General features: G+C 64.1%; 44 protein-coding genes (2 of these 44 cut by a window edge). 24 read left to right on the plus strand and 20 right to left on the minus strand.

Annotation, left to right across the window (positions count from 1 at the left end; translation table 11 throughout):
* From purC to C1N62_RS04275, 3 genes are all read left to right on the plus strand, one after another.
* Window positions 1-285, plus strand: partial view of a phosphoribosylaminoimidazolesuccinocarboxamide synthase gene (gene purC / locus C1N62_RS04265; protein WP_137762460.1) — the final stretch only. 429 nt of this gene lie to the left of the window's left edge; 285 of the gene's 714 nt are visible here — the last part of the coding sequence; its start codon lies beyond the left edge, outside the window; it ends in the stop codon at window positions 283-285.
* A 134-nt stretch (window positions 286-419) separates the two neighbouring features.
* The gene (locus tag C1N62_RS04270) at window positions 420-1280 is read left to right on the plus strand and encodes a neutral zinc metallopeptidase (RefSeq protein WP_137762461.1); all 861 of its coding nucleotides are present in this window, start codon (window positions 420-422) and stop codon (window positions 1278-1280) included.
* 20 nt (window positions 1281-1300) lie between these two features.
* On the plus strand, window positions 1301-3316 hold the full coding sequence (locus tag C1N62_RS04275; RefSeq protein ID WP_240775724.1) for a tRNA(Met) cytidine acetyltransferase TmcA: 2016 nt from the start codon (window positions 1301-1303) through the stop codon (window positions 3314-3316).
* A 44-nt stretch (window positions 3317-3360) separates the two neighbouring features.
* Here C1N62_RS04275 and C1N62_RS04280 read toward each other — a convergent pair whose 3' ends face one another.
* The 5 genes from C1N62_RS04280 to C1N62_RS04300 form a co-directional block, all read right to left on the minus strand.
* Complete coding sequence (locus tag C1N62_RS04280; RefSeq protein ID WP_137762462.1) at window positions 3361-3546, minus strand: YpfN family protein; 186 nt, start codon at window positions 3544-3546, stop codon at window positions 3361-3363.
* Window positions 3547-3548: 2 nt separating this feature from the next.
* Entirely contained in the window at window positions 3549-4223 is a 675-nt protein-coding gene (locus C1N62_RS04285) for a M15 family metallopeptidase (RefSeq protein ID WP_137762463.1), read from the minus strand.
* Window positions 4220-5347: a succinyl-diaminopimelate desuccinylase gene (gene dapE, locus C1N62_RS04290; RefSeq protein WP_137762464.1), complete on the minus strand. Its 1128-nt coding sequence runs from the start codon at window positions 5345-5347 to the stop codon at window positions 4220-4222. Before dapE ends, C1N62_RS04285 begins: the two co-directional genes overlap by 4 nt.
* 1 nt (window position 5348) lies before the next feature.
* Window positions 5349-5729, minus strand: a complete 381-nt coding sequence (locus C1N62_RS04295; RefSeq protein ID WP_137762465.1) for an ArsC family reductase — start codon at window positions 5727-5729, stop codon at window positions 5349-5351.
* Between the two features lie 141 nt (window positions 5730-5870).
* Window positions 5871-6407, minus strand: a complete 537-nt coding sequence (locus C1N62_RS04300; protein ID WP_137762466.1) for a GNAT family N-acetyltransferase — start codon at window positions 6405-6407, stop codon at window positions 5871-5873.
* Window positions 6408-7179: 772 nt separating this feature from the next.
* On the opposite strand from C1N62_RS04300, the gene ypfM reads away from it, so the two are divergent.
* The gene (gene ypfM / locus C1N62_RS23555) at window positions 7180-7239 is read left to right on the plus strand and encodes a protein YpfM (protein WP_137764898.1); all 60 of its coding nucleotides are present in this window, start codon (window positions 7180-7182) and stop codon (window positions 7237-7239) included.
* 196 nt (window positions 7240-7435) lie between these two features.
* Here ypfM and acrD read toward each other — a convergent pair whose 3' ends face one another.
* Complete coding sequence (gene acrD, locus C1N62_RS04310; protein ID WP_137762467.1) at window positions 7436-10570, minus strand: multidrug efflux RND transporter permease AcrD; 3135 nt, start codon at window positions 10568-10570, stop codon at window positions 7436-7438.
* 273 nt (window positions 10571-10843) lie between these two features.
* Here acrD and C1N62_RS04315 point away from each other — a divergent pair, with 273 nt between their 5' ends.
* On the plus strand, window positions 10844-11122 hold the full coding sequence (locus tag C1N62_RS04315) for a helix-turn-helix domain-containing protein (RefSeq protein ID WP_137762468.1): 279 nt from the start codon (window positions 10844-10846) through the stop codon (window positions 11120-11122).
* Here the strand turns inward: C1N62_RS04315 and narL are convergent.
* A complete protein-coding gene (gene narL / locus C1N62_RS04320; RefSeq protein ID WP_137762469.1) occupies window positions 11119-11760 on the minus strand; it encodes a two-component system response regulator NarL in 642 nt (213 codons plus the stop codon). The two genes, C1N62_RS04315 and narL, sit on opposite strands and share 4 nt — an antisense overlap.
* Window positions 11761-11910: 150 nt before the next feature.
* The gene (narQ, locus tag C1N62_RS04325) at window positions 11911-13596 is read right to left on the minus strand and encodes a nitrate/nitrite two-component system sensor histidine kinase NarQ (RefSeq protein ID WP_137762470.1); all 1686 of its coding nucleotides are present in this window, start codon (window positions 13594-13596) and stop codon (window positions 11911-11913) included.
* Window positions 13597-13776: 180 nt separating this feature from the next.
* Here narQ and nudK point away from each other — a divergent pair, with 180 nt between their 5' ends.
* Together nudK and C1N62_RS04335 are read left to right on the plus strand one after the other, a co-directional pair.
* Complete coding sequence (gene nudK, locus C1N62_RS04330; RefSeq protein WP_137762471.1) at window positions 13777-14352, plus strand: GDP-mannose pyrophosphatase NudK; 576 nt, start codon at window positions 13777-13779, stop codon at window positions 14350-14352.
* A 660-nt stretch (window positions 14353-15012) separates the two neighbouring features.
* Window positions 15013-16371, plus strand: a complete 1359-nt coding sequence (locus tag C1N62_RS04335) for a sugar porter family MFS transporter (RefSeq protein ID WP_240775760.1) — start codon at window positions 15013-15015, stop codon at window positions 16369-16371.
* A gap of 85 nt (window positions 16372-16456) precedes the next feature.
* On the opposite strand, the gene C1N62_RS04340 is transcribed toward C1N62_RS04335, so the two are convergent.
* Window positions 16457-17689, minus strand: coding sequence for a hypothetical protein (locus C1N62_RS04340; protein WP_240775725.1), 1233 nt, complete (start codon window positions 17687-17689; stop codon window positions 16457-16459).
* A gap of 278 nt (window positions 17690-17967) precedes the next feature.
* Between C1N62_RS04340 and C1N62_RS04345 the strand changes: the two genes are divergently transcribed.
* Window positions 17968-19026 (plus strand): DUF1176 domain-containing protein, encoded by a 1059-nt coding sequence (locus tag C1N62_RS04345; RefSeq protein WP_240775726.1) that lies wholly within the window; start codon window positions 17968-17970, stop codon window positions 19024-19026.
* A gap of 63 nt (window positions 19027-19089) precedes the next feature.
* Here C1N62_RS04345 and tkt read toward each other — a convergent pair whose 3' ends face one another.
* From tkt to C1N62_RS04365, 4 genes are all read right to left on the minus strand, one after another.
* Window positions 19090-21084, minus strand: coding sequence for a transketolase (gene tkt, locus C1N62_RS04350; protein WP_137762473.1), 1995 nt, complete (start codon window positions 21082-21084; stop codon window positions 19090-19092).
* Between the two features lie 17 nt (window positions 21085-21101).
* Window positions 21102-22052, minus strand: a complete 951-nt coding sequence (tal, locus tag C1N62_RS04355) for a transaldolase (RefSeq protein ID WP_137762474.1) — start codon at window positions 22050-22052, stop codon at window positions 21102-21104.
* 328 nt (window positions 22053-22380) lie between these two features.
* A complete protein-coding gene (locus C1N62_RS04360; protein WP_137762475.1) occupies window positions 22381-28254 on the minus strand; it encodes a toxin TcdB middle/N-terminal domain-containing protein in 5874 nt (1957 codons plus the stop codon).
* A gap of 10 nt (window positions 28255-28264) precedes the next feature.
* Entirely contained in the window at window positions 28265-31786 is a 3522-nt protein-coding gene (locus tag C1N62_RS04365) for a hypothetical protein (protein ID WP_137762476.1), read from the minus strand.
* Window positions 31787-32265: 479 nt separating this feature from the next.
* Between C1N62_RS04365 and maeB the strand changes: the two genes are divergently transcribed.
* The 5 genes from maeB (at window position 32266) to C1N62_RS04390 (ending at window position 40475) form a co-directional block, all read left to right on the plus strand.
* Window positions 32266-34545, plus strand: a complete 2280-nt coding sequence (gene maeB / locus C1N62_RS04370; RefSeq protein WP_137762477.1) for an NADP-dependent oxaloacetate-decarboxylating malate dehydrogenase — start codon at window positions 32266-32268, stop codon at window positions 34543-34545.
* 299 nt (window positions 34546-34844) lie between these two features.
* The gene (locus tag C1N62_RS04375) at window positions 34845-35732 is read left to right on the plus strand and encodes a hypothetical protein (RefSeq protein ID WP_137762478.1); all 888 of its coding nucleotides are present in this window, start codon (window positions 34845-34847) and stop codon (window positions 35730-35732) included.
* A complete protein-coding gene (locus C1N62_RS04380; protein WP_137762479.1) occupies window positions 35722-38817 on the plus strand; it encodes a T6SS effector BTH_I2691 family protein in 3096 nt (1031 codons plus the stop codon). Before C1N62_RS04375 ends, C1N62_RS04380 begins: the two co-directional genes overlap by 11 nt.
* Before the next feature lie 9 nt (window positions 38818-38826).
* A complete protein-coding gene (locus tag C1N62_RS04385) occupies window positions 38827-39675 on the plus strand; it encodes a DUF6708 domain-containing protein (RefSeq protein ID WP_137762480.1) in 849 nt (282 codons plus the stop codon).
* Entirely contained in the window at window positions 39672-40475 is an 804-nt protein-coding gene (locus C1N62_RS04390) for a DUF6708 domain-containing protein (RefSeq protein WP_137762481.1), read from the plus strand. The genes C1N62_RS04385 and C1N62_RS04390 overlap by 4 nt, the downstream gene beginning before the upstream one ends.
* 29 nt (window positions 40476-40504) lie before the next feature.
* Here C1N62_RS04390 and C1N62_RS04395 read toward each other — a convergent pair whose 3' ends face one another.
* From C1N62_RS04395 to C1N62_RS04410, 4 genes are all read right to left on the minus strand, one after another.
* A complete protein-coding gene (locus tag C1N62_RS04395) occupies window positions 40505-40954 on the minus strand; it encodes a YaiI/YqxD family protein (protein ID WP_137762482.1) in 450 nt (149 codons plus the stop codon).
* Complete coding sequence (hemF, locus tag C1N62_RS04400; protein WP_137762483.1) at window positions 40954-41883, minus strand: oxygen-dependent coproporphyrinogen oxidase; 930 nt, start codon at window positions 41881-41883, stop codon at window positions 40954-40956. Before hemF ends, C1N62_RS04395 begins: the two co-directional genes overlap by 1 nt.
* A 63-nt stretch (window positions 41884-41946) precedes the next feature.
* Entirely contained in the window at window positions 41947-42831 is an 885-nt protein-coding gene (gene amiA, locus C1N62_RS04405) for an N-acetylmuramoyl-L-alanine amidase AmiA (protein WP_137762484.1), read from the minus strand.
* Between the two features lie 78 nt (window positions 42832-42909).
* The gene (locus C1N62_RS04410) at window positions 42910-44049 is read right to left on the minus strand and encodes a GNAT family N-acetyltransferase (RefSeq protein WP_137762485.1); all 1140 of its coding nucleotides are present in this window, start codon (window positions 44047-44049) and stop codon (window positions 42910-42912) included.
* Between the two features lie 178 nt (window positions 44050-44227).
* Between C1N62_RS04410 and C1N62_RS04415 the strand changes: the two genes are divergently transcribed.
* Entirely contained in the window at window positions 44228-44653 is a 426-nt protein-coding gene (locus C1N62_RS04415; RefSeq protein ID WP_137762486.1) for a GNAT family acetyltransferase, read from the plus strand.
* A 35-nt stretch (window positions 44654-44688) separates the two neighbouring features.
* Here the strand turns inward: C1N62_RS04415 and C1N62_RS04420 are convergent, their stop codons facing one another.
* Window positions 44689-45075: a YgiW/YdeI family stress tolerance OB fold protein gene (locus C1N62_RS04420; RefSeq protein WP_137762487.1), complete on the minus strand. Its 387-nt coding sequence runs from the start codon at window positions 45073-45075 to the stop codon at window positions 44689-44691.
* Window positions 45076-45216: 141 nt separating this feature from the next.
* On the opposite strand from C1N62_RS04420, the gene C1N62_RS04425 reads away from it, so the two are divergent.
* The 8 genes from C1N62_RS04425 to cysM all read left to right on the plus strand — a co-directional run bounded on the left by C1N62_RS04425 (window position 45217) and on the right by cysM (window position 52377).
* Window positions 45217-45696 carry a DUF2919 domain-containing protein gene (locus tag C1N62_RS04425; protein ID WP_137762488.1) on the plus strand — a complete coding sequence of 160 codons (480 nt, stop codon included), beginning with the start codon at window positions 45217-45219 and terminating at the stop codon, window positions 45694-45696.
* Window positions 45697-45787: 91 nt separating this feature from the next.
* Window positions 45788-46393 (plus strand): RpoE-regulated lipoprotein, encoded by a 606-nt coding sequence (locus C1N62_RS04430; RefSeq protein WP_137762489.1) that lies wholly within the window; start codon window positions 45788-45790, stop codon window positions 46391-46393.
* 117 nt (window positions 46394-46510) lie between these two features.
* Window positions 46511-47410 (plus strand): Dyp-type peroxidase, encoded by a 900-nt coding sequence (locus C1N62_RS04435; protein ID WP_137762490.1) that lies wholly within the window; start codon window positions 46511-46513, stop codon window positions 47408-47410.
* 201 nt (window positions 47411-47611) lie between these two features.
* A complete protein-coding gene (cysP, locus tag C1N62_RS04440; protein WP_137762491.1) occupies window positions 47612-48634 on the plus strand; it encodes a thiosulfate ABC transporter substrate-binding protein CysP in 1023 nt (340 codons plus the stop codon).
* On the plus strand, window positions 48634-49464 hold the full coding sequence (gene cysT, locus C1N62_RS04445; RefSeq protein ID WP_137762492.1) for a sulfate/thiosulfate ABC transporter permease CysT: 831 nt from the start codon (window positions 48634-48636) through the stop codon (window positions 49462-49464). Before cysP ends, cysT begins: the two co-directional genes overlap by 1 nt.
* Entirely contained in the window at window positions 49464-50333 is an 870-nt protein-coding gene (cysW, locus tag C1N62_RS04450; protein ID WP_137762493.1) for a sulfate/thiosulfate ABC transporter permease CysW, read from the plus strand. Before cysT ends, cysW begins: the two co-directional genes overlap by 1 nt.
* On the plus strand, window positions 50323-51417 hold the full coding sequence (gene cysA, locus C1N62_RS04455; RefSeq protein WP_137762494.1) for a sulfate/thiosulfate ABC transporter ATP-binding protein CysA: 1095 nt from the start codon (window positions 50323-50325) through the stop codon (window positions 51415-51417). Before cysW ends, cysA begins: the two co-directional genes overlap by 11 nt.
* Window positions 51418-51492: 75 nt before the next feature.
* On the plus strand, window positions 51493-52377 hold the full coding sequence (gene cysM / locus C1N62_RS04460) for a cysteine synthase CysM (RefSeq protein ID WP_137762495.1): 885 nt from the start codon (window positions 51493-51495) through the stop codon (window positions 52375-52377).
* A 2-nt stretch (window positions 52378-52379) separates the two neighbouring features.
* On the opposite strand, the gene C1N62_RS04465 is transcribed toward cysM, so the two are convergent.
* Both C1N62_RS04465 and C1N62_RS04470 read right to left on the minus strand, forming a co-directional pair.
* Window positions 52380-54344 (minus strand): MacB family efflux pump subunit, encoded by a 1965-nt coding sequence (locus C1N62_RS04465; protein WP_168195803.1) that lies wholly within the window; start codon window positions 54342-54344, stop codon window positions 52380-52382.
* Window positions 54344-55537 (minus strand): efflux RND transporter periplasmic adaptor subunit, encoded by a 1194-nt coding sequence (locus C1N62_RS04470; protein WP_137762496.1) that lies wholly within the window; start codon window positions 55535-55537, stop codon window positions 54344-54346. Before C1N62_RS04470 ends, C1N62_RS04465 begins: the two co-directional genes overlap by 1 nt.
* A gap of 172 nt (window positions 55538-55709) precedes the next feature.
* Here C1N62_RS04470 and C1N62_RS04475 point away from each other — a divergent pair, with 172 nt between their 5' ends.
* Together C1N62_RS04475 and C1N62_RS04480 are read left to right on the plus strand one after the other, a co-directional pair.
* Window positions 55710-56393 (plus strand): response regulator transcription factor, encoded by a 684-nt coding sequence (locus C1N62_RS04475; protein WP_137762497.1) that lies wholly within the window; start codon window positions 55710-55712, stop codon window positions 56391-56393.
* Window positions 56374-57671, plus strand: the 5' portion of a protein-coding gene (locus tag C1N62_RS04480) for a cell wall metabolism sensor histidine kinase WalK (RefSeq protein ID WP_137762498.1). The gene runs 55 nt beyond the window's last position; the window shows 1298 of its 1353 coding nt (coding positions 1-1298); the start codon lies at window positions 56374-56376; its stop codon lies beyond the right edge, outside the window. Before C1N62_RS04475 ends, C1N62_RS04480 begins: the two co-directional genes overlap by 20 nt.

Here is a 57671-nt window from a genome sequence, read left to right on the forward strand (position 1 = left end):
AATGAAGAGAACCTGGCGCGCATGAAAGAGTTGAGCTACCGCGCCAACGAGGTGTTGAGCAAGCTGTTCGACGACGCGGGCCTGATCCTGGTGGACTTCAAGCTGGAGTTCGGCCTGTTCAACGGTGAAGTGGTGCTGGGCGATGAGTTCTCGCCAGACGGCAGCCGCCTGTGGGACAAGGCCACCATGAACAAAATGGACAAAGACCGCTTCCGCCAGAGCCTGGGCGGCGTGATTGAAGCCTACGAGGAAGTTGCCACCCGCATCGGCGTATCGCTCGACTAACCGCGCAATCGATTACCCTCCCTTTCCCGGCAGGCGGCCCCCACAGGCCGCCTGCCGCATTTCTGCCCCGCCCATCCCTCGACAAGATTTGGACTACGCTAAAGGGAGACTATAACCAGATCGGAGCACATTTTATGCGTTGGCAAGGGAGACGAGAGAGCGACAATGTTGAAGACCGGCGCGGCGAGGGCGGCGGCGGTGGTGGGGGCGGGTTCCGCGTGCCGATTGGCGGCAAGGGCGGCATCCTGATCGTGGTGGTGGTGCTGGTGGCGGGCTACTACGGCATTGACCTCACCCCATTGCTGGGCGGCGGCGGACAGGGGCTGACCCAGAGCCAGCAGAGCAACATCAGCCCGCAGGATGATGAGCTGGCAAAATTCACCTCGGTGATTCTGGCCTCCACCGAAGACACCTGGGGCACCATTTTCGAGCAGTCCGGCCAGCAGTACCGCCAGCCCAAACTGGTGATGTATCGCGGTGCCACCCGCACCGGCTGCGGCACCGGCCAGTCAGTAATGGGGCCGTTCTACTGCCCGGCTGACAGCACTGTTTACATCGATCTCTCCTTCTATCAGGAGATGCGCGACAAGCTGGGCGCGGATGGCGACTTTGCGCAGGGCTACGTGGTGGCGCATGAGGTGGGCCACCACGTGCAGAACCTGCTCGGCATTGAGCGCCGCGTGCGCCAGATGCAGCAGGGCGCCTCTGAGGTGGCGGTCAACCGTTTGTCGGTGAAGCTGGAGTTGCAGGCTGACTGCTTCGCTGGCGTCTGGGGCCATGCGATGCAGCAGCAGAACGTGCTGGAAGCGGGCGACGTGCAGGAAGCACTGAACGCCGCGCAGGCGATTGGTGACGACCGGCTGCAACAGCAGAGTCAGGGGCGCGTGGTGCCGGACAGCTTTACCCACGGCACCTCGGAGCAGCGCTACAGCTGGTTCAAGCGCGGTTTTGACAGCGGGAACTACAAGGATTGTGATACCTTTGCCGCCCAGTAAGGCTGAGCGGGCAGGGCAAGATGAGAGAGTGGGTGGAGGCACAGCGGGCGATGCAGCACGCCGGTATTCGGCGGCTGCTGGTGATCAGCGGCGAGCGGGCGTGGTGCGTGGCACAGGCGCAGGCGTTGATGGCGGCGCTGGCACAGGAGGTGCTCTGGATCTCCGCTGACCCGGCCCTGCCGGGCGCGCTGCCGCCGGAGCAGGCCCGCCAGCTGCTCGGCAGCGAGCGGCAACATGCGGTCTTTGATGCCTGTGACGGGCTGGCAGCGGATGCGCTGGCCGCACTGGCTGGCTCACTGGCCGCAGGCAGTTGGCTGCTGCTGTTGGTGCCGCCCTGGCAACGCTGGCCGCAGCAGCCCGATCGCGACACCCTGCGCTGGAGCGAACAGCCCCAGCCCATCGCCACCCCCCACTTTGTTACCCACCTTGGCCAGCTACTGTTGCAGGAGCGCGAGAGCCTGCTCTGGCGGCAGGGCGAGCCATTGCGCCTGCCTGACTGGCACGCCCGCCCGGCATGGCAACCGCCGCAGGGCGAGCCGACCCCCTGTCAGCACGCGCTGTTGGCGCGCCTGCGCACCGCCGGGCCGGGTGTCTGGGTAGTGACAGCGGCGCGCGGGCGCGGCAAATCGGCACTGGCGGGGATGCTGGCGGCGCAGGCCCCCACGCGCTGCCTGTTGACCGCCCCGAGCCGGCAGGCCGCCGCCACGCTCAGCCGCTGGGCCGGCGAGGCGCTGCCGTTTATGGCACCGGACGCCCTGCTGGCGGCCTGCCGCCAGCAAGCGCCGGACGTCGACTGGCTGCTGGTGGATGAGGCGGCCGCCATCCCCGCGCCGCTGTTACATGCGCTGATCCGCCACTTTCCGCGCGTGCTGCTCACCACCACCGTGCAGGGGTATGAGGGCACCGGGCGCGGCTTCCTGCTGAAATTCTGCGCCGAGCTGCCGCTCTGGCACGATCTGCGGCTCACCAGCCCGATCCGCTGGGCGGAACACGATCCGCTCGAGCGCCTGCTGGATCGGGTGCTGCTGATGGGCGAGGAGACCGCGCCCGCCGCGGCCGCCCCCGCGCCACCGCCTACGCTTATCACCGTCGCACAGTCCGACTGGCTGGCACGCCCGGCGCTGCTGGCCAGTTTCTACGGCCTGCTCTCCGCCGCCCACTACCGCACCACGCCGCTTGACCTGCGACGCCTGCTGGATGCGCCCGGCCAGCACTTTATTGCCGCTTGCCAGGGCGAAAATGTATGCGGCGCGCTCTGGCTGGTGGAGGAGGGCGGGCTGGCGGAGCCACTGGCGCGCGAGGTGTGGGCTGGCCGCCGTCGGCCGCGCGGCAACCTGATCGCCCAGTCGCTGGCGGCCCACGGCGGCCAGTGGCGCGCGCCGCTGCTGCGTTCGCGCCGCATCAGCCGCATCGCGGTGCAGCCCGGCCTGCGCCGACAGGGGCTGGGGCAACGGCTGGTGGCCGAGCAGGTAGCTCGGGCCGCCGCCAGCGGGCTGGATGCACTCTCCGTCAGCTTCGGCTACACCCCGGCGCTCTGGGCCTTCTGGCAGCGCTGCGGCTTCCAGCTGGCGCGCATTGGCACACAGCGTGAGGCGAGCAGCGGTTGCTACGCGGCAATGGCGCTGCTGCCGCTTTCGGCGGCAGGGGAGGCGCTGGCGCATGAGGCGGGGCGGCGGCTGGCGCGTGACTGGCCGTGGCAGCCCGCCAGCCGGGAGCTTGACCTGACGCTGGCGAGCGGGGATCAGGGCTTTGATCAGGAGGATTGGCGCGAACTGGCCGGTTTTGCCTTCGCCCACCGGCCGCTGGAGGCGAGCCTCGGCGCGCTCCAGCGCCTGCTGCGGCACAGCGCGTTGCCACTGCCAGCCTTGCGGGCGCACCTGCAACAGGGGATCACGCCGCCGCTGCTGGCGCAACAGCTGGCACTGGCGGGGCGCAAGGCACTGCTGGCCCGCTGGCGCGAGGAGACGGCCACGGCGCTGACCGCGCTGGATAACGCGCAATGCCAGCAGTGGCAGATGTGGGCGGCAGGCGACTGAAGAAGCCAGAAATGAAAAGGGGCGGCTAGCGCCGCCCCTGAGGGTTACTTTTTCTTTGGCCAGTCGTCTTCATCATCCCACTGCGCGTTGTTGTCGCGGTGGGGAGGGATTTCCGGTTTGTTATTCAGGAAACGCTTGTGATCCAGTCGGCGTAACTCTTTGATGCCGTTGAGGATGATCCCCACCAGAATAATCAGGAAAACCCACCAGTAATCGGCTATCCAGTGCATAGTTACTCTCCGTGCGTCGTGCGTATAAAACGCGTAAACAGCCTATCAATATTGGCGCAGAGCCAGTCGGCCCCCGCCACATCCTTGCCCTGCCAGGCCGCAACCACCGTCTCCGGCGTCAGCCTTGCCTCAAGCGGCGCAGCCAGCGGGCGGTAGCTCAGGTGCCAGGGTTCCACCGCCACCCCGCCGCGATCCTCGGTAAAGGGGCGGTAGAAGCCATACTCGGCCATGTGCGCGGTCAGCCAGGCGGTCAGCGGGGCAAAATAGCCGCCGGGCAGGTACTCCCACGGCTCCAGCTGCAACCGTTGTCCGTCAGGCAGCCGCGAGGGATCGTAGATATCCAGATCGGTGCCCCAGTGGTGGCGGCTGGTGCCGGGCAGTGCCGACCAGCGCAGGATCGCCTCGCAGCGCGCCGGGACATCCAGCGCCAGCGCCTCCAGCGGCTGGCTCTGGTGATCCAATAGTGGCCGCTCGCCGTGGAATTTGCCATTCCAGATGGCGCGTTGCCGATCGAAGTCACGAAACGTACTGGCCGGTTGCAGATCGAAGCCCGCCGCCGCCGCGGCCTGTTGCAGGCGTAGGAACGCCTGCACCGCCTCCGGTTGCAGGCGGTGCGGGCCGCTGAGCGGCGCGAGGTGCGCCTCGCTGCGGCCAGTCAGCATCTCGTCGCTGATCATGCGATGAGATGCTCCATGATGCGCTGGTACATGCGGCTCAGCAGTTGCAGGTCAGCCGCATTCACGCACTCATTGATCTTGTGGATGGTGGCGTTTACCGGCCCCAGCTCCACCACCTGCGCACCCATGCGGGCGATAAAGCGGCCATCAGAGGTGCCGCCGGTGGTCTCCAGCTTCGGGGACAGCTCATTGTAGTGCTCGACCGCCTTCACCACTGCATCCACCAGCTCGCCGCGCGCGGTCAGGAAGGGCTGGCCGGAGACTTTCCACTCAATGGTGTAGCGCAGTTGGTGCTTCTCCAACAGCGCCTGCACGCGCTGCTTGATCAGCTCATCCGTCAGCTCGGTGCTGAAGCGGAAGTTGAACTGCACGAAGAATTCGCCGGGAATAACGTTGTTGCTGCCGGTGCCTGCCTGCACGTTGGCAATCTGCATACTGGTGGGCGGGAAAAATTCGTTGCCCTGATCCCACTCGGTCGCCACCAGCTCATTCAGCGCTGGCATGGCGCGGTGCACCGGGTTGTCCGCCAGATGCGGGTAGGCGACATGCCCCTGTACGCCGTGGATATAGAGGTTGGCGGTCATCGAGCCGCGCCGCCCATTCTTCACCACGTCACCGACGCGCTCGGTGCTGGAAGGCTCACCGACCAGACAGTAGTCGAGGCGCTCCTGCCGCGCCATCAGCGCCTCCACCACCTTCACGGTGCCGTGGGTGGCGCTGGCCTCTTCGTCCGAAGTGATCAGGAAGGCCAACCGGCCGCGGTGGTGCGGGTGGCTCTGCACAAAGCGCTCCGCCGCCACCACCATCGCCGCCAGCGAGCCTTTCATGTCTGCCGCGCCACGGCCAAACAACATGCCGTCGCGGATGGTTGGCTCAAACGGTGGGTTGATCCAGCGTGACTCATCGCCCGCGGGCACCACGTCAGTATGGCCGGCAAACGCCAGCGTCTTGCCCTCGCCGCGCCACGCCCAGAAATTCTGGGTATCGCCGAAGTGCATCGGCTCCACGATAAAGCCGAGCGCCTGCAACCGCGCAATCAAAATGGCCTGACAGCCTGCATCGTCAGGGCTGAGGGAGGGGCGCTTGATCAGTTGCTGCGCCAGATCAATGACCGGACATGTCATCTTATTGCTCCTCAACCACGAATTGCTGATAACGCCCGGCATCAAAGCCCAGCAGGGAGCGATCGCCGCTCACCAGCAGCGGGCGCTTGATCACCGCTGGCTGCGCCAGCATCAGCTGGATGGCGGTGGTCGCGTCAGTGATGGAGAGGCGCTCGGCCTCGCCCAATTTGCGCCAGGTGGTGCCGCGGGTATTGAGCAGCGCCTCATGGCCCTGCTGGGCAACAAAGCGCTCCAGCATCTCGGTGGTCAGGCCATCTGCCCGGTAGTCATGGAAACGGTAAGCGACCTGCTGTTCGTCCAGCCAGCGGCGGGCCTTTTTTACCGTGTCGCAATTTTTTATGCCATAGAGGGTGAGGAGGGGGGCGGTGGTGGACTCTGCCATGAAAACAATTACCTATAACGAAGGATCAACATAGAGCGGCGCGCCCGCAGATGCGCGGCCAGCCCGGCATCTCCACATAATGCGGCAAAATGGCGGGGCTTTCCAGCCACAGCGGCGGCGCGGCGGCAATCTACCGGTTGCTCACTCCGGCAGGGTGCGATCGGCCGCGCCCAGTTCACGCTGCATCAGCACCGTATCCAGCCAGCGGCCATGCTTCAGCCCCACGGCGCGCAGGGTGCCAGCGATGCAAAATCCCTGCGATCGGTGCAGCCCCAGCGAGGCATGGTTCTCGCTGTTGCCGATGTTCGCCACCATCTGCCGGTAGCCCTGCTGCTCCGCCCAGGCAATCGCCGTCGCCAGCAGTTGTTTGCCGACGCCGCGGCCCGCCGCCTCATGGTGCACGTAGACCGAATCCTCCACCGTATAGCGATAGGCCGCGCGCGGGCGGTAGGGCGCGAGGTAGCAGTAGCCCAATACGTGCCCGTCGGCCAGCGCCACCCACCACGGCAAGCCACTCTCCTGCGCCTTCTGGTAACGCGCCAACAGCTCAGCGCTGTCCGGCGGCGTGGTTTCAAAGGAGGCCAGCCCATAGAGCACATGGTGGGCATAAATCTGTTGGATGGCCGTGAAGTGGTGCGGTTGGGCAGGGGTAACGAGGATGGCGTCAGAGTGGCTCATAAGGGTTTCCGTACCGTTAAGGAGAGGCCAGAGTAAGATATTTCAGCGACGCCCGGCAACGGGAATCTATCATAAGAAAATCCTCTGACAAAAAGTCGCTGCCTTGATTTGTCTGGAAAAAGTGCGCGCCTGATGGAAGGCAATAAAAGAGTGGAAATAATGAAAGGTCACGCTGGAATAAATGGGGTTATTTATATTTAACACGTGGGTTTAATATAATTAATCTCTTTTTTAATAGGCTCATTAAATGGCAGTGATACACCAATAAATACATGGCTGCCGGGAATTACCCTATAATGGGTATTAAGTTAACAGGAAAAGAAAACAGGCCGTGAACAGACCAAGGGGCGCAAGGCAACGGGCCGGTTTTATAAAATCATCCTGACAGGCATCTGGCAACGATAAAATGCGTGGCCCAGCTGGTCTATCCAGATACTATGCTTATAGTACGCATTTTAACCATTTAAAATACCAAATGATCACAAGTTGAACGGTTTCAACCAGCGGGAGTGCCCATTCGCAGGAGGTGGTAGGGGTTGTTAAAAAATTTAACAATTAATTAAAATTTAATGAACAAATACCCAAAAATAGCCGCTTAAACGCCTTTGGCTATCAGTTTTCAGGGATAAATAACTTAAAGTGCTCAGCCCGGAATAGGGGTGTGATGGCTATCAAACCCATCGCTAAAAATAGCGATAAATAGTTGTTCAGGGGGATTCACAAGGTTAAAAAACGCGCGTAGAATCGCCCTCAGTTTATCAGTGAGGTTGTTATGGTTGAGCAAGAAGTCAGTAACTGGAAAGATTTCATCGAAGAGATGTTGCGCAAGTAACGCAGCGATGAAGTAATAACAAGATAGGCCGTTACGTCTGAGATCTATTATCCCGAAAGGGATAACTTTTTAAAAACATTTTTTAATAAAGCCACTCACAGCACACGCTCTCTTGTTTTATGAATGAAAAGTTTTATGAATGAGAAGTTATGACCCAAAAGGGCCGCACGCTTAGTGCGGCCCTTTTTTATGGGCATCAGGGCGCGGGTTTCTCCTCTGCCGTATCACGCACCGGGCGCTTGCCGGGGAAGCGGCGGCGCACCAGCACAAAGAACAGCGGCACAAAGAAGATTGCCAGGAAGGTGCCGGTGATCATCCCACCGATCACGCCGGTGCCGACAGCGTGCTGACTGCCGGAGCCAGCGCCGTGGCTGATGGCCATCGGCAACACGCCGAAGATAAAGGCCAGCGAAGTCATCAAAATCGGCCGCAGCCGCATCCGTGACGCCTCAAGGGTGGCCGCCAGCAGATCCTGTCCCTTCTGGTTCAGCTCATTGGCGAACTCCACGATCAAAATGGCGTTCTTGGCCGACAGGCCGATGATGGTCAGCAGCCCCACCTGAAAGTAGACGTCATTCTCCAGCCCGCGCAGCCAGGTGGCGGCCACCGCGCCAATCACCCCCAGCGGCACCACCAGCATCACCGAGAAGGGGATCGACCAGCTCTCATAGAGCGCCGCCAGACAGAGGAACACCACCAGCAGCGACAGCACATAGAGCGCCGGTGCCTGCGAGCCGGAGAGACGCTCCTGATAGGACATGCCGGTCCACTCCAGCCCGGCGCCGCCCGGCAGCTGGCGCACCAGCCGCTCCATGGTGTCCATTGCCGTGCCGGTACTGACGCCCGGTGCCGCCTCACCAACAATCTCCAGCGCGGCGTAGCCGTTGTAGCGCTCCAGACGCGGCGAGCCATAAGTCCAGTGGCTGGTGGCGAAGGCGGAGAAGGGCACCATGCTGCCAGCCGTGTTGCGCACATACCAGCGGTTGATGTCCTCCGGCAACATGCGGAAGCGCGCCGCCGACTGCACATAGACCTTCTTCACCCGGCCACGATCCACGAAGTCATTGACGTAGGTCGAGCCCCAGGCGGTTTTCAGCGTGTCATTGATGTCATCCACCGACACGCCCAGCGCCCGCGCCTTGTGCTGGTCAATGTCCACCTGCAACTGCGGGCTGTCATCCAGCCCATTGTGGCGCACCCGCGCCAAATCCGGCTGCTTGCCAGCCAGATCCAGCAGCTCATCGCGCAGGCGCATCAGCCCTTCGTGGCCCAGCCCGCCGTGGTCTTGCAGCTCCATGTCAAAGCCAGCGGAGTTGCCCAGCCCATTGATGGCTGGCGGGCTACTGGCGATCACCCGCGCCTCATTGATCTGGCTGAAGGCGCGGGTGGCGCGGTCGATGATGGCGTCGGCGGTGTTCTCCGCGCCGCGCGCGTCCCAGTCCGCCAGCCGCACAAACAGCCGCGCCACGTTCTGCCCGTTGCCGCCCGGCCCGGAACCCACGGTGGCGAACACCGACTGCACCGGCCCCTTCTCTTTGGTCAGGAAGTAGTGCTCCACCTTCTCCACCACCTTCACCGTCTGCTGCTGGGTACTGCCGACCGGCAACTGCACCTGCACGGTGAACACGCCGCGATCCTCCTGCGGCAGGAAGGAGGTGGGCAGTGTGATGAACAGCCAGACCAGCCCGCCAATCAGCAGCAGGTAGATCAGCATGAAGCGCAGGCTGCGCTTGAGCACCACACCGACGCCGCGCTCATAGCGCTGCACCGCCCGATCAAAGGCGCGGTTGAAGCCGCCGAAGAACCCGCGCCGCGGCGCATGGCCCGGCTTGACCGGTTTGAGCAGGGTGGCGCAGAGCGCCGGGGTGAGGATCAGCGCCACCAGCACCGACAGCACCATCGAGGAGACGATGGTCAGCGAGAACTGCCGGTAGATGGCCCCGGTGGTGCCGCCGAAGAAGGCCATCGGCACGAACACCGCCGTCAGCACCAGCGCGATGCCCACCAATGCTCCCTGGATCTGCCCCATCGACTTGCGGGTGGCGGCGCGCGGGTCCAGTCCCTCCTCACTCATCACCCGCTCGACGTTCTCCACCACCACAATCGCGTCATCCACCAGCAGGCCAATCGCCAGCACCATCGCAAACATGGTGAGGGTATTGATGCTAAAGCCGCACAGGTAGAGCACGGCAAAGGTGCCGAGCAGCACCACCGGCACCGCAATGGTCGGGATCAGGGTGGCGCGGAAATTTTGCAGGAACAGGTACATCACCAAGAATACCAGCAGGATCGCCTCAAACAGCGTCTTGACCACATCGTGGATAGAAGCCTTAACGAAAGGGGTGGTCTCGTAGGCGATCTTGGCCTCCAGCCCGTGCGGGAAGTAGTGCGACAGCTCCTCAATGCGCGCGCGCACCAGCTTGTCGGTCTCCAGCTCGTTGGCACCCGACGCCAGCTTCACGCCCATGCCGGAGGCGGGCATACCGTTGTAGCGGCTGAGGTAGTCATACTTCTCCGCCCCCAGCTCCACCTGCGCCACGTCACCCAGCCTGACCACGGAGCCATCCTGATTGACGCGCAATGTGATGTCGCGGAACTGCGCTGGCGTCTGCAACTGTGACTGGGCGTTGATGGTGGCGTTGAGCGCCTGCGCCTCCACCGAGGGCACGCCGCCCAGCTGGCCGACCGCCACCTGGCTGTTCTGCTCGCTGATGGCGTCCACCACGTCGGCGGTGGTGAGCTGGTAGTCGGTCAGCTTGTCCGGGTTGAGCCAGATGCGCATCGCATACTGCGAGCCGTAGGCGTCAATGCTGCCGACGCCATTCACCCGGCTCAGCGGGTCCTGGAGGTTGGTGGCAACGTAGTCGGCGATATCCTGCTTATCCATGCTGCCGTCGGTGGAGACAAAGGCCACCATCATCAGGTTAGTGTCGCCGGTCTTGGTGACCGTCACCCCCTGCTGCTGCACCTCCTGCGGCAGCCGCCGCAACGCCGCCTGTAGCTGGTTCTGCACCTGCTGCATCGCCTCATTTGGATCGGTGCCCGCCAAAAAGGTGAGGGTCACCCGCGCCTGCCCGGTGTTGCTGCTGTCGGCGGCCATGTACATCAGGTTGTCCAGCCCGGTCATGTTCTGCTCAATCACCTGCGTGACGGTATTCTCCAGCGTCTGCGCCGAGGCGCCGGGGTAGTTGGCGGTGATGCGGATATTGGGCGGGGCCAGATCGGGGTACTGCTCCACCGGCAATGACATGATCGCCAGCGCCCCACACAGGGAGAGGATAATGGCCAGCACCCAGGCAAAAATGGGCCGGTCAATGAAAAAATTGGGCATCTGTAGAGAACCTCACTATCACGCCGGCTGAAGGAGACGGCCCGACGCACTGCGCCCTGCCTTGGGCGAACGGAGCCCGGCCGGGGCGGCGCCCGGCTCTCTTGCACTTTACGCGCCGCACCTTGCCAAAGCGTGGAGAAAATAAGGAGATCATGTAAATAAAACCGCGCACCCCGGCCGTCTGGCACGGCGGTAACCCTCGCATCAGGCGAGGCCAGCAGGGAGCGCGGGATGGTGTCATAATGAATATTTAGGGTCCAAAGGGAGTCTGCCATGCCGCTCAATTCTGTTTTTGCTCGCCGCCTCTACCTCTGCTGGCTGATCAGCCATCAGGAGCGGCCCAATGTCCCGCGCCTGATGGCTCTGACCGGCTGGCCGCGGCGCACCTTGCAGGATGTGCTGAAGGCGCTGCCGGGGATGGGGGTGGAGCTGAAGTTCATCCAGCAGGGGGTGCGCAACAACGATGGCTACTACCAGCTGGAGGGCTGGGGGCCGCTGGACAGCGAGTGGATCGATCGCCACCATGACCAGTTGCTGGAGGCCATCGGCTAACCCTGCGACGGCTTGTGGTGCGCCAGCCAGAGCACCGTCGCCGCCACGCGCGAGCGCACGTCCAGCTTGCGCAGCAGGTTGCGGATATGCACCTTCACCGTCTCCTCGGAGATCGAGAGCCGCGCGGCCACCTGTTTGTTGGAGAGGCCGCGCGCCACCTCCTGCAACACATCCAGCTCACGCTCGGTCAGCGTGGCGAACGGATCTGCCTGCTCGCCACGTGACGCCAGATACTCCGCTACCACCTCACTGAACACACCTTCCCCCTCCGCCGCGCGGTGGAGGTTGGCCAGCAGCACCTCCGGCTCGCTGTCTTTCAGCAGGTAGCCATCCGCGCCAGCATCCACCAGCGCATAGACGTCGCTACGCGCGTCCGAAACCGTCAGCACAATGATGCGCGCCGCAACGCCGTCACTGCGCAGCGCCTTCAGGGTGTCGAGCCCCGACATGCCCTTCATGTTCAAATCGAGCAAAATCAGGTCAGGCGCGTTGCGTGCCACCAGCGCCAGCGCCTCGCTGCCGCTGCTCGCCTCCGCCACCACGCGAAAGGCAGGATCCAGCTCCAGCAGCTGTTTGATACCGCGGCGCATCAGCGGGTGGTCATCAATAATCATGACGGTATGGGTATGGTTCACCATAAAAGCGTTTCTCCAGGGATGGCGCGGTGCACAGTCGGGGGGCGCCGGGATGCCTTTACCGCAGGTGAAGGGGGAAATGGCCCATCCCCCAATAACAACCATAGGGTGAAATTGCAGCTTTCACCTGCCAGCGGGCCATATTCCAGATATTTACCGCCGGGGAAAGCGCAGCCGCACCTCGGTGCCGCCGCCCTCGGCTGGCCCGATCGCCAGCTCCCCGCCCAGTTTCCGCGCCCGTTCATGCATGATATCGAGGCCATAGTGCCCCTCTGGCTCCTCCGTGCTCATCATGCCGATGCCGTCATCACGGATGGTAATCATGTTGGCGTGCGCATCATCGGGGCGACAGACAATCTCAATCGACGTCGCCGCCGCATGTTTGATGGCATTGAGCACCGCCTCGCGCACAATCTGCAAGGCGTGCACCTGTTGCTGGGCGTTGAGTGACTGGGAGGGCAGGGCGCAGTCAAGGCGCAGCGCCGCCGTGCTCTGGGCCTGCAACGGCACGAGCATCTGCCGCAGCGCCTCCTCCAGTGACGACTCCTGGATGGTCAGCCGGAAGGTGGCTAGCAGCTCACGCAGTTGCTGGTAGGCGTCCGCCAGCCCCTGCTCCAGTTCCGCGACAATCGCCTGTGCTGGCGGCGCGGCGTCTGGCAGGCTGCGTTTCAGCAGCGTCAGCTGGATGCGCAGGAACGAGAGCGCCTGCGCCAGCGAGTCATGCAGTTCGCGGGCGATGGTGGCGCGCTCCTCCATCAACAGCAGCTGTACCTGCTGCTTCTGGGCGTAGTTGAAAAATACCCCGCGCGCCAGCATGTCCGCCACGTTCGCCATCAGTTGCGGATGGGTCAGCGGTTGCTGGCTCTGCCAGTCGAGCCGGCCAATCTCACGCCCCTCCTGCTGGATCGGCAGATGGTGCCAGCGCAGCCCGGCCTGCGGCGTGCCGCTGGTCAGCTCCCAACTGCCGCCGCCCTCCTGCACCGTCAGGCGCAGTACCTGCAGGCTCTCGGTGCGGCAAACAATATCCAGCACCCGCTGAAAGCGCGGGCGATCCAACTGGCCGCCGCTCAGCGCCTGCGAGCAGTCAAACAGCACCTCCAACGTGCGGTTGGCGCGCGTCAGGTCGGCGGTCTTCTCATGCACCTTATGCTCCAGCGAGTGATAGAGGCGCGACAGCTCGTCCGACATGCGCTGGAAGGTGGCGGAGAGCAGCCCCAGCTCGTTATGCAGCGTGGTCTCCAGCGGCGGGAAGCGGAACTCGCCGTGCTGCATCGTCAGGCTGGCGTCCACCAGCTTATTAAGCGGCGCCACCACCCGGCGGCGCAAGAAGTGCAGCGAGAACAGCAGCAACAGCAGGGTAGCGACAAACCCGGCCAAACTGACGACCGCCACGCCCGTCAGCTTCCGCTCGTCGTTTTGCTGCAACGCCAGCACAAAGTCATTGATCTCGGCGATATAGCCGTCGAGCAGGTACTGGTAACGTGCCGGCTGGCGGGCGAGGGCGGCGGCCTCCAGCGGTGCCCATGCCTGACGCAGGCGCTGGTAGTGTTGCCGCACCTCGTCCGGCACCCAGATGTGCGGCCGCTCATGCAGCGGCAGTGACGCCAACGTCTGGCGGTAGAGCGCCAGATGCGCCTCCAGCGCTGGCGCATCCGCACTCAACTCGTAGGCCAGCCGGTAGCTCTGCATCCGCAGCGATCCGGCGATATTGACCGCCTCAGCGTCACGCAGGCTGCCAAACAGCGTGACCACGGCCAGGCTGGTGGTCAGAGCGCTCAGCAGGGCGATGCCGAGGAACACCCCGGCCAGTGAGCGTATAAGCGAGCGTTTGACTGTCACCCTGACCCCCGGCGCAGAGATAAAAGCGTATTTTAATTAAAATAGTATCCTGCTTCAGATTTTATTTAACCTTTTGTTTACTTTCAGATAACGGCGCTGCCGCCGGGATGCGGGCCGCTGGTATCTGACGTGGGCGGCGCTTATCATGGGGAGAGTCAACGCGCTAAACCGGGGAGTATCATGGCGGCGAAAATTGAGGTTTTGAAGAATAAGGTGTTGTCAGACAACTGGTTTGTGCTGCGCAACTATACCTACCAGCTGGAGAAGGCGGACGGCAGCAAGGTGGAGCACAAGCGCGAGGTCTATGACCGCGGCAACGGGGCCACCATCCTGCTCTACAACCGCGAGAAGAACAGCGTGGTGCTGATCCGCCAGTTCCGCATGGCGACCTACGTCAACGGCAACCGGGATGGCATGTTGCTGGAGGCGTGCGCCGGTTTGCTGGATGACGATTCGCCGGAGGATTGCATCCGCAAAGAGGCGGTAGAGGAGACTGGTTACGTGGTCGGCGAGGTGCAGAAGCTGTTTGAGGCTTACATGTCGCCGGGCGGCGTAACGGAGCTTATCCACTTCTTCGCGGCGGAGTACCATGAGACGTTACGCTCCCATGCGGGCGGCGGCGTGGAGGATGAGGACATTGAAGTGCTGGAGATCCCCTTCCCAGAGGCGCTGGAGATGGTGCGCGACGGCCGCATCAAAGATGGCAAAACCATCATGCTGTTGCAACACGCCCGTCTGGCGGGCCTGCTAAACTGATGCCAGGCGCGGCGGCACCCTCCGCCGCGCCTGTCCATTGCACCCTTCACCGCGCCTGCCCACGGCACCCTTCGTCGCGCCTGTCCATTGCACCCTCCACCGCATCTGTCCACGGCACCCTCCGCCGCGCCTGTCCATTGCACCCTTCACCGCATCTGCCCGCGGCACCCTTCGTCGCGCCCGCCCATTACACCTTCCACCGCATCTGCCCACGGCACCCTCCGCCGCGCCTGTCCATTGCACCCTTCACTGCATCTGCCTGCGGCACCCTCGGTCGCGCCTGTCCATTGCACCCTCCACCGCATCTGTCTACGGCACCCTCCGCCGCGCCTGTCCATTGCGCCCTTCACCGCGTCTGCCCACGGCCCCCTCCGCCGCGCCTGCCCGCGGCACACCTCTCCATATCCACCGCATTTTTAGCCATATTTTTGTGATGGCTCTATCACAAAACCGCCCGCCATAGCAGAAAAGTGAATACTTACAGCTGACTGCGCCTCACACCTTCCCCCTGCCAGCCCGTAGGGTGGCGTTCTCGTATGCGGTAAATCTGCTGTCGGCACCGGCCGATGATTTGTTACGGAGAACGTTATGTCTGCTACCCATGATTACCCCGGCAAGGCCAACCTGCGCCCCCACGACGCGGCGAAGCGCACCCGCCTGATGAACCTGTTTGTGTCATTTGCGGCGGCGATGGCTGGCCTGTTGTTCGGGCTGGATATTGGCGTCATTTCCGGCGCGCTGCCCTTCATTACCGATCACTTCACCCTCAGCAGCCGCCTGCAGGAGTGGGTGGTCAGCACCATGATGCTTGGCGCGGCGCTGGGCGCGCTGGCAAACGGCTGGTTGTCGTCACGGCTGGGGCGCAAATACAGCCTGATGATCGGCGCGCTGCTGTTTGTGCTCGGCTCGGCTGGCTCAGCGCTGGCACACAGCATTGAGTTGCTGCTGCTGTCGCGGGTGCTGCTCGGCTTTGCGGTCGGCATCGCCTCCTACACCGCGCCGCTCTACCTCTCTGAAATGGCCACGGAGAACATCCGCGGCAAGATGATCGCCATGTACCAGCTGATGGTGACAATCGGCATCCTGCTGGCCTTCCTCTCTGACACCGCCTTCAGCGCCAGCGGCAACTGGCGCGCGATGCTCGGTGTGCTTTGCGTTCCGGCGCTGGTGCTGCTGGTGGCGGTGTTCTTCCTGCCCAACAGCCCGCGCTGGCTGGCGGCCAAGGGGCGGCATGTGGAGGCGGAGCAGGTGCTGAACATGCTCCGCGACACCTCCGAGAAGGCGCGTCAGGAGCTGAACGAGATCCGCGAGAGCCTGAAGCTGAAACAGAATGGCTGGGGGCTGTTCAGAACCAACGCCAACGTCCGCCGCGCGGTGTTCCTCGGCATGTTGCTTCAGGCGATGCAGCAGTTTACCGGCATGAACGTCATCATGTACTACGCGCCAAAAATCTTCAGCCTGGCGGGCTTCACCACCACCCACGAGCAGATGATGGCGACCGTGGTGGTGGGCCTGACCTTCGTGCTGGCGACCTTTATCGCCATCGGCATGGTGGACAAGGCGGGCCGAAAACCGGCGCTGAAGATCGGCTTCTCGGTGATCGCCATCGGCACTCTGGTGCTCGGCTTCTGCCTGCAACAGATGGGCAGTGGCAGCGGCTCCAGCGGCCTCTCCTACCTCTCCGTTGGCATGACCATGATGTGCATCGCTGGCTACGCGATGAGCGCCGCGCCAGTGGTATGGATCCTCTGCTCCGAGATCCAGCCGCTGAAGAGCCGCGACTTCGGCATCACCTGTTCCACCACCACCAACTGGGTCGCCAACATGATCATCGGCGCGACCTTCCTGACGCTGCTCAACAGCATCGGCGCAGCGGCTACTTTCTGGCTCTATGCCGCGCTCAACGTGCTGTTCGTGGTGATCACCTTTGTGCTGATCCCAGAGACCAAAAACGTCACCCTGGAGCACATCGAGCGCAACCTGATGGCGGGCAAAAAGCTGCGCGACATCGGCAACTGACGGGCATGGCACCACTTGCCCCCAGCGCGTAAGCCGGGGGCACGCGGCTCAGACGCCCCCAGCGCCACGCGCTGGGGGCGTTGGCTTATTTCGGTAGCGCCAGCGCCACGCCACCGGGGTGGCCGGTGATCTGTTTCCACGGCAGCACCGACCAGCTCTCCCCCTCGCAGGCGCGCATCACGCGGGCGAAAGAGGGGCCAAACCAGATGCCCTGCGGCGTGAAGTACCAGGCCGGGAAGTTCCAGATCTCCGGGTCACTGAAGTTGCAGCCATCCTCATCCTCCTCTGCTGGCACGGCCATCTGTTCCGGGTAGAGCGTTTGGAATTGGCGCACCAACCAGGGGGCCAGCGTATGGCTGCGGTAGGCGGCGTAGTCATCAAAACTGACGCTGTCCGTGGTTTCGTTCGCATCCTGTCCACCGTCGTAGAAGTTGTTCTCCTCATACAAGTAGTGGAAGGGCTTGCCCTCTCCCAGCCAGAGCACATCCTCCAGCGCCAGCTTCTCGCCAGTCTGCGCATTCAGGTTCAGCGGTGCGTCGCCAAAGTCCGGGTGTGCGCCGCCGCAGTCATAGCTGGTGAACACGCTGACGCTGACCACCGCCGGTGAGAGCAGGGTGGGCGTCACGGTCTGGGAGAACTCCCCCTGGCCGAAACGGCTGGCCCCCAGCTGGCAGGCATGGTAATCCACCACCTCCTGCCATAGCCGGGCGCGCAGCTGGCGGTTCAGCGCCTCCAGTTGCGCCGGCGGGTAGCCAGAGAGGATCTCAAACAGCCGGATGCCAGATTGCGGCTCACGCCACCACTGGATGGCGTAGCCCATCACCGTCTGTGGCTTGTCGCGCTGCAACCGTAACCCATGCAGGCGCAGGTACTCATAAGGATCGCTGTCGGCCAGCGTCGCCAGATAGGCGTCCTCACCCGCGGCGGCCGTGGGGTGGGCCTGCGTGAGCTGCAACGGCAACACTTTGCCCTGCGGGCTGCGCCACTCCCCCTGCCAGCCCTGTTCGGCGGGTTGTAGGCTGATGGTCGGGTGCGGCGTGTCATCCAGCGCGTCCAGCCCCTCGCTCATGCTGAGGTCATGGTTCACCAGCGTGCCGCTCAGCGGCAGGTCGAGGTGGTATTTCTGGTAGAAGTAGCGGCCTGTCACTTCGTTTGGCTGGGTTAGGTCCAGCTCCACGACCACGGATTGGTCGCCCAGCGTGCCGGTATAGACCTGTGGCGCTTCCTCGGCGCGCAGCCCGGCCGCCGCCAGCAACCCTATCGCTGCGGCCATGCCACATGCCCCCAGCCGGATGCCCCGGCGGATCCCCTCTCTCATCGCTCACTCCCTCTTACCCTGCTCAGGCCATGCTCAGCCTCTTGCCCAGGCAGCATAACAGCCTGGCTTCTCAGGGCAGCATTGTGCCGCTTGCCGCCCACCTCGGCAATGATGTGGCATCGGCAAAGCTTAAGTTTGCGCGATGCTTTCCAGACATTTCACGCGCTTGCAGAATAATCCGGTTAATTTGCGTGCCGCACCGAAAATGCGTGGGAAAGGCAGGCAAGCTGTCAAAAGGTTGGGCTATTATCGGAACCCACTTTTCCAACCGAGAATGGATGATGTTGAGAGTAATCACGTTTTCTGTGCTGTTGCTGGCCGCCCTACAGGTCGCCGCCGATCCGCTGCAACAGGACTACAGCGACTGGACGGTCAGTTGCGATAACCTTAACCGTTGCCAGGCGCGCAATATTAATGATCACAATGGGCTGGTGCTGTTGATCAGCCGTGAGGCCGGGCCGCAGGGGCGGGCGGAGGTGCGGCTGGACAACCAGCAGAGCGAGGTGTTTCCTGACAGCGACACCCGGCCGATTGCGCCGCGCCTGCTGCTGGATGGCAAGGTGCTGCGCCTCAACCCGCGTGAGTGGCAGATCGCTGATCGCCTCACGCTGGCGGACAACCCGCTGGTGGTGGCCGACTTTATCGCCCGCATCCGCGAAGGCTCGGCACTGACCCTCTCCGGCGAAGAGAAGATCAAGCTGCGGCAGGTGGTGTCGCTGAAGGGGTTCAAGGCGGCGCTGCTGGCAATGGATGCCCAGCAGGGGCGGGTGGAGAGCGTCACCGCCTGGACGAAGCCCGGCAGCCAGCCGGCGGAGAGCGTGCCGCCCGCGCCACAGGCCCCGGAGGCACCAGTGTTTGCCCTGCCGCAGCCGTTGACCGAGACGGAGATCGCCGCCCTGACGCAATTTGCCGCCACCAACATTGATGCCAATGACTGCACGCTGGAGCCGTCCGAGCGCGACATCCGCCTGACGCCCCTCAGCGCCGATCGGGCGCTGATTCTGGTGAACTGCGACATGGGGGCCTATAACCTCTTCTCGCTGGCCTATCTGGCGAACCGCCACGCGCCGTTTAAGGCGGAGGAGCTGGCACTGAATGCGCCGTTCAAGCTGAATGGCACACAGACGTTGGAGCCGGAGATGATCAACGCGGACATGGATGAGGCGAAGGGTGAACTGACGCTCTATGCCAAGGGGCGAGGCATTGGCGATTGCGGTGAGTCGAGCCGCTGGATCTATGACGGCAAGCAGTTTGTGCTGGCGGAGTACCGTTCAGAGCCGCACTGCGACGGCGTCAGCCAGCATGGCTGGCCGCTGCTGTGGACTACGCGCGGGTAGGGCAGGGAGTCGTCGCCCCCATAAAAAAGGCGCCCCGTGGGGCGCCTGTCAGCGGGGAACGGCTCAGCCCAGCAGGGCGCGGGCCTTGTTCACCACGTTGTCGGTGGTGAAGCCGAACAGCTCAAACAGCTTCTCCGCCGGGGCAGATTCGCCGAAGGTGGTCATGCCCACCACATCGCCGTTGAGGCCGACGTACTTGTACCAGTAGTCGCTGATACCGGCTTCAATCGCAATCCGCGCGCTCACCGCTTTCGGCAGCACGGATTCGCGGTAGGCCGCGTCCTGCTTGTCGAAGGCGTCGGTGGACGGCATGGAGACCACACGCACCTGGCGGCCTTCGGCGGTCAGCTGCTCGCAGGCGCTCACCGCCAGCTCCACTTCTGAGCCGGTGGCAATCAGGATGAGCTCCGGCGTGCCGTCGCAGTCTTTCAGCACGTAGCCGCCGCGGGCGATGTCCGCCAGCTGGGCGTCGGTGCGCGGCTGCTGCGCCAGGTTCTGGCGGGAGAAAATCAGCGCTGCCGGGCCGTCGTTGCGCTCGATGGCGTACTTCCATGCCACCGCCGACTCCACCTGGTCACACGGACGCCAGGTGCTCATGTTCGGGGTCACGCGCAGGCTGGCCAGCTGCTCCACCGGCTGGTGGGTCGGGCCGTCTTCACCCAGACCAATGGAGTCGTGGGTGTAGACAAAGACGTTGCGGATTTTCATCAGCGACGCCATGCGCACCGCGTTGCGGGCGTACTCCACGAACATCAGGAAGGTCGCGGAGTACGGCAGGAAGCCGCCGTGCAGCGCGATACCGTTGGTGATGGCGGTCATGCCGAACTCGCGCACGCCGTAGTGGATGTAGTTGCCCGCCGGGTCATCGCCAATCGAGGTCGAGCCGGACCACATGGTCAGGTTGCTCGGTGCCAGGTCAGCGGAGCCGCCGAGGAACTCCGGCAGCAGTTTGCCGAAGGCTTCCAGCGCGTTCTGCGAGGCCTTGCGGCTGGCAATCTTGGCCGGGTTGGCCTGCAGGTTGGCAATGAAGGCGTCCGACTGGGCCTGCCACTCTGCTGGCAGCTCGCCGTTCAGGCGACGGCTGAACTCGGCCGCCAGCTCCGGGTGGGCCTGCTGGTAGGCGCTGAACTGCTCGTTCCACGCCTGCTCTTTCGCCTGACCGGCCTCTTTGGCGTCCCACTGGGCATAGATGTCCTGCGGGATCTCAAACGGCCCGTGGTGCCAGCCCAGCGCCTCGCGGGTGGCTGCCACTTCAGCGTCGCCCAGCGGCGCGCCGTGCGCGTCGTGGGTGCCAGCTTTGTTCGGCGAGCCGAAGGCAATCACGGTCTTGCACATCAGCAGCGACGGCTTGTCGGTCACGCGGCGCGCTTCCTCAATCGCCGCCTTGATGGCGTCGGCGTCGTGGCCATCCACGCCGCGCACCACGTGCCAGCCGTAGGCTTCAAAGCGGGCGGCGGTGTCGTCGGTGAACCAGCCCTCGACGTGGCCGTCGATGGAGATGCCGTTGTCGTCATAGAACGCCACCAGCTTGCCAAGCTTCATGGTGCCGGCCAGCGAGCAGACTTCGTGGGAAATCCCCTCCATCATGCAGCCGTCGCCCAGGAAGGCGTAGGTGTAGTGGTCAACGATGTCGTGGCCCGGACGGTTGAACTGCGCCGCCAGCGTGCGCTCGGCAATCGCCATGCCCACCGCGTTGGCGATACCCTGGCCCAGCGGGCCGGTGGTGGTCTCAACGCCCGCGGTATAGCCATACTCCGGGTGACCCGGGGTCTTGGAGTGCAGCTGGCGGAAGTTGGCCAGCTCTTCAATCGGCAGGTCATAGCCGGTGAGGTGCAGCAGGCTGTAAATCAGCATTGAGCCGTGGCCGTTGGAGAGCACGAAGCGGTCACGGTCAGCCCAGTGCGGGTTGACCGGGTTGTGGTTCAGGTAGTCACGCCACAGCACTTCGGCGATATCCGCCATCCCCATCGGGGCGCCGGGGTGGCCGGATTTGGCTTTTTGCACCCCATCCATGCTCAGCGCGCGGATGGCATTGGCAAGCTCTTTACGAGAGGACATGTATTAAAACTCCGTGATTACAGTTCAGCAGACAGCATGTCTTCCAGCTTCTGCTGGTCAACGGCGAACAGACGGATACCTTCCGCCAGTTTTTCCACCGCCATCGGATCCTGGTTGTGCTCCCAGCGGAACTCAGCCTCGGCCAGCGGCGCTGGCTGATGGAAGGCTTCAGTGGACGGGGTCAGCTTGCGCTCAACCGGGGCGTCGCTGTTTTTCAGCTCTTCCAGCAGGTTCGGGGAGATGGTCAGGCGGTCACAGCCAGCCAGTGCGAGGATCTGCTCCACTTTACGGAAGCTCGCGCCCATGATGACGGTCTGGTAGCGGTGCTGTTTATAGTATTCGTAGATGCGGCGTACGGACTTCACGCCCGGATCGTTGTCCGCGCTGTAGTCGGCGTTCGGCTCTTTGGCCTTGTACCAGTCATAGATACGGCCAACGAACGGGGAGATCAGGTAGACGCCCGCTTCGGCGCAGGCACGGGCCTGGGCGAAGGAGAACAGCAGGGTCAGGTTACAGTTGATGCCCTCTTTCTCCAGCTCTTCCGCCGCCTTGATGCCTTCCCAAGTGGAGGCCAGTTTGATCAGGATGCGGGATTTGTCGACGCCCTGCTCCTGGTACATGCCGATCAGCTTGCGTGCCTTGGCGATGCACATGCCGCGGTCAAAGGAGAGGCGCGCGTCCACTTCGGTGGAGATACGGCCAGGGACGCTTTTCAGGATCTCGACGCCAATGTTAACGGCCAGTTTGTCGGAGGCGTTGATGATCTGCGTCTCTTTGGTGCCACCCTGCTTGCGGGCGTACTCCAACGCGTCTTTGAACAGGGGCTGGTACTGCGGCAGGCCGGCGGCTTTCAGGATCAAAGAGGGGTTGGTGGTCGCGTCCTGCGGTTCGAAGTGGCGGATAGATTCAATGTCGCCGCTGTCGGCTACGACAGTGGTCACTTTTTTCAAAGCTTCTAACTGGTTCATCTCAGTGCTCCTTAGCGAGATTAACGTCGAAAAATAGGCAGATCGGTTTCAGAAAATTCGGAGTTTCATCACATTCGTATACCCTGCATCATTTCATTAACGAAATGAATACGCTTTTTCTGATTGTTGTAATGGGTAATAGCGATGCACCCTGCCGGGAGCGGTCTGGCGTGTTGAGTCAGGAAGCCTCATAAAGGGAGGATCGCACGCGAATGGACAACATTTCAGCATAGTGCATTTTGGCCGGGAGGGGGAAATGAGCGGCATAAATTTCCCCCAGATGCCTGAGGCAAAAATTAAGGGGCAGATGCCCCTTAATTTTGTCATGTTACCCCCACATTGGAATTTTGGGCCGCCAGGGGCGGTTGGTGTGGCTTTCGGCCAGTTGCTCGCCGTAGTCATTGCTGCCTGCGCCGAGCAGGGTTTCGTTCAGCGCGTCATAGATGCCAAACGCCGGGCCGAAGGCGGCGTTGTTGAGTGAGTGGCCCACCTCATGGTTAAGCACTGCCTCAAAGCCGCCGGAGGCCGGGTTGTCCGTCCACTCCTTGTTCATAAAGACAAAGTTGCCGACATTGAACGCGGTGCCGTTGCGGATCAGGCCGTTGACCATCACGATGCTGCCGGAGCGCCAGTCAATTTGCAGCTTCTCAATTTTCAGCGCGTCCACCTGCTGGAAGGTGACGGCCGCCGCCAGCAAATTGATGATAAAGAACACTGCACCAAGCGCGATGCCGGCCCATGACATCGGCATCGCCCAGCTGGTCCAGCCCAAAATGCCCTGATAGACCGGGCTTTGCGACGCCCCCTCGAAGGTGGCGATAAAGTTGATCACGCCGAGCGTAATGCCAATCACCGGGCCAAACAGGGCGCTGGCGAAGACGCCGTTCATGCCAGCGTTGAAGCCGATCATAAAGCCGCGCACGAACTGGCCGAAGCCGCTGCTGGGGTCAACGTTGCTGGCGATCACATAGGAGATGCCGGTCGCCAGCAGGCTGGCCCCGAGCGCCAGCCCGATGCCAAGGGCGATGCCCGCCAGCCCGCCGGTTGCCACTACCGCCGCGACAATCGCCACCCCAACGATCACGCCCACCACCGCGCCCACCACCGCGCCGACAAAACTCCAGAAGGAGAGGCCGGTCGCGTCGCTCTTGTTGAGCGGATCGTTGGCGACGAAGGTGTAGAGATGCAGCCCCTGCGGCTGGTGCAGGAACTTCTCGGGCTGGTAGGTCGCCATCAGATCCGGCGTCAGGAAGCGTCCCAGCAGCGGCGAGTAGTAGCGCCGCTGCATGTAGACCAGTCCGGACTCCTCATCCACCGCGTGCAGCGCGAAGGTGCGGAAGCGGGTGTCGCCCTCGACGCTGGCGTTGCCGAAGGGGCGGCCCTGCACGCGGCCAAGGCGTTGGCCGGTGGCGTCGGTCATGAAGCGGGTGCAGCCAGCCCCGTCATCATGCAGGTAGCGCAGCGCACCGTTGTGGATCACCGCCACCCGCCGCACGCCCAGGTTGATGAAGTAGCTGGCGACGCCGTTGGTGATCTCCGCCTCCTCGCTGAGGTAGAGGGTGCGCGCCACGCCGCCATGGCCGTCGTTGATCACTTTGCTGGTGCGCATCCCCAGATGGTCGTAGCGGTACTCTGCCACCAGCCCATCCTGACGCTGCATCCGCACCAGCTCATTGCGCGCGTTGTAGCTGAACTGCTGGCCCGGCAGCGCCAGCAGGTTGCCGTTGCCGTCATAGCTCGCGTCAAAAGGCGCGCCAGCGTCGGGCGTCAACGCGCTCAGGCGGCCGGGGTGGGCGGCGTCGTCATAACGCAGGCTGAGGGCGGCCTCGTCGGCGCGCAGCAGGTTGCCGAGCGGGCTGTAGGCGTAGTGGCGCACCAGCGGGCCTTCCGGCCGGGTATGGGTCTCCTGCGTCAACTGGTAGAGGCCGTCGTAGCCATACTCATAGCGCTGGTTCTCGCCCTCCTGACGGCTGACCAGCAGCTCCATCTTGTCGAAGCCGAAGACAATCTCGTCATACAGCTCCCCCTGTGGCGAGAGGACGCGCTGGCGGCTCAGGCGGCCGGGGCCAGCGGTGTACTCGCAGAAGGTGCGCACGCCGTTGTGGCCGATCAGCTCCTCCGGCTGGCCGCGCGCGTTGTAGCGCAGGCTGTCGATGATGCCCGGCACCGCCCGCAGCCAGCCGTTGAGGTAGTAGTCGTGGGTGATACGCGTGCCGTCAGCGTGACCGGTGGCGGTCTCGCGCCCGAGCGCGTCATACTCATACGCGACGCGCCGTGCCGAGGCTTCGCCCTCATGCTGGTAGTCGCGCGCCAGCAGCCGTCCCGCCAGATCGTAGTGGAAGGACTGGCTGCCGCCGGGGTAGCGCACCTCCGCCAGCCGACCGTGGGCCGACTGCGCGGGCGTGTCATAGAGATACTCCTCCAGCAGGGTGTCGCCCTGTGCCAGCCGCGTCTGGCGGCCGAGCGCGTCCCAGGTGGCGTGCAGGTCGTGGCCAGCGGCGTCCAGCGTGCGTACTGGCCGGTTGGCGGCGTCATACCAGATGCGGCGCTCGCCGTTGTCCCGCAGCCAGATCGCCAGCCGGTTGCCGCAGCGGTCGTAGCGGTAGCGCGCCATCTCGCCCTGCGCGTCAGCGATCGCCGCCAGCTCGCCAAGCGGCCCCAGCGTGTAGTGGGTGGTGAGGGTGGTGGCTGCGTCCGGGCGTTCGACCACCGCCACCAGTGAGCGCATCACGTCCAGCTGCTCCTCACGCGGCGTGTTGAACTGGCCGCGCGCCTGATTCTCCGGCGAGTCGTCGTGGTCATTGGCGTCACGTAGGGTAACGCGGAACGGCTGGTAATCGGCGGAGGAGAGGCCGCCGTTGTAGTTTTCGGTGCGCACCACCCGGCCACTGGCATCATAGAAGAAACGGCGGCAGGGGCGGCCCTCGGTGGGCGGCAGGGCGAACGCCTCGCTGTCGGAGAACACCGGCTCATACTCGCGTGACGGCACGCCCCACGGGTTGGGCGTTTGCAGCGCCGAGACCACGAAGGTGCCCGGCTCCACCTCGGTGCGCGACTGGAACTCCTTGCCGCTGCCATCGAAGTAGGTGATGGCCAGCGCCGTCACGCCCGGTGCCGGGTGCTGGCGGGCGACGCGGCGGTTGGGTATCTGGCTCTCATCATACTGGTAGTCGGTGGCGGCGGACTCCAGCGCCTCGCCGGGGCGCGCCACGCGCAGTACCCGCCCCTGGGCATCGTAGGTGAAGGCGGTGATGGCACCATCAGCGTACTCGGTACGGGTGATCTGGCCAGTGGCGCGATCGTAGCTGAAGCGAGTCTCGCCGAGTATCGAGGTCAGCCCGGTACGGAACAGCCCCTGTGCGTCATAGCTGAAACGGATCTCCTGGCCCAGCGCATCGCGTTGCGCCAGCCGCAGGCCGCGTGCGTCATGCTGCTGGCGCTGGGAGGTGGCGAACAGGCCGGGCGTGCCGTCGGCATCCTCGCCCGGTGTATAGCCGAGCGCCGCCGCATCCATCCCGGCGTAGTGCGCAGCGAACTCCGTCTCCGTCATCACCCAGCTCTGCTCGCGGCTCAGCAGCCCGCGCCCGGCCTGCCCGGCTGGCAGGCCGACAAAAGGCTCGCCATCGTAGAAGTAGCGGCGCTCCGAGCAGAGGTGGCCCTCGCCGTCGCGCAGGGTGACGCGTGCGGGCTTATCGAGCAAGTAGTGCTCGGTGCTAGTGGCGTAGGTGGTCTCCAGCGTGCGCACGCGCGCTGGCAGTGCGGTGCCCCCCTGTTGGCCGCTCGCTTCCAGCCGCTCCTGCGTCACGTTGCCGAAACCATCATACTGGTACTGCTTGCGCTCGACGCGCAGATCCGCGCCGCGCTCGCTCTCCTCCACCCGGAACTCAGACAGGAACAGGAAGCTGCGCGCGCGGCCATCGCTGCTGCCCTCCAGCGCGGTCAGCCCATAGTCGGAGAACTCCTCGCGCAGCGGCAACGGCTGCTGTGGCGAGCCATCCATCTGGAACAGCGCCATCCGCTGCAACAGGCCGTTGAGCAGCGCATGCTGCGGGCCGTTGCCCGGCTGCCGCTCCTGCGCCATCAGGAAGTGGTGGACTTGCAGGGTGTCCGGCCGGCTGGCGTCGCCGCGCTCCAGCCGCTCGGTGCGGCGGAAGCCCTCAAAGCGGCGGGCGCGGCGCTCAAAGTGCGCCTCGTGGTAGCGCAGCTCCACCACCGTTTCGCGGCCCGAAACGGCATCGGTCTCGCGGGTGCTGGCGACCACCAGATAGGGGAAGGGGAAGTGGGTCTGCCACAGCTCCCCGGCGTCGCGGTCGCGCTGGTAATCCTCTATCGCGGAGCGGTAGCGGATCTCCGAGCGCAGCCCGGCACCATTCTCAATCTGCGCCAGCAGCCAGGGGGGCTGGCTGGCGGCGAAACTGAACTGCACATAGCCAATGCCGCCGCGCACCGGGCTGTTCCACATCAGCCCGGCCCCGGCACCGCCGCTCAGGTTGAGGGCGTGCAGGGTGCCGCGCAACGGCGTCGGCAGGCCGCCGATCGCCACCACGTCGCCAAAGCGCTGGCCGTTCTGGTTGGGGTAGAGGCGCAGCCCCTCCGCCGTCACCTCGATCAGCTCGGCGCAGCCGTCGCCATCCAGATCGCTCAGCAGCAGGGTGTCGCGCAGCGGATCGCGCCGCAGGCGAGGGCTGTTGCCCATCACTATCCGCGCGCCGAAGCGGCCGTCGCCCAGACCGGGCCAGTACTCCACCCGCCCGGAGCGCACCCGCACGATGTCCAGATTGCCGTCGCCGCTCATGTCGGCGAAGTGCAGGTCAGGATCGGCGAAGTCGAGATCCGGCAGGCCATCGGCGGTTTTGGGCAGCAGCACCGGCGCTGCCCACCCCTGGCTGCCGCGGTTGCGCCACAGCGCCAGCGCGCGTCGCTGGCTGACCAGCGCATCGGGTCGGCCATCGCCGTCGGCATCCAGCAGCCGCAGGTTGGCGTCACTCCACGGCGGCGTCGGGCGCTCGCCGGGCGGGAAGGGGACGAAGTCGCCCCAGCCCTGCCGCCCCTCGTTCAGGTAGTAGCCCTGCAGGGCGTCCGGGTTGGCGACCATCAAATCCGCCGCCCCGGAGCCATCCATGTCCACCAGCGCCAGCCCGCTGCGGCGGAAACTGCCCGCCAGCGGGGCGCGGGCCACCGGGCGCGGTGCGGCCCAGCGGCCATCGCCCCGGTTGGCCCAGTAGATCTCGCGGCCATCGCGGTTGAGCAGCACGCCCGGCAGCGGCGCGTTGTCCAGCGTCACCAACGCGGCGTCCGGCTCGGTGAGCGCCGGTGGCTGGCCCGCCTCGGCCTGCATCCAACTCACCCGTACCTGACGCGGGTCAAATGGCGTGTAGCGGAAACGCGCCGTCGGCCGCACCACATCCTGTGAGCCATCCGCCGCCGCGCCGTGGGCGGTGAACCCCACGGCGGTGAGCAGCGAGACGGCACTCACCGGCGCAAGCTGGTACTCGAAGCGGTAACTGCGGATCGGCCGCTCCTGCTCGCCGGGGTCGAGGATCAGTTGCAGCAGGATGCAGCGCAGGGTGCGGCGGCGCGAGAAGCCGCCGCGGCCATCGTGGCGCACGTCGGGCCGCGCCTCATAGCTGAGCCGCACCTCCCACGCGCCGTAGCGCACGCTGTCGAGGTAGGCGAACCCGGCCTCCATGCGGTAGTGGTAGTCGATAGCGTTGCCGTGCACATCCAGCGTGCGCTCCAGCAGCCACTCCAGCGGCCGCTGTGGTTGGTCGGGCGGCGCGAGGCGGGTGGCGGGCGTCAGCCCCAGCAGGTGCACGGTGCCGTTGCGCTCCTCAATGCGCCAGCCGTCGCCCTCGGGCCGGTAGCGGCTAAAGGCGGTCTCCTGCAACGCGCCCCAACTGCCATCCGCCAGCGGCACCAGCTCATTGCCGCTGTCGAGCAGGCGCAGCACCTCATTGCCGGTGTCGAGCCGCCGGGTCAGGCTGCGCAGCGGCAGCCGCCAGCCCAGCCCCCACGGGCCGTGGCCGACGCCGTGCAGGTACTCAAGCCGCAGGCGCGGCGTGTGCTGCGCCACCCCGTCCGGCAGCGGGATCTGGTAGCTGTAGGTGCCCTGTCCGGTGCTGAGGTTGAGGGCGAAGGCCTCGCCCAGGCCCGGCTGGTAACCGGTGCCAGCCGGCGCGGAACGTTGTTCACTTTTGGCCATGATCGTCCCCTCAACGGTAGGTGAACTGGTATTCGAAGAACACCATCAGGTCGGTGAGGCCGCTGAGATCCAGTTTGCCCTCTTTCACCAGCGGCGCATTGGCGGCGGCCTCAATCTTGATCTGCCACGTATCCAGCACCGGTTTGCTGAGCAGGTCTGCCAGCGGCGCGCCCGTCACCTCGCCATTGGCGTCGGTGGTCAGCGTCAGCGCGCTGCCGAGCGCGGCGCTGTGCAGCGTGAGCGTCAGGTTGGCAATGGTCGCCGGGTCGCCGGCAAGCTTCAGCGTCACGCTGCTGCGTACCCGATCTTTCTGGCTGCGCGGGAACTGCGCCTCATCAAACAGCAGCTCGCCCTCGCCCTGATTTTTCAGGTAGAACAGCTCATCCGGCGCGGAGAAGCGCATCGACACGGCGCGGGCGGCGCTGCCGGTGGTGGGCAGGGCGGCGCGCAGTTGCGCCTCCAGCGGCTGGCTGAAGAAGCCGTCGTAGTAGAGCACCAGTTGTACGTCGAGCAGGTCGCGGTAGTCGAGATCGTTGGCGTCCGGTGGCAGGTCAAGCTGCCAGAGCGTCTCGATGCCGTTGTTCTCAAACAGCCGCAGCTCGTTCGGGCTGAAGCGGAACGCCAGCGCATCGGTGCGGATGTCGTAGTGCGACAGCACCATCACATCCGCCGGGTAGAGGCGTTCGTTCACCGAGCCGTCGGCGGCGCGGAAGCGCGAGACGCCAATGTTGCGCAGCGTGCCAGCCAGTCCGCCCAGCCCTGACAGCCCGACGAACATCAGCTCGACGTTGCGGATCTTCGCCAGATAGAGGCCGGGGTGGCGGCGGTCGAAATCGGTGAAGTGGGTGCCAAAGGTGCAGCGGCCGTGGTTCAGCAGTTGCTGGAACTGGGTCGGGAAGGCATCCGCCAGACTCAGGGTGATCTTCACCGGGATCTTCTTGCTCTGGATGGTGGTGAGGTAGTCATGGGTGAAGGCGTCGATGTCCGCCAGCAGCAGGTCAGCGCCCATCAGGTTGCCGGAGGCGGTGCTCTGGTAGTCGTAGCGGATGGCCGCCAGCCCGCGCCCGGTCTCGGCGTTGTAGGCGCGCTCCATCAGGAAGGCGATCTCGGTGGCCATGTCCAGATAGCGCTGGGTGATGCGCCGCGCCTGTTGGGCCAGCTCATACCACAGCCGGGCGCTGAACTCGCGCATGTCGAGGAAGTCGCGGTTCTCCTCCGCCTGCTTTTGTTGCAGGGCGGCGATTTTCACCCGCTGCTCTGCCACCGCCTTGCGCGCCTGCGCCTGCCCAATCTGGGCGGTGGCGACGCCGACGTAAGCCTGCGCCGCCTCTACGGCGCGATCGAGCCGGGCCGCCTCCAGATCGTGGGTCAGCAGGGTGCGCTGGGCCGCCAGCTCCTTCAGCACCACGTTGCGGCGGGTGGATTCCGTGTTGTAGTAGCCGTAGTTGCTGATGGTCAGCTTCACCTGATCGTCACGATCCACTGACGAGGCACCGGCCCACGCCTCCAGTGTGCTCAGCTCGAGCAGTTCCCAGCGCGCGTTGTTGAACTCATCACGCGAGGCGGCGGCGTTCTGCTGCTGCACCTGCGCGTAGTTGAGGCTCTGGTTGGCGACGTCAATCCCGCGCTGCGCCTCGGTGACGCCGCGCTGCTCCAGGATCACCGTCTGGCGCGCCACCTCGGCCTGTTGCTCAAGCTGCTGGCGGCGGAACGCCTCGCTCTCGGCGGTGCTCTTGTACTGGATGTAGCGCTGCTCAATCTGCGAGGCGTGGCCAGCGAAGTAGCGGGCGGTGTTTTGCAGGTACTCGAAGCTGAAGGGCGGCGTGTAGTCCGGCGCGAAGCCAAAGAAGTTCAGCCCGGCCGCCAGCTGGCTCAGTTTCAGCTTCGCCTCCAGCACCAGCGTGGTGACCGCCGGGTTTTCATCAATCAGCGCCGGGTCGGCGGCGGCCAGCAGCGCCTCGACCCGCCCCTTGAGGGTGGCAAACTTGGCGTTGGCATAGAGCGGTGAGGCGGCGTTCAGGGTGTTATCGCCCATCACCAGCATCTCATAGTGCGCCTTGGCGGTGGCGTAGGCGGGCTGATTGTCGCGCGCGAGGCGGTAGGCGCGATCGCCCAGATCAAGGTAGGTCTGCGCCAGCCGGGTCCACACTTTGGTCAGCTCATAGAAGCGGTTGATGTAGGGGTAGGGCAGCACCTCGCTGTAGCTGGCCAGCGCCTCCTCGAGGTTGCCCATGCCCGCGTGGCAGTCGCCCACCGCCATCGGCAGCACATAGAAGTACATGTGCGGCACATAGGCGACGAAGCGCACCGGGTTCAGCCAGCCGGTCAGCAGGCCGAGGTCGCGGGTCTGCTCCAGCGTGCCAAGGAAGCCCTGAGTGCTGGCGACCGCGTTGGCCGCCTCTAAATTGAGGTTAACGACATCGCGCATCCCACGGATGCTCAGCGACTTGACCGGGGTGGAGAGCGCGATGAAGCGCGTCCCCATCAGCTGTGGCGTGCCGGGGTCAAGCACCGGGGCCGCGGCCTGCGCCTGCGCCTGTTCCAGCACGGCGGGGGTGACGAAGGGTGGAGGGGCGCCCACCACCCCCGTGACCGGCAGGTTGCCGATCGAGCCGGAGGAGGGCAACGGGCGTATCGAGACGGAGCGCAGCGACATGGTAGTGAGCGGTTGCACCGCCGCCACGCTGCTGTTGAGCGCCACCTGCGGGCGGGTGGTGGCGACCACGTCGGTCAGCACCGTAGTGCTCTTGAGCTGGTCGAGCTGCTTGGTCAGTTCACCGGCGCGCTGGCTGTTGCCAGCGCGGGCATAGAGGCCGCTGCTCATCGCCAGCGCCTGCGCCTCGCCCTCGCTCACTTTCGCCTGATTGAAGGCGGTGACGCTGGCCTCGGCAAACTGCTGCGCCTGTTCGCGGTTCTGCGCCTTTTCGCTGAGCAGCGCCAAATCATGTTGCAGGCCGCCGCGGATCGCCATCTCCCCCTCGGGCGTCTGGTTGAGCGCCTCCTGGTAGAATTTGACCGCCTCGGGCCAGTTGCTGCGCCCGGCCGCCTCCAGCGCCGCGCCAACGCTGGCCTGCACGCCGCTCTGGAAGGAGGTAATGCGGATGCCGCCGTCGTCCAGCGGTTTCAGCGCCTCCTGCACCACGCTGGGCATCCGGGAGCCGCTGCTCACCAGCGCCGCCGGGAAGGTGTACTGCTCCGGTGTGGCGAGGCGCAGCATCTCGGCGGTCTTGGCGATCAGCGGCTCCACCATCTCCACCATCCGGGGCAGCCGGATTCTCCCCAGCAGGTTGGAATCAACCGGCATGGAGGGGTGCACGGTGTGCAGGATCAGCGTCATCGCCTCCTGGAAGGCGTCGAGCGCCAGGGTGAACTCTTCGTGTTGTAGATGCGCTTGCCCCTCCAGAAACAGCGTCTGGAGATGCAACTCGAAATCCCCCTGCGGGGTACGGGCAATGTAATTATTGCTGACAGGTCGCCGCCACGCGCCAATGAGATAGGTGTAGCGGTTCTCGTCCATGTAGAGCGGTTCCATAGGTTTCCTCCTGAGATTCAGACGGTAACATTCAAACCGATTCAGCCCGGTCGGGGCTGGGCGTCACAGACCAGATTGGAAGGCAGACAGGAGGGCCATGCTTGCGGCGGCAGATCACGGGCCGACACCAGGAGACAGGGCATCCCATCCTGGCATGGCACAGACTCGGGGGTGGAAAAGAACCGCGGGAGGACGCGCCCTGTGGCGAAGCGGCACGCCGTGTCATGTCGAGATCTCACTATAGTAAATCGCACAAATTGATCAATATTTATACAATTTGATACCTCTCTTTACAGAATCCTCACGCCGACAGGCCAGCAAATCAGCGGCTTCCGGCAGGTAAATCAGAGTTTCTCCAGGGGGCGGGCAGGGCCGGGCGGTTGATTCTTTGGCGTGCTTCAACGTTTGTTAAAAATCCCTTCCTATACTGGTGGGGCTGTACCCGCATCCGCCCAATGATAATGACAAGGAGCCTCACAATGGATGACCAACTGAAACAGAGCGCGCTCGATTTCCACCAGTATCCGGTGCCCGGCAAGATCCAGGTCTCCCCCACCAAGCCACTCGCCACCCAGCGCGACCTGGCGCTGGCCTACTCGCCGGGCGTCGCTGCCCCCTGTCTGGAGATTGAGAAAGATCCGCTGGCCGCCTACAAGTACACCGCGCGCGGCAATCTGGTGGCGGTGATCTCCAACGGCACCGCGGTGCTCGGCCTCGGCAACATCGGCGCGCTGGCTGGCAAGCCGGTGATGGAGGGAAAGGGCGTGCTGTTCAAGAAGTTCGCCGGTATCGACGTGTTTGACATTGAGGTGGATGAGCACGACCCGGACAAGCTGATCGACGTGATCGCCGCGCTGGAGCCGACCTTTGGCGGCATCAATCTGGAGGACATCAAGGCGCCGGAGTGCTTCTACATTGAGCAGAAGCTGCGCGAGCGGATGAAGATCCCGGTGTTCCACGATGACCAGCACGGCACGGCGATCATCTGTACCGCCGCGGTGCTCAACGGCCTGCGGGTGGTGAAGAAGAGCATCTCCGACGTGCGGCTGGTGGTCTCCGGCGCGGGGGCGTCTGCCATCGCCTGCCTCAATTTACTGGTGGCGCTGGGCCTCAAGCGTCACAACATCACGGCCTGCGACTCACGCGGCGTGATTTACCGTGGGCGCGAGGCGAACATGGTGGAGACCAAGGCCGCCTACGCCATTGAGGACAACGGCTGGCGCAGCCTGGCGGACGCGATGCCGGGCGCGGACATCTTCCTCGGCTGCTCCGGCCCCGGCGTGCTGACGCCGGAGATGGTGAAGGGCATGGCGCGCGACCCGCTGATTCTGGCGCTCGCCAACCCGGAGCCGGAGATTTTGCCGCCGCTGGCGAAAGAGGCGCGCCCGGACGCCATCATCTGCACCGGCCGTTCCGACTTCCCCAATCAGGTCAACAACGTGCTCTGCTTCCCGTTCATCTTCCGTGGCGCGCTGGACGTCGGCGCGACGGCGATCAACGAGGAGATGAAGCTGGCCTGCGTGCACGCCATCGCCGATCTGGCGCTGGCGGAGCAGAGCGATGTGGTGGCCTCGGCCTATGACGATCAGGAGCTGTCATTTGGCCCGGACTACCTGATCCCAAAACCCTTCGACCCGCGGCTGATTGTGAAGATCGCCCCGGCGGTGGCGAAGGCGGCGATGGAGTCCGGCGTGGCGACGCGGCCGATTGAGGATTTCGACGCCTACACCGAGCAGCTGACCGAGTTTGTCTACAAGACCAACCTGTTCATGAAGCCGATCTTCTCGCAGGCCAAAAAAGAGACCAAGCGCGTGGTGCTGGCGGAGGGCGAGGAGGAGCGGGTGCTGCACGCCACCCAAGAGCTGGTGTCATTGGGGCTGGCGTACCCGATTCTGGTGGGCCGTCCGAGCGTGATTGAGATGCGCCTGAAGAAGTTGGGGTTGCAGATTGAGGCGGGCCGCGATTTTGAGGTGGTCAACAACGAGTCCGACCCACGCTTCAATGAGTACTGGCGCGAGTACTACCAGATCATGAAGCGGCGCGGTGTTTCGCAGGAGCAGGCGCGCCGGGCGGTGATTGGCAACCCGACGCTGATTGCCGCCATCATGGTGCTGCGCGGCGAGGCGGACGCGATGATCTGCGGCACCATCGGCAGTTACCATGAGCACTTCGCGGTGGTGGAGAAGGTGTTTGGCTTCCGCGAGGGGGCGCACGTCGCCGGGGCGATGAACGCGCTGCTGCTGCCGAGCGGCAACACCTTCATCGCAGACACCTACGTCAATGATGACCCGACGCCAGAGCAGCTGGCGGAGATCACGCTGATGGCGGCGGAGACGGTGCGCCGTTTCGGCATTGAGCCGAAGGTGGCGCTGCTCTCCCACTCCAGCTTTGGCAGCTCTGACAGCCCGGCGGCCTGCAAGATGCGCGAGACGCTGGCGCGGGTCAACCAGCTGGCACCGGATCTGGAGATCGATGGCGAGATGCACGGCGACGCGGCGCTGGTGGAGAGCATCCGGCAGGACATCATGCCGGACAGCCCGCTGAAAGGCTCGGCCAACGTGCTGATCATGCCGAACATGGAGGCCGCGCGCATCAGCTACAACCTGCTGCGCGTCTCCTCCTCCGAAGGCGTCACTGTCGGGCCGGTGCTGATGGGCGTGGCGAAGCCGGTGCACATCCTCACCCCGATTGCCTCGGTGCGCCGCATCGTCAACATGGTGGCGCTGGCCGCCGTCGAGGCACAGACCCAACCGCTGTAAAGGCGGCATAAAAAAAGCGCCCAACGGGCGCTTTTTTTGTGGCTGATGTTCGGCCGTATCTGGTTGGCTTAAACTCCGTTATTCGAATTAATCCAAATTGAATGATGAGCGTAGTAATGTTGATTTAAATCAACAGCATTGCGCTTTTTCTGGCCTGATTGCGTAATGCCCAGCGAGACGCATTGCGCCCCGGTGATCTGTTTTTTAATTTAGGCGGCATTGTGATTTATCAGGCAGTGGGATGGGGGCCATGAGGCGCTAACATCCTCCGGCCTGCACCGGAAAGAAGACCACGCCGTATGGAACACGCCGATGCTTATCCTTTCAGCCTGACTGACCCTGCTACCGATTATCGCTACCTCCTGCTGGATCCGCTCAAGCCTCTCTCCTCACTTAATCCGCTGAACATCAACCGCCTGACCGCCCAGCTGGGGGAGGAGGCGCTCACCGTGGTGCCGCGCGCCGATCTGGCGCACTCTCCGTGCCACTGCCCGCGGCTGGTGTGCCTTGCCACGCCGGGCGCGCCCCTGCCCACGGCGCTGCTGGCACAGTCAGTGGCGTATGCCCGCGGTGAGCTTGCCGCCCGCAAACGCTATGTCTGTGGCTGGCTGGCCACTCCGCTGCCGCCCGCCGAGCTGGCTGCTGCCTTGGCGGCCACGTGCAGCCGGTTGGGTGGGGCAATCGCCGATTATCGGGTCGAACCCTTCTATGAGCCATTGCGCATGGAATATCTGCACCGGGTTAAAGGTTTTCAGGGCGTGATCTGGCCGATCCGGCAGTGGTGGACACTCTCCGCCAGTGGCCACCTCTTTTCTCTTGAGGGCCGGGAGCCGAAAGGCGACTGGCAGCCCACCTGGGGTGTGCTGTGCCTGCTGCAACAGATGGATGAGATTGAACGCCTGCTCTCTGCCTGGCGACAGGGGGCGACACTGCCCACAGACGCCGTGGAGCGTGCCGTCGTCGCCTGGCAGGCGAGCGAACAGTATGGCCTGACGCAGCCGCAGGATCGCCGCTATCTGGCCTTGAATGCCCTGACAAATACGCTCGATTTGGATCACCCCCTGCTGCGGCCGCTTCTGGCGCGGGCGGTAGCCAATCCCTCCCTTCTCTTTACGCAACTTCTGGCGGGCCTGCCGCAGCGGGCCTGGCAGATAGTGAGCCATACCGGAGCCGATCATGACGCATGACAGCCAGGCCAGACGCAACCTGCGCGTAATCCAGCAGGTATCCCAACTCCCTAGCGGGTGCAAGGCGTGCCAGCGCACCGGGCTGCCGATCTACCCTCTGCGGGTGGCGGCAGTGCCCAACACGCTGGGCGGCTCCGCCTGGCAACCCTCAGTACCGCCACAGACGGTGGCGCTGACGGGCGGGGAGTATAAATACGCGCTGCGCACCCTGCGTGAGGGCTACCTGTATGTGCTGCTGGACAGCGAAGTGTGGCAGGCCTATGAGGTGACCAGCAAAGGGTACTTGCGGCAGTTCAATCCTTTCGTGATGCCGGAGGCCGAGCGGGTGGAGCCGCTCAGCGAACAGTGTGTCACCTATGGGCATGAGATCGCGGCCAGCTTTATCAACATTGATGACACGCAATACCGTGAGGCGTGGCTGGCATTCAGCAGCGATCCTTGGAGTGCCGAGGTGCTGGCGGCGTATGCCAGTGGCCCGCACCGGCCAGCGCGTTTCACCCACATTAACCTGGCGGCCTTGAAACAGCAGCCTGCCACTGTGCCGCAGGCGCGGGTGCTGGACACCGGTTTGTCGGTACTGATGGGCGAGGTGGCGGAATTCGTCGCCCCCGATTACCCAAATCTGGAGCAGTTGCCGGGTGAGCCGCTGGGAGGCGCGCACGGTTTTTACTCCCGGCAATCCCAACGGCTGGCGCTGGCCGATTGGGTATGGCAGCAGAGCCAGAGCTTCCACTGCCCGATCAGCGCGCTGGTGCTGGAAGATCCGGTGGGGATGGTGCAGGAGCTTAATACCGGGCGGATGCAGTTGGTGGAGGCGCGCCAGCACTACAACGAAACCCCGGAAATCCGCCACAAATACCTTATCGCCAGTGCCATTGAGCAGGCTCTGGCGGCGATGAAACAGGCCATCACCGATGCCAGCCAGCCGCGCCACCAGCCCAGCGCCAGCGGCTACCCGGCCTCGGCGCACGTTACCGTGCCGAAAGAGCAGGTGGCGCAGGAAGCGTGGCAGGCCCAGGTGAGCCGTTTGCAGCGCTACTACCGCGAGGAGGAGCGCGCCGCGTTCCTGCGTAATCACCACTGGATATTGGGGGAGTACCAGCGCCGCATCGCGGCCGTCGGCCAGGATTTGGCAGCCTGCTATCGCTCGCCGGGTTGGCTGGCGGCAATCACCCATGACTATGCACCAGAAACCAGCATGGCGGGCTGGGCGGCGCAACTCGCCACCCTGGCAGCCTGCCTTCAGGGCGGCAGTACCGATCCAGAGACCGAAAGCGTCTGGCAGCAGTGGCTGGAGGAGGCGAGCAGCCCGGCCTGGCGCGGCCTGCTGGGGCATCAGGCGTCAGTGCTTGAGGCGGTGTATGCCGGCATGGGCGGTTACACCAACCTGAAGGTGGTGCTCTCGGCCAAAGAGATAGGCGACTACCTGGAGTCGGAGGGGATCAGGCTGGCCATCAACCACCGGCTCTTGGCGATAAGCGGTGCCGTCACCCGGCTGGGTGCCAACCTCTCCCAGCCTGCGCTGGAGGGCTACAGCCGGGTGGTGCAGGGCATGATCTACCTGCTGACGCAGCAACAGGTCACGCTGTTTACGCTGACGATGAGTCTGGGCGAGTACCAGCAGTTGAACCGTGAGCTGGCGCGCGTACAGCTCACGACCAGCGGCCTTCCGCGCTTTGGTGGCGTGCTCAATGAGGGGCAGCAGGTGACACACGCCCTGACGGCAGGCGGCGGGACGCAGGTCACCGATCCGGCGCTACTGGCCCGCCGGGTCACGGTGACGCTGGTCAGCGACATGGAGCCAGCGGCCTTTGCTGACGCTCTACGCCGTGCGGGCAGCAGTGAGGGCGCACTGCAACAGTATGGCCCGCTGACAGACAGCCAGCAGATGCGGCACTTCTCCGCGCTGCGCATCTCGTCACTGACGCTGGCCGACGATGCCGTCGAGAGCGGGCCATTCCGGCTGACGGCGGGGCAGACGCAGCAGGTTATTGAGGATCAAGTGCAGTTGGCGCGGCGGCTGATCAGCGGCAATGTGCTGGGCGGGATAATGAGCGTCGGGATGCTCTGCCTGCAAACCAACCTGTTGGCAGGCAACAGCCAGGCGGTACAGGAGGCGGTAGGCGACCAGCCACAGGCGCAACTGGCGCTGCTCTCCAACCTGTTGATGGTCACCAGCGCCACGCTGGAGAGCAGCGGCGCCCTGCATATGCTGGTGCGCAAAGACCCCTGGAATCTGCCCCCCAATGTGCCCGGCGTACCCGAGTATGTGCACCCGCTGCTGCGTGCCGGCGGGGTGATAGCGGGTGTGGCGTCGATTATTGATGGGTTAGGGATGTGGGTTAAATCGTGGGATGCATGGCAAGTAGAAGATATGGAGGCTGCAGGATGGTACTTCAGTGCTGGTACCGTCACTGGCGCTGGCGGAGTAGTAGCTTTCTACTCTGCTTATACATGCCAATTTGCTCTATTTGGCTTGGCCGGGCTGGCGGCACTGCTGATTGTGGCCGGTGCGGCGCTGGCGATTGAGGCGGAACGCGCCCGCAGCCGTCCCTTTGAGGTGTGGCTGCGCTGCTGCTGCTTCGGCAAGCCGGAACAACGCGCTGAACATGACCCCGTATGGCATGTGACCCGCCTGGAGGATGCCAGGGCAGCGCTGATGGCCTACCGGGCGGTGGTGAGCGGGGTCACGATGGAGCTGGACTACCGCGATATGCTGGGGGAGTCCAGCGGCCATGAGGACTTGATCACGCTGCGCGTTAAATTACCCGGCTGCACCCGCACCGGCTCCGCCTGGTCACTGCGCCTGACGGCAGAGGGGGGCGACCACCGCCCACTGCTGGTCGCGCACCACAACCTGCCGGCAGCAGCAGAGGCAACGCTGCCCTACCAACCCCACCACCCCTGGCGAGAACAGTTCAAAAATAGCCTGACCCCCCACTGGGAGGAGCAGGCCCTGCTATTGACCGGCCAGTGCTGGGTCAGGAGTGACCGTTACCCGCGCGCCACCCTAAGCCTGGCGTACTGGCCAGATAAAAACGATCCGCAGGGCCAGATCGCCCTGACGCTGACCACCGAAGATTAAGGAGCAAGCATGAAACAGTCCCGCCCGCCAACCCGCTGGTATGATGACATGGAGGCGCACCACGCTGCCCTGCGTGCCTACTTTGCCCGCACCCCGCGCCTGGCGCCGCGCCTGAAAAACTGGCAGGAGGATCTGCCGCCCAATCAGAGCGTGCAAACCGCACCGGCCAAATTAATTCATGTTACGGAGATCAATGATATTTGGATGGAGTTACCGCGTTACCAAAATATTATGTGGGGCTGCGCGTGGGTGGGGGTAATCACTACAGCGTTACCCTTTGCATTTATGGCTTCCATTGCCTTGCGTATTTTATATGACTGTTTAATTGAAGGGAATGTTCGTTATTTTATTGTTTTTCTCTCTCTTTTGATTGGGTCTGGGTTATTTATGTCTTCAATGTTTCTTTTGAATCTCAAAATGGCCCTTTACGTCCCCCGCGATCAACCTATTCGTTTTAACCGTGCGCGCCAGAAGATTTATGTTTTTGACTACCACCGCACCTGGAATCCCTGGGCGCACTGGTCAGCCAGCGTCAGGGTCTTTGACTGGGCGGATGTGTATGGTGAGCTGGCCTATGACCCAGATCGCTATAGCCAGGGGTATCCGTTGTTCTGTGCGGTGTGCAAGCCCGGTACCCATGAGGTGCTGGAGCGCTTCGAGCTGAGCCGGGCGATGCTGAACCCGGAGCCGCAGCGCCGGTTGTGGAGCTTCTGCTGCCAGTACATGCAGTATAAAGAAGCAGACCGGACGCCGCTGCTGCCGGGGCGGCCGGATAGCTGGGTACCGCGCGCCAGCCAGCGCTGGCCGGAAGAGATTGAACGCGAGTCCAGCAGCGCACCGGGGGAGGAGCAAGAATGACACACTGGTATGATGACATGGAGGCGCACCACGCTGCCCTGCGTGCCTACTTTGCCCGCACCCCGCGTTTGACGCCACGCCTAAAAAACTGGCAGGAAGATCTGCCACCCAATCAGAGCGTGCAAACCGCACCGGCCAAATTAATTCACGTCACGGAGATCAATGATATTTGGATGGAGTTGCCGCGTTACCAAAATATTATGTGGGGCGGGGCATGGGTGGGGTTTGTTTTGTCAGTTCTCGTGTCATTTTTTCTTATATTTATTTATATAGATACATTTGAGTTAGGTTTTTTCCTTTCCGAAATTTTAATACTAGCAATAGGTTTAGTGGCTTTTTTTTCAATGGCTTTATTAAACCTAAAAATGGCTCTCTACGTCCCCCGCGACCAGCCGATTCGTTTTAACCGTGCGCGCCAGAAGATTTATGTCTTTGACTATCACCGCACCTGGAACCCCTGGGCGCACTGGTCAGCCAGCGTCAGGGTCTTTAACTGGGCGGATGTGTATGGCGAACTGTCCTATGACCCGGATCGCTATAGCCAGGGATACCCACTGTTCTGTGCGGTGTGCAAGCCCGGCACTCATGAGGTGCTGGAGCGCTTCGAACTGAGCCGGGCGATGCTGAACCCGGAGCCGCAGCGCCGGTTGTGGAGCTTCTGCTGCCAGTACATGCAGTATAAAGAAGCAGACCGGGCACCGCTGCTGCCGGGGCGGCCGGAGAGCTGGGTACCGCGCGCCAGCCAGCGCTGGCCGGAAGCGATTGAGCGCGAGTCCAGCAGCGCACCGGGGGAGATGTGATGCCCGTCTAGACGGGCATCAGGCTGGCCTCACTTCTTCCGCTGTTGCAGCCACTTGTCGAGTTCGTTGGCGAACTGCTGGCGATCGCGCTGGTTGAGCGCCGGTGGGCCGCCGGTCTGGACGCCGCTGGCGCGCATCGTGTCCATGAAGTCGCGCATGTTCAGCCGCTCGCGGATGGTGTCCGGCGTGTAGCGCTCGCCGCGTGGGTTGAGCGCCACCGCGCCCTTCTCAATCACTTCGGCCGCCAGCGGGATGTCGCTGGTGACCACCAGATCGCCCGCCTCCACGCGTTTCACAATCTCATTGTCCGCGACGTCAAAACCGGCCGGCACCCGCAGGGTGCGCAGGAAGCGCGAGGGCGGGGTGCGGATCGATTGGTTGGCGACCAGCGTGACCAGCGTGCCGGTGCGGTCAGCGGCGCGGAACAGCACCTCTTTGATCACGTTCGGACAGGCGTCCGCATCTACCCAAATCGCCATCAGCGCGCCCCCTGATCGGTGGCCAGCCAGTCACGCACCGGCAGGAAATCGCGCGTCAGCGCTGCCTCCGGGCTGTCCGGGGCTGGCTCGTAGCCATATTCCCAGCGCACCAGCGGCGGCATCGACATCAAAATCGACTCGGTGCGGCCGCCGCTCTGCAAACCGAACAGGGTGCCGCGATCCCACACCAGATTGAACTCCACATAGCGGCCACGGCGGTAGAGCTGGAAGTCGCGCTCGCGCTCGCCCCAGGTCAACGCTTTGCGTCGCTCGACAATCGGCAGGTAGGCGTCAAGGAAACCGTGACCCACCGCTTGCGTGAAGGCAAAGCAGGTGTCGAAGTCCGGCGTGTTCAGGTCATCGAAGAACAGCCCGCCAATGCCGCGCGCCTCGTTGCGGTGCTTGAGGAAGAAGTACTCGTCGCACCACGCCTTGTAGCGCGGGTAGATCTCCGCGCCGAACGGGCGGCAGAGCTGCTCGGCGGTGCGGTGCCAGTGGATGGCGTCCTCCTCAAACCCATAGTAGGGGGTGAGGTCAAAGCCGCCGCCAAACCACCACACCGGCGGCTCGCCCGGCTTCTCGGCGATGAAGAAACGCACGTTGGCGTGGCTGGTCGGGATGTAGGGGCTGTGCGGGTGGATCACCAGCGACACGCCCATCGCCTGGAAGCTGCGGCCTGCCAGCTCTGGCCGGTGGGCGCTGGCGGAGGGCGGCAGCGACGCGCCGGAGACGTGGGAGAAGTTGACGCCCGCCTGCTCAAACACCGCGCCATGGGTCAGCACCCGGCTGCGCCCGCCGCCGCCCTCGGCGCGCGTCCAGGCATCCTCCACGAAACCGGCGCGGCCATCGGCAGCGGCCAGCTGTTCACAAATGCGGTCTTGCAGGGAGAGGAGGAAGGTTTTTACCAGGTCGATGCTTGGATGGCTCATAACGGGGTCACGCGTTCAGGAAACAGGCCGCCAGTATAACGCATTGCCCCGTTGATGGCAGGGTTAACGCGGTTTTCGCTCGTGGCTGTCGAAATAGTGGAAGAAGCTGACGATGCCGTCGGCAATCGCCTGGGCGATCTGCTGGCGGAAGCGCGGCGTGCTCAGCAACTGCTCCTCGGTGTGGTTGGTGATGAAGGAGGTCTCCACCAGCACCGAGGGGATCGACGGCGACTTCAACACCGCGAAGGCCGCCTGCTCGGTGGTTTTGCTGTGCAGGTGATGCACCGGGCGCAGCTTCTCCAGCACGTGGTGGCCGAGGGTCAGGCTGTTTTTGATGGTGTCGGTCTGCACCAGATCAAACAGCACCTGTTGCAGGTAGTTGTTGTCCTGCGCCGCGTACTTGCCGCCAGCCACCTTGTCGGCGTCATTCTCCTTCTGCGACATGTAGCGCGCCATCGCGCTGCTGGCACCACGGTTGGAGAGGGCAAACACCGAGGCACCGGAGGCGGCCGGGCTGGTGAAACCGTCGGCATGGATCGAGACAAAGAGATCCGCCTGATGCTGGTGGGCAATCTCCACCCGCTGGTAGAGCGGGATGAAGTGGTCGCTCTCGCGCGTCAGCCGCACCTCGATGTTGCTGTGCTCGCCGAGGCAGCGCCGCACGCTGTTGGCAATCTCCAGCACGATGTGCTTCTCCTGTGAGCCTTCATGGCCGACCGCGCCGGAGTCGATGCCGCCGTGGCCGGGATCGAGCATCACCACTTTTTTAGCATTGGCTGGTTTGGGCGGACGGGCTGGGTGGGTAGGGTGCGGCTGCGGCTGCGCGGCGGCCGTGCGTGCGCCGAACAGACCGAACGCCAGCCCCAGCCCGGAGATCAGCAGCGTGCGGCGCGAGGGAGAGGCGGGCAGCGGGCGGAAACGCAGGAACTTGTGCAGCGGGTTAAGCATCGGTCATCACCATCATGGCTAAAAAGGTGATGTTATATAGTATCCGTCCGGGGCGATCGACCCCGGAACTATTACCGATTATGAACGGGGCGGGGCGTCTGGCTGGCGGAATGGCAGCACCTGCCGCGCGCCCTCCGCCCAGTCGCCCACCTCGGCGCGCTCCTGTGCCAGAAAGTCAGCCACCGCCTCGCGCAGCCCAGGGTGGCGCAGGTAGTGCCAGGAGTCGGTGAGCACCGGCTCAAAGCCGCGGATCAGCTTGTGCTCCCCCTGCGCCCCGGCGTCAAAGCGCGCCAGCCCGTGGGCGATCGCCCACTCAATCCCTTGGTAGAAGCAGGTCTCAAAGTGGAGCTGGTGGTACTCCGCCAGACAGCCCCAGTAGCGGCCATAGAGGGTGTCACCATCCACCAGACAGAAGGCCATCGCCACCGGCTGGCCGTGACGGCGCGCCTCCACCACCTGGATCGCCTCTGGCATCCGCGCCGCCAACAGGCTGAAGAACGTGCGCGTCAGGTAGGGCGACTGGCCGCGCACCGCGTAGGTGTTGGCGTAACAGGTATACACGAAATCCCACTCCGCCTCGCTCAGCGTATGGCCAGCGCGCCAGACAAACTCAATGCCGAGTGCTGCCACCTGCGCGCGCTCCTTGCGGATCTGCTTACGCTTGCGCGAGGTCAGGGCGTCGAGGAAGTCCTGAAAATCGCGGTAGCCGTGGTTGCGCCAGTGGTACTGGCACCCCTGGCGGCGCAGCCAGCCCGGCTGGTCAGCGAACAGCGCGTTGTCATCGGCAAGGGTGAAGTTGACGTGCGCGCCCGACAGGCCCTGCGCCTCCAGATATTCAGGCAGCGCCGCCAGCAGTCGGGCGGCGGATGGCGGATCGCCTAGCAGGCGCGGGCCGCTGACCGGGCTGAAGGGCACCGCACCGAGCCATTTGGGGTAGTAGGGGATGTGGGCGCGGCGGCAGGCGTCGGCCCAGCCGTGGTCAAACACATACTCGCCGTAGGAGTGGCGCTTGCGGTAGCCGGGCAGGGCGGCGCGGCAGCGGCCGTCCTCCAGCCACAACAGGTGCTCGGCGCGCCAGCCGGTCTGCGGGCCGACGCTGCCGCTCTCCTCCAGCGCCGAGAGGAAGGCGTGGCGCAAGAAGGGCTGGCCGGTCGGCAGCAGGGCGTCCCAGTCGGCGGCGGCAATCTGGTCAAGGGCGGCGAGGGGGGTCAGTGACATCAGCAAACTCCTGCGGGCGGCAACGGGCAATCGTGCCAATGTAGCAGAGCCTGCCGTCTGGCAGCGTGGAAAATGCTTAAAATTCGTTTAGCCGTGGCGTCGCAAGGCAATTTAATATTGCGTCACCGGCAGATCCCGCGATAATCAAGAATAATCTGAACAATAGCGGCGAACGATCATGGAAATTCGCGTATTTCGGCAAGACGATTTTGAAGAGGTCATTACCCTGTGGGAGCGCTGCGATCTGCTGCGCCCGTGGAATGACCCGGAGATGGACATTGAGCGCAAGCTCAACCATGACCCAGACCTGTTCCTGGTGGCGCAGGTTGGCGGCCAGCTGGTGGGCACGGTGATGGGCGGCTATGACGGCCACCGTGGCGCGGCCTACTACCTCGGCGTACACCCGGACTTCCGGGGGCGCGGCATCGCCAATGCGCTAATGAGCCGGCTGGAGAAGAAGCTGATCGCCCGCGGCTGCCCGAAGATCAACCTGATGGTGCGCGAGGAGAACGACGCCGTTACCGCCATGTATGAGAAGATGGGCTACGAGATGGCGGACAGCATCGCCCTCGGCAAGCGGCTGATTGAGGATCAGGAGTACTGATCCCTACCCGCCGGCGAGGGCCGGCGGGCATCCCATCACAGCACCTTCTTCACGCTCTTCACGTCCACTCCCAGACTGCTCCACTCTTTGTCCACTTCCCCCTCAAGCTGCACTTTGTCGGTGGGGGAGACGCTCTGCCCATTCCAGCGTTTGGCGTCAATCTCCACGTTCAGGCTGCCAGTGTTGTCGCGGAACACGTAGCGGTCATCGCCGGTCTGGCGTTCAATGTGGCCCTCCAGCCGCACCCAGGCGTCATCTTCCATCTCCTTGACCTGCTTGACGCTGCTGACGTGCGGGCCGGGTCCGGTAAAACCGCCCTGACTGGCCTGCGCTGGCGCGTTGGGCGCGATAAAGCCGCCCTGTTGGGCGAAGGCGGGCAGGGTGCACAGGGCAAGCAGCGGGGCGAGGATCGCTTTTTTCATGGGGCATCTCCTTATGGTGTCAGGCGGCGACGGCTGGCGCGGTCGCCTCTTCAAGTGATTAAGTAAAGCAGAGAATCGCAAGGTGTTCATCGTCACGGCCTTTTTTTGCTACCCTCTCCCTTTTGCCGCTGGGGATCTGCCATGCCGCGCGAGTTTTCACCCGATGACCACCCCTCGCCCGAGGATTACAACGCCCACGGCTGGCTGCGCCTGCCGCCGCTGTTCTGGCTGGTGCTGGCGCTGCTGGCGCGCACCTGGCTGCTGTTTGTGATGGCCGCCGCCTCCGGTAATCAGGGCGACAGCCTGCTGACGCTGTTCTACCCGGATCGCGAGCGCTTCTGGTGGGGTATCGCGCTGGGCCTGCCCGCGGTGCTGCTGTTTTTGCTCAGCGGCCGCCGCCACCTCTGGCCGCGCCTGTGGCGGGGCGGCGAGTGGCTGCTGCTGGCGACGCTGGCGATCTCGCTGGCGGTGCAGGCCGCCGCGCTCTGGCAGGGGATCGGCCTCGGCCAGCCAGCGCTCGGCGACCTGCTGCTGACACTGGCGGATGCCACGGCCCTTACGTGGTGTGGGCTGAGCCACCGCCTGAAACGCGCCTTCCGGGCCGGGGAAAATGGCCTGTGACGGCACTTTTTGCCGCCGCAGGACTCCAACCTGCCGGAACCCTTCTCCCCGCTGGCGATAAATCTGCCGGCGAATGCCAACTGGAGCCTTTATGTACCCACGTCTTACCCCCCTGCGCCCCCTGCTGCTGGCCCTGCCGCTGCTGCTGACAGGCTGTGCCACCGTCTCCTCCGTGATGCCGGATCTCTCCAGCCTCAACCCGATGAACTGGTTCAGCGGCAGTCTCGAGGTGAGCGAGCAGGGCGTCGGCGGGCTGACCGCCGCCACGCCGATGGATGAGCAGGCAATCCGCGACGGGCTAGAGAATGACTTCACGCTGCGCAACGGCATGGCCACCAACAATGGCCAGATCGTCGCCTTCTGGCAGGCGCTGGACGATGACAAGGTGGCGCTGACCATCACCGGCCCGCAGCAGGGCAAGGTGGCGCGCATCGACGTCACCAGCGACGCCATCGCCACCGACAGCGGCGTGGAGATTGGCACGCCGTTCAGCGATCTCTACAGCAAGGCGTTCGGCGCCTGCCAGATGGGGCAGGGCGACGATGAGCAGGGCGTAGAGTGCGCCGCGCCCAACAGCCGCCATTTGAGCTACGTCTTCAGCGGCACCTGGCACGGCCCGGCTGGCCTGATGCCAGCGGACGACACCCTGAAAAACTGGAAAGTGAGCAAGATCATCTGGCGGGCAGAGGCGCGCTAAACCTTTCCGGCGGGGAGGGGCAATTCCCCATGCACCCTCCCCGGCAAACCGATATGATAACGCCCCGAAAGTGACAGCCGTATTCGCGGCTGGCCGGTTTGCAATGAGGATATAACAATGACACAGGTTCAGAGCGGCATCCTGCTGGAGAAGTGCCGTTTTGCCATCTATCTGGAAGCCAATATCCAGGGTGAGTTCGAGGCCCTGCGCCAGGGGTGCCGCAGCTTCTGCCAGAAGCTGCAAGAGATGCAGCTAGCCTTCCCGCAGGAGAACCTCGGCGCGACCATCGCCTTCGGTTATGACGTCTGGCAGGATCTCTCGGGCGGGCAGGGCGCGCCGGAGCTGAAAAACTTCCTGCCGCTTGGCAAGGGGCTGGCCCCCTCCACCCAGCGCGACATGCTGATCCACATTCAGTCGCTGCGCCATGACGTCAACTTCGCGCTGGCGCAGGCCGCGCTGGCCGCCTTTGGCAGCGCCATCCATGTGGAGGAGGAGACGCACGGCTTCCGCAATATTGAGATGCGTGACTTGAGCGGCTTTGTCGATGGCACCGAGAACCCGCAGGGCGAGCAGCGCCGTGAGGTGGCAATTGTGGCCGAAGAGCAGCCAGACGCTGGCGGCAGTTACGTGTTTGTCCAGCGCTGGGAACACAACCTGCGCCAGTGGAACCGCTTTAGCGTCGAGCAGCAGGAGCAGGTGATTGGCCGCACCAAGCTGACCGACGAGGAGCTGCCGCGCGACAGCCGCCCGGACACCTCCCACGTCAGCCGCGTTGACCTGAAAGAGGAGGGCAAGGGGCTGAAGATCCTGCGCCAGAGCCTGCCCTACGGCACCGTGAGCGGCAAGCACGGCCTCTACTTCCTCGCCTACAGCGCCCGGCTGCACAACATCGAGCAGCAACTGCTGAGCATGTTTGGCGATTTGGACGGCAAGCGCGACCAGATGCTACGCTTCACCCGGCCGGTGAGCGGCAGCTACTTCTTCGCCCCCTCCCTGACGCGCCTGCTGGCGCTCTGACCCTTCAGGCCAGCGTGGGCTGGCCTCTCTCCCCATTTTTCTACACTTCTCCCGGCGTCTGCTCTGGCTTATAGCTTTTCATGCTTGGAAATCACCAAATGGTATATAAAAGCATTACAGCTCGGCATAGAGTTATAAATACACTGTTAACACATGGCAGACCCGATGCCCCGGCCTGTCGGGCGGTGAGACAGGTGCAGAATGAAAGCAAGGTTAAGGAAGTCCCGGTTCTGGCAAGCAGGTGCGTGGGTGACATTGTTCGCCGCTTCCGCCGCGCCAGCCGCCGAACTGCTCAACAGCTCCTATGATGTGGCCCGCGAACTGTTCGCCGCCCTCAATCCGCCTTTCATCCAGCAGTGGGATGCGCAGCACCCCAACGACCCGCTGACCATCCGGCAGTCGCATGGCGGCTCCTCAAAGCAGGCGCTGGCGATTTTGCAGGGGCTGAAGGCGGATGTGGTGACCTACAACCAGGTGACGGATGTCCAGATCCTGCATGACCGCGGCAACCTGCTGGCGGCGGAGTGGCAGGCGCGCCTGCCGAACCACAGCTCCCCCTTCTACTCCACCATGGCGTTTCTGGTGCGCAAGGGCAACCCGCTTGGCGTGCACAACTGGGGCGATCTGGTGAAACCGGGGGTGAAGCTGGTCTTCCCGAACCCGAAGACCTCGGGCAATGGCCGCTACACCTATCTGGCCGCCTGGGGCGCGCTGGAGAAAGCCAATCAGGGCGATCAGGCGAAAACTCGCGACCAGATGCGCCAGCTGCTGAAAAACGTGGCGGTGTTTGATACCGGTGGCCGGGGTGCCACCACTACCTTCGTCGAGCGTGGCTTGGGCGATGTGCTCATCAGCTTCGAGTCGGAGGTGAACAACATCCGCAAGCAGTATGGTGCGGAACAGTATGAGGTCATCGTGCCGCCGGTCGATATTCTGGCGGAGTTCCCGGTGGCCTGGATTGATAAAAATGTGCGGGCCAACGGCACCGGCGAGGCAGCAAAAGCCTATTTGACCTGGCTCTACAGCCCGCCGGCGCAGCGCATCATTACCCAGTTCCACTACCGGGTCTATGACGCGCAGGCGATGGCCGCTGCCAGGGAGTCGTTCCCACCCACCACGCTGTTCCGGGTGGAGGAGACCTTCGGCGGCTGGCCGCAGGTGATGAAGAGACACTTCGCCAGCGGCGGCGAGCTGGATAAATTGTTAGCACAAGGGCATGAGTAATGTTGTTGGCCAGTAAACGCGTTCTACCCGGATTTACCCTTAGCCTCGGCAGCAGCCTGCTGTACGTCTGCCTGATCCTGCTGCTGCCGTTGAGCGCGCTGGTGATGCAGCTGTCGCAGATGACGCTGGCGCAGTATTGGGAAGTGGTCACCAGCCCACAGGTGGTGGCGGCCTATAAGGTCACGCTGCTGTCGGCGGCGGTGGCCAGTATCTTCAATATGTTTTTCGGTATGCTGATGGCCTGGATCCTGACGCGCTATACCTTTCCCGGCCGCAGCCTGCTCGACGGGCTGATGGACTTGCCGTTTGCCCTGCCGACCGCGGTGGCTGGCCTGACGCTGGCTGGCATGTTCTCGACCACCGGCTGGTATGGCGAGTGGCTGGCGCAGTTTGGCATCAAGGTCTCCTACACCTGGCTCGGCATCGCGGTGGCGATGGCCTTCACCAGCATCCCGTTTGTGGTGCGCACCGTGCAACCGGTGCTGGAGGAGCTGGGGCCAGAGTATGAGGAGGCGGCCGAGACCCTCGGGGCCAGCCGCTGGCAGAGTTTCCGCCGCGTGGTGTTGCCGGAGGTGGCCCCGGCGCTGCTGGCCGGGACTGCGCTCTCGTTTACCCGCAGTCTGGGGGAGTTTGGCGCGGTGATCTTTATCGCTGGCAACATCGCCTGGAAGACAGAAGTGACGTCCTTGATGATCTTTATCCGTTTGCAGGAGTTCGACTACCCGGCGGCCAGCGCCATCGCCTCGGTGATTCTGGCGGCCTCGCTGCTGCTGCTGTTCGCCATTAACACGCTGCAAAGCCGCTTCGGCAAGCGCTTGGGAGGTCACTGATGTCTGATTTGGCCTTCAATGGCGCGGCACGCGCGCGGGTGAACTGGGGCAAGTGGGTGCTGATCGCCCTTGGCGTGGTGATTTCGGTGCTGTTTCTGGTGGTGCCGCTGGTCAGTATTTTCGTCACCGCCTTCTCCAGCGGCGCGGCGGCGGTGTGGCAGAACCTGGGCGACCCGGACATGCTGCACGCCATCTGGCTGACGGTGCTGATCGCGCTGATCACCGTGCCGGTCAATTTAGTGTTCGGCACCCTGCTGGCCTGGCTGGTGACGCGCTTCAACTTCCCCGGCCGCCAACTGCTGCTGACGCTGATTGATATCCCGTTCGCCGTCTCGCCGGTGGTGGCGGGGCTGCTCTACCTGCTGTTCTGGGGCACCAACGGCCCAGCGGGCGGTTGGCTGGACGCCCATGACATCCAGATCATGTTCTCCTGGCCGGGCATGGCGCTGGTGACCATCTTCGTGACCTGCCCATTTGTGGTGCGCGAGCTGGTGCCGGTGATGCTGAGCCAGGGCAGTCAGGAGGATGAAGCGGCGGTGCTGCTCGGTGCCTCTGGCTGGCAGATGTTCCGCCGCGTCACGCTGCCGAACATCCGCTGGGCACTGCTGTATGGCGTGGTGCTGACCAACGCCCGCGCCATCGGCGAATTCGGCGCGGTGTCGGTGGTTTCCGGCTCCATCCGTGGCGAAACCTACACCCTGCCGTTGCAGGTGGAACTGCTGCATCAGGACTACAACACCGCCGGGGCCTTTACCGCCGCTGGCTTGCTGACCCTGATGGCAATCGTAACCCTATTTCTGAAGAGTGCCCTGCAATGGCGCCTGGCGCGCGCAGACAGCCGCCTTGAGGAGGAAAAGAATGAGCATTGAGATCGATAAAATCAGCAAATATTTTGGCCGCACGAAGGTGCTGAATGATATCTCGCTCGATATTCCTTCCGGCCAGATGGTGGCGCTGCTGGGGCCGTCCGGCTCCGGCAAGACCACGCTGCTGCGCATCATTGCCGGTCTGGAGAACCAGAGCGGCGGCCGCCTGAGCTTCCACGGCAAAGACGTTACTCGCCTCCATGCGCGTGATCGCCAGGTGGGCTTTGTGTTCCAGCACTATGCGCTGTTCCGCCACATGACGGTGTTTGACAACATCGCCTTTGGCCTGACGGTGCTGCCGCGCCGCGAGCGCCCCTCGACTGCCGCCATCAAGCAGAAGGTGACGCAGCTGCTGGAGATGGTGCAGCTCGGCCACCTCGCCAACCGCTATCCTGCCCAGCTCTCCGGCGGCCAGAAGCAGCGTGTGGCGCTGGCGCGCGCGCTGGCGGTGGAGCCGCAGATCCTGCTGCTGGATGAGCCGTTTGGCGCGCTGGATGCACAGGTGCGCAAAGAGTTGCGCCGCTGGCTGCGCCAGTTGCATGAGGAGCTGAAGTTCACCAGCGTCTTCGTGACCCACGATCAGGAGGAGGCGATGGAAGTGGCCGACCAGGTGGTGGTGATGAGTCAGGGCAACATTGAGCAGGTGGGCGCGCCGGATGAGGTGTGGCGCGAACCGGCCACCCGCTTCGTGCTGGAGTTCCTCGGCGAGGTCAACCGCCTCGACGGCGAGATCCGTGGCTCGCAACTCTACGTTGGCCCGCACCACTGGCCGCTCGCCATTGCGCCGCTGCATCAGGGGCCGGTGGATCTCTTCCTGCGCCCGTGGGAGATGGAGGTGAGCAGCCAGCCGAACCCGCGCTGCCCGCTGCCGGTGCAGGTGCTGGAGGTCAGCCCGCGCGGCCACTTCTGGCAGTTGACGGTGCAGCCGCAGGGCTGGCACCAAGAGCCGATCAGCGTGGTGCTGACCAGCCACGACAGCGAAAAGGCGCCGGTGCGCGGCAGCCGCTACTACGTTGGCAGCCTCAACGCGCGCCTCTATGCCGGCGACCAGCCGCTACAACCAGTTGCGTTGGCGCAGAGTGCCTGATAATTTTTAGGCACCATAGTGCGCAAGGGCGGCCCTGGAGGCCGCCCTTTTTATTGACTCCTCGAAGGCCCAACCGTGACCACCACCCTGGAACACTGCATCGGCAATACGCCGCTCATCAAATTACAACGCCTGACTGCCGGACTGGAGAGTGAGATCTGGGTCAAGCTGGAGGGGAACAACCCCGCCGGTTCAGTGAAGGATCGCGCCGCCCTGTTCATGATCCAGCAGGCGGAGCGGCGCGGCGAGCTGCGTCCCGGCGATACGCTGGTGGAGGCCACCAGCGGCAACACCGGCATCGCGCTGGCGATGATCGCCGCGTTGAAGGGTTATCGCCTGAAGCTGCTGATGCCCGACAACATGAGCGCCGAACGGCAGGCGGCGATGCGCGCCTATGGCGCGGAGCTGATTCTGGTCAGCCGTGAGCGGGGGATGGAGGGCGCGCGCGATTTGGCACGCCAGATGGCGCAGGAGGGGCAGGGGCGGGTGCTGGATCAGTTCAACAACCCGGACAACCCGCTGGCGCACTACACCACCACTGGCCCGGAGATCTGGCAGCAGAGCGCGGGTCGCCTGACCCACTTTGTCTCCAGCATGGGCACCACCGGCACCATCACCGGCGTCAGCCGCTACCTGAAAGAGCAGAGCGACCGGGTGCGGGTGGTGGGGCTGCAACCGGCGGAGGGGAACCACATCCCCGGCATCCGCCGCTGGCCAGCCGCCTACCTGCCGGGCATCTTCCGCCCGGAGCTGGTGGATGAGGTGATGGACATGACGCAGGCCGAGGCAGAGGCGACCACCCGGCGGCTGGCGCGTGAGGAGGGACTCTTCTGCGGTGTCAGTTCCGGCGGCGCGGTGGCCGCCGCGCTGCGGATCGCCGCCGCCCAGCCGGGTAGCGTGGTAGTGGCGATCGTCTGCGACCGCGGCGACCGCTACCTCTCCACCGGCATCTTCGGCTAGGGCTACTCGCGCTCCAGTGCGTGGATCGGATCCATATGCGCCGCCCGGCGTGCCGGGAAGAAGCCGAACAGGATGCCGATCAGGCTGGAGCAGGCAAAGGCCGCGACAATCGAGGCTGGCGAGTAGATCATGCTAAACGGGCTGTTGAACTGGGCAAACAGCAGCCCAATCCCCAGTGACAGCAGCACGCCCAGCGTGCCGCCAATCAAACAGACCAGCACCGCCTCAATCAGGAACTGTTGCAGGATGTCGCTGGCGCGCGCCCCCACCGCCATCCGCACGCCAATCTCCCGCGTCCGCTCCGTGACCGACACCAGCATGATGTTCATCACCCCGATGCCGCCGACAATCAGCGAGATCAGCGCAATCATCGACACCAGCAGCGCCAGGGTGGTGGTGGCGCTCTCGATGGTCTGGCGGATGCTGTCGGTGTTCATCACGAAGAAATCCTTGGTACCGTGGCGCTGCAACAGCAGGCCGTTCAGCGCCTGCTCCGCCGCCGCCAGATCGACGCTGTCATTGACGCGCACCGTGATGCTGCTGAGGTAGGTCTTGCCGAGCATCCGCGCCATCGCGGTGCTGTAGGGCAGCCAGACATTCAGGCTCTCGCTGGTGCCAAAGCCGCCCTGTTTCGGCGCGGCCACGCCAATCACCCGCACCGGCAGGCTGCCGAGCAGGATCACCTGACCAATCGGGTTCTCGCCCTGCACGAACAGCTTGTTGCGGGTATTGGTATCAATCACCGCCTCCTGCGCCAGCTGGCTGACGCTCTGCCGACCAAAGGCCATGCCCTCCGCCAGCGTGTAGCCGCGTACCACAAAGAATTCCTCGCCGACGCCGCTGACCGTGCCGGTCACCGACTGGCTGCCAAAGCGCAGCGTGGTGCTGGTGGTGACGCTGGGGCTGACGCTGTGTACGTAAGCCTGTCGGCGCAGGGCGTCGGCATCGTCGGGGCGCAGCGTCTGGATGGCGGCGGATCGCATGTCGCCGAAGTCCTTGCCGGGGAACACCTCCAGCGTGCTGGTGCCCATCGCGCTGATGTCCGCCAGAATCTTCTGTTGCGATCCCTTGCCGAGCGCCACCACTGACACCACCGAGGCGATGCCGATGATGATGCCGAGCATGGTGAGGAAGGTGCGCAGCCGCTGGGAGGACATCGCCAGCAGCGCCATCTTGAACGCCTCGGCGAAACGCCCGCGCTGGGCGCGCCAGCGTGAAGGCTCAGCGGCCGCTGCATGATCCCGGTATGTTGGGCGCGACGCGGGCAGGGCGGGGGCGTGGGCGCGGTCAGCGATGATCTCGCCGTCGCGGATCTCGATGATCCGCTCGGCGTGCTCGGCGATCTGCATGTCATGGGTGACGATCACCACCGTATGGCCGCGGGCGTGCAGATCTTTCAGGATCGCCAGCACCTCCTGGCCGCTGTGGGTGTCCAGCGCGCCGGTCGGCTCATCCGCCAGAATCACCTCCCCGCCGTTGACCAGCGCCCGCGCGATGCTGACGCGCTGCTGCTGGCCGCCGGAGAGCTGGCTGGGCCGGTAGCTGAGCCGCTCCGCCAGCCCCAGCCGCGTCAATAGCTCACTGGCGCGCTGGCGGCGCAGGTCACGCCGCGCGCCAGCGTAGATCGCTGGCACCTCGACATTGCCCAGCGCCGTCAAATCGCTGAGCAGGTGGTAGCGCTGGAAGATAAAGCCGAAGTGCTCGCGGCGCAGTTCGGCCAGCTGGTCGCGATCCAAGTCGCGCGTCAGCCGGCCCGCGACCCGGTACTCACCGGCGCTCGGCTGGTCGAGGCAGCCGAGCAGGTTCATCAGCGTCGATTTGCCCGAGCCGGAGGCACCGACAATCGCCACCATCTCCCCGGCGTGGATAGTGAGATCGATGCCCCGTAGCACGGTAATGTGCTGCTCCCCGGCCATAAAATCACGGCGGATGCCGCTCAGGTGCAGCAGCGGCGCGGCGTCAGCCATCACGGCCTCCCCGGCGCGCTGCCGTTCAGCAGGTTGAGCACCACTTTCTCACCGGCTTGCAGGCCGCCGGTAATCTGCGCCTCCACGTTGTTGTTCAGCCCCACGGTCACCGGGCGGTCATGCGCCTCGCCCTGCGCGTCCACCACTTGCACCAGCGTGCGGTTGCCGTCGCGGCGCAGCGCGGTGGCCGGTACCACCAGCGCATCCTTGATGCTTGAGAGCACGATGTAGACCTGCGCGGTCATGGAGATGCGCAGCACGCCCTGCGGGTTGGCGACGTCAAACAGGCCGTTGTAGTAGACGGCCGTGCTGGTGGAGGCGCTGGCGGCACTGCCGCCGCCAAAGCTGTTGCTGGTGTCGTCATTGATGGAGTCGGGCGCTGGCTCAATGGCGCGCAGCGTGGCGCGGTAGCGCTGCTCAGGCTGGCCGAGGATGGTGAAGTAGACCGGCATCCCGGTGCGCACGTTGACCACGTCCGCCTCGGAGATTTGCGCCTTGATGGTCATGGTGTCGAGATCCGCCACCTTGATGATGGTCGGCGTGCTCTGCACGGCGTTCACCGTCTGCCCGGCCTCAACCGGGATGGCGACCACGGTGCCAGCCATCGGCGCGCGGATCTTGGTGTAGCCCAGATTGACCTGCGCGGTGTTCTCCGCAATCTGCGCCTGCACGATCTGCGCCTCCAGCGCCTTCAGTTCCGCGTCGGTGCGCTCCAGCTCGGCTTTGGCGCTGTCATAGTCGGCCTGCACGCCGACGCCGCGCGCCAGAATGTCCCGCTGGCGGGTGAAGGTCAGGCGATCGTTCTCTAACTGCGCCTGTTTGGCGCGCTGCTGCGCCTGCACGTTTTTCAGCGCCGCCTGGGCGTCACGCAGGCTGTTCTGCTGCGTCAGGTCGTCAATTTCCGCCACCAGCTGGCCGGGGATCACTTTGTCGCCGAGCGCCACATGCAGCGCCTTGATCTGGCCGGAGACCTGCGCGCCGACGCTGACCAGCTTCTGCGCCTCAATCGCGCCATCCGCCAGCACCGTGTGCTCCAGATCCTGCCGTGCCGCCGTGGCAGTCAGGTAGGTGGGCGGGGCCGGGCGGTGCAGCACGGCGTAGCCTGCCAACGCTATAATCAACAGGGCCGGCAGTACCAGCCAGCGCCGGCGGCGTGAAGAGCGGGATCTCTCCTTGGGGGGTGACGCAATCATCCACGATGTCCTTTCTTATCTGCTCCAGGAAGAGGAGCGCACCCATAATTTACTCTGGCCCGTCGTTGAGCGCGATACAAGGGTGGGATAATGTGTAAAAAAACAGTAAAAGCTGCTGCGTGACCTGGTTAACGGGGTAAAAATGAGCAATCCAAGTGTAAAAGGTCAAAAAATGAAAATTCTGTTAGTTGATGACGATCTCGAACTGGGCACCATGCTGAGCGAGTACCTGATTGCCGAGGGATTTGACGCCTCGCTGGTGCTGACCGGCAAGGCGGGCGTGGAGGGTGCGCTCTCCGGCGAGTTTACGGCGATGATCCTCGACATCATGCTGCCGGACATGAGCGGCATCGACGTGCTGCGGCAGGTGCGCAAAAACAGCCGTTTGCCGATCATCATGCTGACCGCCAAGGGCGACAACATCGACCGGGTGATTGGTTTGGAGATGGGCGCTGACGACTACATGCCGAAGCCCTGCTATCCGCGTGAACTGGTGGCGCGCCTGCGGGCGGTGCTGCGCCGCTTCGAGGAGCAGCCGGAGGCCTCCTCCGACTCCGCGCCGGTCAGCTACGGCTTCCTGATGCTCAACCCCTCCACCCGCACCAGCGAGTGGCGTGGGCAGGTGTTCGACCTGACCGCCTCCGAGTTCAACCTGCTGGAGCTGCTGCTGCGATCGCCGGAGCGCGTGGTCTCCAAGGATGAGCTGTCCGAGAAGGGGCTGGGCCGCCCGCGTGAGGCCTATGACCGCAGCGTGGACGTGCACATCAGCAATATCCGCCAGAAACTGTCAGCCCTGCCGGGCGGCGAGACCCTCACCATTGAAACGGTACGCAGCATTGGCTATCGCATCAAATAACAATGTGCGCGGCCGGCTGTTCTGGAAGATCCTGCTGGGGTTCTGGTTCACCTTTATCCTGATGACCCAGATCCTCTGGGTGGTCTTCTCCTTCTACGGCACCCACCATGAGCCGCCAGAGAACAGTCTGGCGCGGCGCTTCGTCAAGTTGCAGATGACCTCCGCCATCACCACGCTGGAGCGCGGCGGCCTGCCAGCGCTGGAGTCGCTGGTGGCCGCCTGGCCAGACAACGATAAACAGTACCTCTCGGTGAGCCGGGCGATGATGCCAGCCAGCGGTGCGCCGCTGGAGGCGCTGGAGCCGGGGCAGCCGCGCGGGCAAGAGCCAGCGCAGATTGTGGAGTTCGCCCAGGGGCCAGACGGGCAGGGCTACCGCCTGCGCTATGACATGCGCGGCCTGATGACGCAGTACCACCGCAATCGCCCGGATGACATCCTGCATATGCCGTCGCCGCTGTTCTGGGTCGGCGCGCTTGGCGGCCTGCTGTTCAGCGCGCTGTTGGCCTGGAACCTCACCCGGCCAATGCAGCAGATCCGCGGCGCCTTTGATCAGGTGGCGCAGGGTGATTTGGCGGTGCGGCTCTTCCCCACCATGCGCAAGCGGCACGATGAGATGTCAATTGTGGCGCGCGATTTCGACGCGATGGTGGAGCGGTTGCAGGTGCTGGTCAAGGCGCGTGAGGAGCTGCTGCATGATGTCTCGCATGAACTGCGCTCGCCGCTGGCGCGCCTGCAACTGGCCATCGGGCTGGCGCGGCAGAACCCGCTCAACGTCGAGAATTCGCTCCAGCGCATTGAGCATGAGGCCGGGCGGCTCGACAAGATGATTGGCGAACTGCTGGCGCTGTCACGGGCGGAGAACAGCACCATGCCCGACGAGGAGTATTTCGACCTGCTGGGGCTGGTGGAAGCGGTGGTGAATGACGCGCGCTATGAGGCGCAGATCCCCGGTGTGCATATCGCGCTGGAGGCGGCGGACGGCGACTACACCGTCAAGGGCAATGCGGAGCTGATTCGCCGCGCCATCGACAACGTGGTGCGCAATGCGCTGCGCTTCTCGGCGCAGGGGCAGACGGTCACGGTGTCGCTCAACGGCAAAGAGGCGTTCTATCAGATTGAGGTGGCGGATCAGGGGCCGGGGGTGGAGGAGGGCAAACTCTCGAGCATCTTTGACCCGTTTGTGCGCGTGAAGTCGCCGCTCTCCGGCAAGGGTTATGGGCTGGGGCTGGCGATCACCCGCAAGGTGATCATGGCGCACCACGGGCAGGTGGAGGCGCG

Source organism: Nissabacter sp. SGAir0207, assembly GCF_005491205.1.
Classification (GTDB): domain Bacteria; phylum Pseudomonadota; class Gammaproteobacteria; order Enterobacterales; family Enterobacteriaceae; genus Chimaeribacter.

Coding starts and splice junctions, on each gene's coding strand:
- tkt (WP_137762473.1), bottom strand. CDS start 21,084: ATGTCCTCTCGTAAAGAGCTTGCCAATGCCATCCGCGCGCTGAGCATG.
- C1N62_RS04390 (WP_137762481.1), top strand. CDS start 39,672: ATGACACACTGGTATGATGACATGGAGGCGCACCACGCTGCCCTGCGT.
- C1N62_RS04475 (WP_137762497.1), top strand. CDS start 55,710: ATGAAAATTCTGTTAGTTGATGACGATCTCGAACTGGGCACCATGCTG.
- acrD (WP_137762467.1), bottom strand. CDS start 10,570: ATGCCCAATTTTTTCATTGACCGGCCCATTTTTGCCTGGGTGCTGGCC.
- C1N62_RS04380 (WP_137762479.1), top strand. CDS start 35,722: ATGACGCATGACAGCCAGGCCAGACGCAACCTGCGCGTAATCCAGCAG.
- C1N62_RS04435 (WP_137762490.1), top strand. CDS start 46,511: ATGACACAGGTTCAGAGCGGCATCCTGCTGGAGAAGTGCCGTTTTGCC.
- cysW (WP_137762493.1), top strand. CDS start 49,464: ATGTCTGATTTGGCCTTCAATGGCGCGGCACGCGCGCGGGTGAACTGG.
- C1N62_RS04315 (WP_137762468.1), top strand. CDS start 10,844: ATGCCGCTCAATTCTGTTTTTGCTCGCCGCCTCTACCTCTGCTGGCTG.
- C1N62_RS04385 (WP_137762480.1), top strand. CDS start 38,827: ATGAAACAGTCCCGCCCGCCAACCCGCTGGTATGATGACATGGAGGCG.
- cysT (WP_137762492.1), top strand. CDS start 48,634: ATGTTGTTGGCCAGTAAACGCGTTCTACCCGGATTTACCCTTAGCCTC.
- C1N62_RS04340 (WP_240775725.1), bottom strand. CDS start 17,689: ATGAGAGAGGGGATCCGCCGGGGCATCCGGCTGGGGGCATGTGGCATG.
- C1N62_RS04465 (WP_168195803.1), bottom strand. CDS start 54,344: ATGGCTGACGCCGCGCCGCTGCTGCACCTGAGCGGCATCCGCCGTGAT.
- nudK (WP_137762471.1), top strand. CDS start 13,777: ATGGCGGCGAAAATTGAGGTTTTGAAGAATAAGGTGTTGTCAGACAAC.
- C1N62_RS04470 (WP_137762496.1), bottom strand. CDS start 55,537: ATGATTGCGTCACCCCCCAAGGAGAGATCCCGCTCTTCACGCCGCCGG.
- C1N62_RS04415 (WP_137762486.1), top strand. CDS start 44,228: ATGGAAATTCGCGTATTTCGGCAAGACGATTTTGAAGAGGTCATTACC.
- C1N62_RS04365 (WP_137762476.1), bottom strand. CDS start 31,786: ATGGAACCGCTCTACATGGACGAGAACCGCTACACCTATCTCATTGGC.
- hemF (WP_137762483.1), bottom strand. CDS start 41,883: ATGAGCCATCCAAGCATCGACCTGGTAAAAACCTTCCTCCTCTCCCTG.
- C1N62_RS04430 (WP_137762489.1), top strand. CDS start 45,788: ATGTACCCACGTCTTACCCCCCTGCGCCCCCTGCTGCTGGCCCTGCCG.
- maeB (WP_137762477.1), top strand. CDS start 32,266: ATGGATGACCAACTGAAACAGAGCGCGCTCGATTTCCACCAGTATCCG.
- C1N62_RS04285 (WP_137762463.1), bottom strand. CDS start 4,223: ATGATCAGCGACGAGATGCTGACTGGCCGCAGCGAGGCGCACCTCGCG.
- C1N62_RS04395 (WP_137762482.1), bottom strand. CDS start 40,954: ATGGCGATTTGGGTAGATGCGGACGCCTGTCCGAACGTGATCAAAGAG.
- C1N62_RS04425 (WP_137762488.1), top strand. CDS start 45,217: ATGCCGCGCGAGTTTTCACCCGATGACCACCCCTCGCCCGAGGATTAC.
- dapE (WP_137762464.1), bottom strand. CDS start 5,347: ATGACATGTCCGGTCATTGATCTGGCGCAGCAACTGATCAAGCGCCCC.
- C1N62_RS04335 (WP_240775760.1), top strand. CDS start 15,013: ATGAACCTGTTTGTGTCATTTGCGGCGGCGATGGCTGGCCTGTTGTTC.
- cysA (WP_137762494.1), top strand. CDS start 50,323: ATGAGCATTGAGATCGATAAAATCAGCAAATATTTTGGCCGCACGAAG.
- amiA (WP_137762484.1), bottom strand. CDS start 42,831: ATGCTTAACCCGCTGCACAAGTTCCTGCGTTTCCGCCCGCTGCCCGCC.
- C1N62_RS04360 (WP_137762475.1), bottom strand. CDS start 28,254: ATGGCCAAAAGTGAACAACGTTCCGCGCCGGCTGGCACCGGTTACCAG.
- C1N62_RS04280 (WP_137762462.1), bottom strand. CDS start 3,546: ATGCACTGGATAGCCGATTACTGGTGGGTTTTCCTGATTATTCTGGTG.
- cysP (WP_137762491.1), top strand. CDS start 47,612: ATGAAAGCAAGGTTAAGGAAGTCCCGGTTCTGGCAAGCAGGTGCGTGG.
- C1N62_RS04275 (WP_240775724.1), top strand. CDS start 1,301: ATGAGAGAGTGGGTGGAGGCACAGCGGGCGATGCAGCACGCCGGTATT.
- C1N62_RS04345 (WP_240775726.1), top strand. CDS start 17,968: ATGATGTTGAGAGTAATCACGTTTTCTGTGCTGTTGCTGGCCGCCCTA.
- C1N62_RS04410 (WP_137762485.1), bottom strand. CDS start 44,049: ATGTCACTGACCCCCCTCGCCGCCCTTGACCAGATTGCCGCCGCCGAC.
- C1N62_RS04295 (WP_137762465.1), bottom strand. CDS start 5,729: ATGGCAGAGTCCACCACCGCCCCCCTCCTCACCCTCTATGGCATAAAA.
- tal (WP_137762474.1), bottom strand. CDS start 22,052: ATGAACCAGTTAGAAGCTTTGAAAAAAGTGACCACTGTCGTAGCCGAC.
- C1N62_RS04375 (WP_137762478.1), top strand. CDS start 34,845: ATGGAACACGCCGATGCTTATCCTTTCAGCCTGACTGACCCTGCTACC.
- C1N62_RS04420 (WP_137762487.1), bottom strand. CDS start 45,075: ATGAAAAAAGCGATCCTCGCCCCGCTGCTTGCCCTGTGCACCCTGCCC.
- narL (WP_137762469.1), bottom strand. CDS start 11,760: ATGGTGAACCATACCCATACCGTCATGATTATTGATGACCACCCGCTG.
- C1N62_RS04300 (WP_137762466.1), bottom strand. CDS start 6,407: ATGAGCCACTCTGACGCCATCCTCGTTACCCCTGCCCAACCGCACCAC.
- C1N62_RS04270 (WP_137762461.1), top strand. CDS start 420: ATGCGTTGGCAAGGGAGACGAGAGAGCGACAATGTTGAAGACCGGCGC.